The following is a 57535-nucleotide window of genomic DNA, read 5'->3' on the forward strand; positions in this document are numbered from 1 at the left end:
CAGGCACGCAAACTGCTCCTCGACTCGGGTATCCCGTTGCGGAGCAAGGCGTTGTTCTGGTTCGCCGTGGTCTACACGATCTCCCCGGTCGACCTGCTTCCCGACCCGATCTACCTGGACGACATCGGGGTCCTCCTCGTCGCGTTGAAGTCGCTGCACTCCGCGGCCCGCGCCGTCACGGCGTCGCGGGGCGGGTCCGGATCGACTCTTTCGGCCCCCGGTGACAAGCAGCTCGGTCCGGGTCGGTGGGGCGACCCCGGGCCGTCCTGACAGCTCGGCCCTGCTTGCCGGCTCACGGGATGGAACGCAGGGCGAACCACAGTTCCATGCGTACGTCCGGGTCGTCGAGATCGGCGTCCAACAGCGCCGCGCACTTGGTGACGCGCTGGCGCACGGTGTTGCGGTGCACGCCGAGCGCCGCCGCCGAACGGTCCCAACTGCCGTGCAGGGAAAGCCAGATGCGCAGCGTCTCCAGCAGGGCCGGCCTGTCGAGGAACGGCGTGAGGCTCAGGTCGGGGGACGCGGTGCGGTGGTGGACGAGCGGCGCGCGGGTCGCTCGGGCGCGGGCCAGGGCGCGGGACGCCTGGGCGTCGGCCGCCGCGAGGTCCCGCAGACCGACCGGAGCGCTGACCCCGGTCGCCCACCCCGGGTGTCCGGTGATCTCCTGGTCCGCGGGCAGCAGCGCCCGGACCCGCCCGCCGTCGACGTCGAGCAGCGGTGAGGGCACGGCAGGGGGCGCCGGCGCCCCGCCCGCCGAACCCGTTCCCGTCCACCGAAGCTGCGCGACCCGCCACTCCGCGCCGCCGAGCAGCTCTGCCACGTCCTCCGGGCGCGCGCCCAGCAGGAGCCGCACCAGCGCCGCCGACCGGGCGGCGTCCCCGGAGGCTCCCGCGATCTGATGCCGGCCGGTCAGCAGGGACAGCAGGACGACGGCGGTCCCGGCGACGGTGTGGTCCCCGCTGTCACGGGACGCCCCGGTCAGGCCGAGCGCATGGCCGCCCCCGCCGCTCAGCGCGTACGCCGACAGTCGCGTGCCGCCGACCGTGTCCGACGCGGACGCCGGGCGCGCTCCCGTCGACGGTCCGCGCACGACACAGGTCAGGGCGGTCAGCGCCCGCCCCACATCGCCCGCCGGCTCGTGCCCGGCCTGCCGGATCACTGCGCCGTCCGCGTCGACCAGCACCGCGAACCCGCCCGCGAACCGGGCGAGTTGACCCAGCACCGCCGCCACCGGATCGGGGCGCGCGGCCGCCGCGGCGAGACTCTGCTGCGCCTGCGTGATCCGGCGCAACTCCGCGTGCCTGACCTGCGCCATCAGACTCCACACGGCCCGCGCGATGCCGCTGAACGTGGTGCGCGGCGGCACTTCGAGAAGCGGCAGCCCGCGCCGCTCGCAGGCCTCCACCAGCGCGCGCGGCACCGAGTCGTGCACCGGCGCGAGCCCGAATCCGAGTGCCGCCCCGCCCGCCGCGACGACCCGCGCCACATAGTCGTCGAAGTACGGGCCCGTGCCCGCGGCCTCCGTGGCGTGCGCGCCCGCGCTCAGCAGCAACTCCCCGCCGAGCAGATACGGGTACGGGTCCGGCATCTCGGACGTGTGCACCCAGTGGATCACCACGTCCTCGGCCGGGCCGCCGCCGAGCAGCCGCAGCCCCAGATCCTCGCGGGCCAGCAGCGTGGCCAGGGGGACCGGAGGACTCGGCGGGACCCGGGGGACGGCTGCGACGTCGGGCATGGTGGACGTTTCCTCTGCTGACGGGCCTGTGAGTGGAGGAAACGTACACTTCAGCGCCGTTCCCCGGCCACCTAGGGTCGTGCTCCACACCCCCGCCCGACCCCGCCGAACCCCCCGCCGTTGTGCGTGAAGGAGGGCCGCCCCATGGCCGTCGACTACACCGTGATCGTCGTCTATCTCGCCGGCATGCTGGCGATGGGCTGGTGGGGCATGCGCCGCGCCAAATCCAAGTCCGAGTTCCTCGTCGCGGGCCGCCGGCTCGGCCCCGGCATGTACTCGGGCACCATGGCCGCGATCGTCCTCGGCGGTGCCTCCACCATCGGCGGCGTGGGCCTCGGCTACCAGTACGGACTGTCCGGCGCCTGGATGGTGTTCACCATCGGGCTCGGCCTCCTCGCCCTGTCGGTGTTCTTCTCGGCGCGGATCTCCCGCCTCAAGGTCTACACCGTCTCCGAGATGCTCGACCTGCGCTACGGCGGCCGCGCCGGCCTGATCTCCGGCGTCGTCATGTGGGCGTACACGCTGATGCTGGCGGTCACCTCCACCATCGCCTACGCCACGATCTTCGACGTCATCTTCGACATGAACCGCACCCTGGCGATCATCCTGGGCGGCTCCATCGTCGTCGCGTACTCGACGCTCGGCGGCATGTGGTCCATCACCCTCACCGACATGGTGCAGTTCGTCGTGAAGACCATCGGCGTGCTGCTCCTGCTGCTGCCCATCGCCGTCATCAAGGCCGGCGGGTTCGGCGAGATGAGGGCGAAGCTGCCCACGTCGTACTTCGACCCGCTGGGCATCGGCGGCGAGACGATCTTCACGTACGTCCTGATCTACACGTTCGGCATGCTCATCGGGCAGGACATCTGGCAGCGCGTGTTCACCGCGCGCAGCGACAAGGTCGCCCGCTACGGCGGCACCGTCGCGGGCACCTACTGTCTGGTGTACGCGATCGCCGGCGCCGTCATCGGGACGGCGGCCAAGGTGATGTACCCGAAACTGCCGTCCGCCGACTCGGCGTTCGCGACGATCGTCAAGGACGAACTGCCTGTAGGTGTACGAGGGTTGGTGCTCGCGGCCGCGCTCGCCGCGGTGATGTCGACGTCGTCCGGGGCGCTCATCGCCTGTGCCACCGTCGCCAACAACGACATCTGGTCGCGGCTGCGCGGCGCCGTCCGCGGCACCGGGAAAGAGGGCGACGAGGTCTCCGGCAACCGGGTGTTCATCCTCGTCATGGGGGTCGCCGTCATCGGCATCGCCATCGCCCTCAACGACGTCGTCGAGGCGCTGACCGTGGCCTACAACCTGCTCGTCGGCGGTCTCCTCGTACCGATCCTCGGTGGCTTGCTGTGGAAGCGCGGCACCGCGGCAGGCGCGCTGGCCGCCGTCGTCGTCGGCGGTACGGCGGTCATCGGCCTCATGGCCGGATACGGCATTCTCGCCAACGAGCCCGTCTATTACGGGCTGTTGGCCTCGCTCGTCGCCTACGTCGCCGTCTCCCTGGCGACCCGGCCCACCGATCCCGCGGTGCTCGCCCACTGGCGGGAGCGGCTCGCCGGGCGCGCGCAGACGCCGGACCCGGCGGCGGAAGCGGTCGCGGCGCAGCCATGAGCGGCGCCCGGCCCACGAAGTGAACAGGCACAGGAAAGAAGGCACTCGCGCATGACCAGCACCAGCACCAGCACGGCCATCTCACCCGCTCCGGCCGCCGGGCGGATCGGCGGCGACCTGGTGATCGAGACCCTGTCCGGCCTCGGCGCCACGACGGTGTTCGGCGTGCCGGGCCAGCACGCGCTGGGCCTCTTCGACGCGCTGCGCCGCTCCGACCTGCGTTATGTGGGGATGCGCGTGGAGAACAACGCGGGGTTCGCGGCGGACGCGTACGGCCGGATGACGAGGACGGCCGCCCCGCTGTTCCTGTCGACCGGGCCCGGCGCGCTGATGGCGCTGGCGGCGCTCCAGGAAGCGGCGGCCGCCAGCGCGCCCGTGCTGGCGATATCCAGCCAGGTGCCGCTGGCCGGTGTCGGCGGCGGGCGGCACGGCTACCTCCACGAACTCGGCGACCAGGAAGCCGTGTTCAGGGGTGTCGTGAAGTCCGTGCACCCGGTGCGGACCGCGTCCCAGATCCCGTCGGCGATCGCGGCGGCCTGGGAATCGGCCCTCACCGTGCCGTACGGCCCGGTATACGTGGAGATCCCGCAGGACGTGCTGCTCGCCCCCGCCGTGCTGCCGGTCGTGACGGCCATTGAGGCGAGGCCGCGCGAGCTGTCTGCCCGCCCCGAACTCATCACCGTCGCAGCAGAGTTGCTGACTCGGGCCGAGCGGCCGCTGATCGTCGCGGGCGGCGGTGTCGTCCGGGCGGACGCGGCGGAGGAACTGCTCGCGCTGGCGGAGAAGGTGAACGCCCCGGTGGTGTGCACGTTCGGCGGCAAGGGCGCCTTCCCGTGGGAGCACCCGCTCTCGCTCCAGTCCTGGCTGGAGGACCGGCACACGACCGCGTTCCTGGAGGACGCGGACGTCCTGCTGGTGGTGGGATCCGGGCTCGGTGAGCTGTCCTCGAATTACCACACCTTCGCGCCACGTGGCCGGGTCGTCCAAGTGGAGGCGGACGCAGGCAAGTTGGAGTCCAACCACCCCGCCCTCGGCATCCACGCCGACGCCCGGCTCACCCTGGAGGCACTGGTCGCGGCGGTCGACGAGCGGCCCGACGACGACGTGGCCGACCGTGTCGGCGCGATCCTGACCGCCGTACGGGAACGCATCGACAGTCAGGAACTCGACCTGGAGCAGCAGGTGTTGGCGTCGGTGCGCGCTGCACTCCCGCCTCGGGCCCCGTCCTTCTGGGACATGACGATCCTGGCGTACTGGGCCTGGTCGGCCTGGCCCGGCGCGCTGCACTCGGCGCAGGGCGCGGGCGGCCTCGGCTACGGTTTCCCCGCCGCGCTCGGCGCCGCCGTCGCCGACCCGACGACCCCCGTGCTCGCGGTCTCCGGCGACGGCGGCGCCCTGTACTCGATCGCCGAACTCGCCACCGCCAAGCAGCAGGCGCTCGACGTGACCTGGCTGATCGTCGACGACGGCGGCTACGGCATCCTGCGCGAGTACATGAACGGCACCTTCGGCGAGACCGAGGGCACCGAACTGACCCGGCCGGACTTCGTGGCCCTCGCCGAGTCGTTCGCAGTGCCCGCGGTGCGGTCGTCGCCCGAGAACCTGCGCGACGACCTGGCGGCGGCCCTCGCCGCCCCCGGGCCGAGCGTGGTCGTCCTCCCCGCGCTGCTGCGGATGTTCGCGCCGACGCACCTGGCCTGACGTCAGGCGCGGGCTGCGGGCACGCCCTCGATCAGCGCGGTCAGTTCGGCCAGTTCCGCCGCGGTGAGATCCGTCAGCGGCGGGCGGACCGGACCGGCACCGTGGCCGGTGGCGGTCATACCCGCCTTGACGATGCTGACCGCGTACCCGCCCTGCCGGTTGCGGATCTCGGTGTACGGCAGGACGAAGTCGCCGAGGAACTTGATGACGGTGTCGTGCCGCCGCTCCCGTACCGCCTGGTAGAAGTCGAGGGCGAACTCGGGCAGGAAGTTGAAGATGGCCGACGAGTAGGTGGTGACGCCGAGTTCGAGGTAGGGCAGGGCGAACGTCTCGGCGGTGGGCAGACCGCCGACATACGTGAGGCGTTCGCCGAGCCGCGTGTAGATACGTGTCATGGCGTCGATGTCACCGATGCCGTCCTTGTACCCGATGAGGTTCGGGCAGGAGTCGGCGAGCCGGGCGAGGGTGTCGGCGCTGTAGACGGCGTTGGCGCGGCCGTACACGATGACCCCGAGCTTCGTCGCGCGGCAGACCGCCTCGACGTGCCGGACGAGCCCCTCCTGCGAGGCCTCGGTGAGGTAGGGCGGGAAGAGCAGCAGTCCGTGGGCGCCCGCGCGTTCGGCGGCCTGTGCGTACTCGATCGCGGTACGGGTGCCGTACCCGGCCGGTGCCAGGATCGGTGTGCCCTCGGGAGCCGCCCGCACGGCGGCGCGCACCACCTGCTCGGTCTCGGCGGCGGTCAGCGAGAAGAACTCGCCGGTGCCGCCCGCGGCGAAGAGGCCGCCGACCTCGTATGTGGACAGCCGCTCGATGTTGGCGCGGTAGGCGTCCTCGGCGAAGGACAGGTCGTCGGCGTCGAAGTGCGTGACGGGAAAGGAGAGCAGGCCCGAGCCGATGCGCCGGCCGAGCTCTGACGGGGTGAAGGACGTCATGGGTGGAGTGCTCCGGAGAGGAAAGGGGATGACGGCGGGCGGGGACGCGGGGCCGGGTCAGGCGCGCTTGCCCACCTCGTGGGTGGCCTGGGTCCAGGCGCGGGCCTGGCCGGTGAGGGTGACGCCGAGACCGGGCCGCGCCGGGACGTGCATCCGGCCGTCGCTGATCGTCAGCCGCTCCTCGAACAGCGGCTCCAGCCAGTCGAAGTGCTCCACCCACGGCTCGATCGGGTAGGCGGCGGCCAGGTGGAGGTGGATCTCCATGGCGAAGTGCGGGGCCAGCTGCAGGTGGTGGTGCTCGGCCAGCGCCGCGAGCTTGAGGAACTGGGTGATGCCGCCGATGCGCGGGGCGTCGGGCTGGATGATGTCGGCGGCGTTCAGCCGGATGAGCTCGTAGTGCTCGGCGACGGACGCCAGCATCTCACCGGTGGCGATGGGCGTGTCCAGGGAGGCGGCGAGCGCCGCGTGGCCCTGGGCGTCGTACGCGTCGAGCGGCTCCTCGATCCAGACGAGGCCGAACTCCTCCATGGCGCGGCCCATCCGCTGGGCCGTCGGCCGGTCCCACTGCTGGTTCGCGTCGACCATCAGCGGCACGTCGTCGCCGATGTGTTCGCGCACGGCGGTGAGGCGGGCGAGGTCCCGCTTGCCGTCCGGGTGCCCCACCTTGATCTTGATGCCGCCGATGCCGTGGGCGAGCGACGCCGTGGCGTTGTCCAGGACCTGCTCGGTCGGGGTGTGCAGGAAGCCGCCGGAGGTGTTGTAACAGCGCACCGAGTCGCGGTGGGCGCCCAGGAGTTTGGCCAGCGGCAGACCGGCCCGCTTGGCCTTGAGGTCCCACAGGGCGATGTCGAGCGCGGCGATCGCCTGCGTCGCGACACCGCTGCGGCCCACGGACGCACCGGCCCACACCAGCTTGGTCCACAGCCGGCCGATGTCGCTGGGGTCCTCGCCGATCAGGTTGTCGGCTATCTCCCTGGCGTGGGCGAACTGAGCCGGTCCGCCGGCCCGCTTGGAGTAGCTGAAGCCGATCCCCGTCTGCCCCTGCGCGGTCTCGATCTCCACGAACAGGAAGGCGACCTCGGTCATCGGCTTCTGCCGGCCGGTCAGCACCTTGGCGTCACTGATCGGTGTGGCCAGCGGGAGGGCGACCGAGGAGAGCTTGATCCAGGCGATGGAGTCGAGGGTGGCCTCGCCTCGAAGACCGGCGACGGGGGTGGCTGGGTGCGTCATGGTCACCACTTCGTGTTCGTGGGGATGCGGTTCGTGGAGCTGTGCGGACGGCGGGGCGCGACAGCCCACCGTTGATGACCTTGACGCTAAGGTCGGCGATTGATCCACGTCAAACATAGTTTTTGGATGCGTTGATACCCGGAGGGCATCGTTGTTCACGCTCGCTCAACTCGTGAGTTTTGTGGCTGTCGCCGAAGAACTGCACTTCACACGGGCCGCCGAACGGCTGCGGATGACACAGCCGCCCCTGAGCCGCCAGATCCAGCTCCTGGAGCACGAGCTGGGGGTGCAACTCCTCGACCGCACCAACCGCACGGTCCGGCTCACCCCGGCGGGGCGGGCCTTCCTCAACGAGGCGCGCACCATCCTGCGCCAGACCGAGGCCGCCACGCTGGCCGCGAAACAGGTGTCCGCCGGTGAGGCCGGGGCCATCGCCGTCGGCTTCACCGCCGCCAGCGCCTACTCCTCGCTCGGCACCCTCCTCGACGTCGCCCGCTCCGTCATGCCCGGCACGGAGATCGTGCTGCGCGAGAAGGTGACCCGCGACCAGCTCGAGGCGATCGCCGACGGCTCCCTCGACCTCGGCATGATCCGCCCCTCCAGCACCGGGCCCGACCTCGTCACCCGACCCGCCATACGGGAGGGCCTGCTCGCGGCGGTGCCCGTCGGCCATCCCCTGGCCGGGGGCGAAGAGCCGTTGCGGATGCGGGACTTCGACGGGCAGGAGGTGCTCATGTACTCGCCGGTCGAGGCGCGGTACTTCCACGAACTGCTGGTCAGCGTCTTTCGTACGGCGCAGGTCACACCCCGGTTCACCCAGTACCTCAGCCAGGTGCACAGCCTGCTCGCCATGGTCAACGCGGGCTGGGGCATCGCCTTCGTGCCGGCGGCGGCCGCGCAGATGCGCTTCTCCGGCATCACGTTCCGGGCGCTGGAACTGCCCGACCCCACCCCGGTCGAGCTGCATCTGGTGTGGCGGAAGACCAACGACAATCCCGCACTGCACGCCCTGCTCCACCATTTGTGACGGCGGAGTGGAGGATTCCACCTCATCCGCCGGTCATGCCGGAAAGGTATCGCAGCCTACAAAAATCGATCTAGACGGGAATGGGCGCTGAACCTACGGTCAACTCCAGCCACAGGTCATGTGGCTCGGACCACACGCGGCAGAGCCGCCGCCCCTCCAGGTCTAGGAGAACGACCCCCTCATGACAGCGACAGCGCGCAACCGGCAGGACGCCCCGGTGACTTCAGCCGCCCCCACCAGAGCCGGCCGCCTCAGGTACGTCATCCTGGCCATGCTCTTCGTGGTCACGACGGTCAACTACGCCGACCGGTCCACCCTGTCCATCGCCGGCGACACCATGCAGCAGGATCTGGGCATCAGCTCCGGCGAACTGGGCCTGCTCTTCTCCGCGTTCTCGTGGTCGTACCTCATCGCGCAGATCCCCGGCGGCTGGCTGCTGGACCGGTTCGGCTCGAAGAAGGTCTACGGCGCGGCCATCTTCCTGTGGTCCGTGTTCACCATGGCCCAGGGCGCCATCGGCTTCTTCTCCGGCGCCGCGGTCGTGCTGCTCTTCATCCTGCGGTTCGTCGTCGGGTTCGCCGAGGCGCCCTCGTTCCCGGGCAACTCCCGGATCGTCGCCGCCTGGTTCCCCACGAAGGAGCGCGGCTTCGCGTCCGCGCTGTTCAACTCCGCCCAGTACTTCGCGACCGTCGCCTTCGCCCCGCTGATGGGCTGGCTCGTGACGGCCCTGGGCTGGGAGCACGTCTTCACCGTGATCGGCGGCGTCGGTGTCGTCCTGGCGGTGATCTGGACCCGGGTCATCCACCCGCCCCGCAGCCACCCGAGGATGACCGACGCCGAACTCGACCACATAGGCGCCGGCGGCGCGCTGATCGACATGGACAGCTCCGCGCCCACCGAGTCCCACGCCGGGCGGGACGGCGGTCTGCGGCACCTCAGGACACTGCTGACCAACCGCAACATGCTCGGCATCTTCATCGGCCAGTACTTCATCAACACCATCACGTGGTTCTTCCTGACCTGGTTCCCCGTGTACCTGGTGCAGGAGCGCGGCATGAGCATCCTCGAAGCCGGATTCGTGGCCTCGCTGCCCGCCCTGTGCGGCTTCACCGGCGGCGTGCTCGGCGGCTACCTCTCCGACCTGCTCGCCCGGCGCGGCGTCAGCCTCACCGTGGCCCGGAAGATCCCCGTCATCACGGGTCTGCTGCTGTCCACCACCATCATGATCTGCAACTACGTGACGGCGTCCTGGCTCGTCGTCCTCATCATGTCGGTCGCCTTCTTCGGCAAGGGACTCGGCGCCCTCGGCTGGGCTGTGATCGGCGATGTCGCGCCGAAGCAGATCGCGGGCCTCGCGGGCGGCGTCTTCAACGCGTTCGGAGCCGTCGCCGGCATCGTCACGCCCCTGGTCGTCGGCTACCTCATCGACGCCACCGGCTCCTTCGACCTCGCCCTCGCGTTCGTCAGCGTGTGCGCGGCCCTCGCCGTCCTCAGCTACGCCGTCATAGTCAAGGACATCAGGCGCCTCGACCTCGACGAACTCGTGCCCACCGACGCCCCGCGCAGCAGCCAGACCGTCTGAGAAGTACGTGGCCACCGCGGGGGCGGGCCGTGTCGCACGGTCCGCCCCCGCGGTGGCCGCTCCTCAGACCCCTACCGGCCGCGCGGCCTCGGCCCCGGCGGCGCCCTGCCCCCGCTCGCCGAGCAGTTCGGTCGGCACCTTGTGGGTTTCGCGCGCCGTGACACCGGCGATCACGGGAGGCACGCACAGCGCCGCCGTGAACAGCGCCACCGCGAACCAGTCGGCACCGTCCGGCCCCGCGATCTGCGCCGCGAACGTCACCGCGAACCCGGCCACGGCGAAACCGATCTGCGTGCCGATCGCCATGCCGGACAGACGTACCCGCGTCGGGAACATCTCGCCGTAGAACGAGGGCCACACCGCGTTCGCCGCGCTGTAGACGACGCCGAAGGCGAGAATGCCGAACACGAACGTCAGCGGGTACGAGCCCGTCGAGACGGCCCAGAGATAGCCGAACATCAGCAGCGCGCTGCCCGCGGCGCCGGTCAGGTAGACGGGACGGCGCCCGATGCGGTCGGCGAGGCGGGCCCAGAGCGGGATCGCGCCGAGCGCCACGAGGTTGGCGAGCGCCCCGACCCACAGCATGGCCGAACGGTCCATGCCGACCGCGTCGCTCGTCGCGTACGACAGTGCCCACACGGTGAAGATGGTGCTGACCGAGGCGACGAGCGCGCCCCCGATCACCCGCAGCACGTCCGCCCAGTGGTCGCGCAGCAGCACCACGAGCGGCAGCCGTGCGACCCCGTCCGAAGCCGCGGACTGGCGGGAGAACTCCGGGGTCTCGTGCAGCGTGCGGCGGATGACGTACCCGACGACGGCGACCACGACGCTCAGCCAGAACGGCACCCGCCAGCCCCACGACAGGAGTTGGTCCTCCGGCAGCGCCGCGATGGGCAGGAAGACCAGGGTGGCCAGGAGCTGTCCGGCCTGCGTGCCGCTGAGCGTGAAACTCGTGAAGTAGGCGCGGCGGTGCGCCGGGGCGTGCTCCAGCGTCATCGATCCGGCGCTGGCCTGTTCGCCTGCGGCCGAGATGCCCTGCAGCACCCGGCACAGCACGAGCAGCACGGGGGCGAGCGAGCCGACCTGGCCGCGTGTGGGCAGACAGCCGATGAGGAACGTCGAGAGGCCCATCAGGATCAGCGTGAACACCATGATCTTGCGGCGGCCGAGCCGGTCGCCGACATGGCCGAGGAAGAACGCGCCGACCGGCCGGGCGGCGTAGGCGACACCGAACGTGGCGAGCGAGAGCAGCGTCGCGTTCGCCGGGTCCGACTCGTCGAAGAACACCTTGGGGAAGACCAGAGCGGCGGCACTTCCGTAGATGAAGAAGTCGTAGTACTCCAGGGCGCTGCCGATCCATGCGGCGAGCGCGGCCTTGCGCGGCTGGCCCTGCGGGGCGCGGGGCGGTGCGGCGGGGACGGACACACGGGCTCCTTCGGGGGACGGGAAGGGGAGAGGTGCCGGGGCCCGGTGGGGTGAGCGGGTCGGCGGAGCCGGAAGGAAGCGCGTCCGGCTAATTAACCCACTGGATAGTTAGTAGCGGGTGGCTACGGATGTTGCGCCGGTGTTTCCCGCCTGTCAAGAGGTCGCGTCGAGGTGATGTGCCCCTGCTAGTCCGCCGGGCGCTCCGCCGTCAGATACGCGATGACCATGTCGCCGAGCATGGTGCGGTAGTGCTCGCGCCGGTCCTGCGCCGTCAGGTCGCGGCCGAACAGGGCGCCGAACGTGTGCCGGTTGGAGACCCGGAAGAAGCTGAACGAGCTGATCATCGCGTGCAGGTCCACGGCGTCCACGTCCGCCGTGAACAGGCCCTCGGCCCGGCCCGCCTCCAGGATCCGCCGGATCACGTCGATGGCGGGCGAGTTGAGGGAGCTGAGCGTCTCGGAGGCGGTGATGTGCTCGGCGTCGTGGATGTTCTCGATGCTCACGAGCCGTATGAAGTCCGGGTGGGCCTCGTGGTGGTCGAAGGTCAGCTCGGCGAGCCGCCGGATCGCCGCGACCGGGTCGAGGTGCTCGACGTCGAGGTCCCCCTCCGCCTGCCGGATCACCGCGTACGACCGCTCCAGGACGGCCGTGAACAGCTGCTCCTTGCCGCCGAAGTAGTAATAGATCATCCGCTTCGTGGTGCGGGTGCGGGCGGCGATCTCGTCGACGCGCGCCCCGGTGTACCCGGCGCGGGCGAACTCCTCGGTGGCGACCTTGAGGATCTCGGCCTTCGTCCGCGCGGCGTCGCGGGTACGGCCCTCGCGTCGCGCCGGTTCTTCGACAGTGGTCATCAGGATCCTTCGGGCGGACGGTCGGCGGGCCTGTGCAGGTGATTGTAGAAGCAGGGGCCGCCGTGGCTCCTGGCGTGGCCCTTCCCCTCGGGGTGCTTCACTTGATATGAGTAACGAACCAGTTCGTACATTAGCGCCGGGCCCCGCCCCGGCCAGGAGGTCACACGTGCCCCAGGACTCGTATCTCGTCGGTCTGATCGGAGCCGGGATCGGCCCCTCGCTCACGCCTGCCCTGCACGAGCGCGAGGCCGACCGGCAGGGGCTGCGCTACCTCTACCGCCTCCTCGACATCGACACCCTCGGTCTGCGGCCCGAAAGCGTGGGGGAGCTGCTGCGCGCCGCCCGCGACCTCGGCTTCGACGGCCTGAACATCACCCACCCGTGCAAGCAGCTCGTCATCGAGCACCTCGACGCCCTGTCACCGGCGGCCGAGGCCCTCGGCGCCGTCAACACCGTGGTGATCGCGGACGGCCGCGCCACCGGCCACAACACCGACGTCACCGGCTTCGCCGCCTCCTTCGCGCGCGGTCTGCCCGACGCCCGCATGGACCACGTGGTGCAGCTGGGCGCCGGGGGAGCGGGCGCCGCCGTCGCACACGCCGTGCTCACCCTCGGCGCGGGCCGGATCACCCTCGTCGACGCGGCGCCCGAGCGGGCCGCCGCGCTGGCCGCCTCCCTCGAAGCGCACTTCGGCGCCGGGCGCGCGCAAGCCGCGGCGCCGGACGCGCTCGGCACGCTGCTCGCCGGCGCCGACGGGATCGTGCACGCCACCCCGACCGGTATGGCCGCGCACCCCGGGCTGCCGTTCCCCGCCGAGATGTTGCACTCCGGGCTTTGGGTCGCCGAGGTCGTGTACCGGCCGCTGGAGACGGAGCTCGTGCGTACCGCCCGCGCGCTCGGCTGCGCGGTGCTCGACGGCGGCGGAATGGCCGTCTTCCAGGCCGTCGACGCGTTCCGGCTCTTCACGGGACGCGAGCCGGACGCCGGGCACATGCTCGAACACTTCGCCCAACTCACCGTGCCAGGAACCGAGTTGAGGTCTTCGGGAGCGGCCGCGAGCTCCGGCTGACCGCACCCGTCCCCTGAAGGCCAGTCGAGCCCCCTCACCCCGCAGGAGTCCGCCGTGCGTACCTCCATCGCCACCGTCTCGCTCAGCGGGTCGCTCACCGAGAAGCTCACCGCCGCCGCCCGGGCCGGGTTCGACGGCGTCGAGATCTTCGAGAACGACCTGCTCGCCAGCCCCCTCGCCCCCGAGGAGATCCGCGGCCTCTGCGCCGACCTCGGCCTCGGCATCGACCTGTACCAGCCGGTGCGTGACATCGAGGCCGTGCCCGCCGACGTGTTCGCCCGCAACCTGCGCCGCGCCGAGCACAAGTTCCGGGTGGCACAGCGCCTGGGCGCCGACACCGTCCTCGTCTGCTCCAGCGTCTCCCCGCAAGCAGTCGACGACGATGTCCTCGCCGCGCGCCAATTGCGTCAACTGGCTGAGCGCGCGGCCGACTTCGGGGTCCGCATCGCCTACGAGGCACTCGCCTGGGGGCGCCACGTCAACACGTACGACCACGCCTGGCGCATCGTCGAGGCCGCCGACCACCCCGCACTCGGCACCTGCCTGGACAGCTTCCACATCCTCTCCCGCGGCCACGAACCCAAGGACTTCGAGGGCATCGCGGACATCCCCGGCGAGAAGATCTTCTTCCTCCAGCTCGCCGACGCGCCGCTCCTCGCGATGGACGTCCTGCAGTGGAGCCGCCATTACCGCTGCTTCCCCGGCCAGGGCGACCTCGATGTCGCGGGACTGCTGCGGCAGGTGCTGCGTGCGGGCTACGCGGGGCCGCTGTCCCTGGAGGTGTTCAACGACGTGTTCCGCCAGGCCGAGGCCGGCCCCACCGCCGTCGACGCCCTGCGCTCCCTGCTCGTCGTCCAAGAGGCGGTAGGTGAAGAGGCGGTCGGCGAGGGCGGTTTGCCGCCCGCCGTCGTGCCCACCGGGTTCGCGTTCGCCGAGCTCGTCACACCTGACGTCGAACCAGCCACGGCTCTGCTGGCCGCCCTCGGCTTCACCCGCACCGGCCGCCACCGTGGCAAACCCGTCGACCTGTGGGAGCAGGGTACGGCCCGCGTGCTGCTCAACACCGGGCCCGGGGCCCGCCGCGACGGCACCGTCCTCGCCGCCGTCGGCCTGGAGACCCCCGACCCGGTGGCCGCCGCCCGCCGCGCCGAGGCCCTGCTCGCCCCCGTCCTGCCGCGCCGCCGCTCCACCGGCGACGTCCTGCTCGACGCCGTCGCCGCCCCCGACGGCACCGAACTCTTCTTCTGCGCCACCGAGCGGCCTCAACTGCCCAGCTGGACAACCGACTTCGCGCCCACCGGTGAGCAGCCGGGCGACGGCGCCGGTATCCGCGGCATCGACCACCTCGCGCTGGCCCAGCCCTGGCACCAGTTCGACGAAGCGGCTCTGTTCCACCGGGGCGTCCTCGGCCTCGACGCCCAGCCGAGCGTCGACCTCGCCGACCCCTACGGACTGCTCCGCAGCCGCGCGTTCACCAGCGCCGACGGCGCCGTCCGCATCGCCCTCGGCGTCGGCCCCGCCCCCGGCGACGAGCACGCCCGCGCCCAGCACATCGCCCTCGCCGCCGACGACGTCGTCGCGGCCGCCCGCGCCTTCCGCGCGGCCGGCGGACACCTGCTGCCCATGCCGGCCAATTACTACGACGACCTCGCCGCCCGCTTCGACTTCGCCCCGGGCGAGCTGGAGACGTACCGGGAACTCGACATCCTCTACGACCGCGACAGCCACGGCGCCTTCCGGCACTGCTACACGCACACCCTGGGCCGGGTCTTCTTCGAACTGACCCAGCGCGACACGGGCTATCGCGGGTACGGCGCGCAGAACGCACCCGTGCGGCTCGCGGCGCAGCACGTCTCCAATTCTTGAAACGGCGTGAGGCGGGACGCGGGCCGGGTCCGGCAGTGTCGGCGCAGGTCGGCCCACCTGTGCGGTGAAGCCAACGGGGCCGCTGGGTTCGGGAGTCGAAAATAGGGTGCTACCGAGGGGTTGCCGAACGATTGCCCTCTGCCTTAAATCAAACCCTGAACTAAGGCGTTGGCAAAGCAAGTTCGTTCGGTGACGGCTGCCGCGGGCAGCCGTCCTTCCTCAACCGCACGGAGTGAGACGCATGAGACTCAGACTCAGATCCTTGGGGATAGCGCTCGTCACGGCGGCGGCGCTCGTGACCATCCCCGCCCAGCTCCCCGCAGCGGCCGCCGACGCGCCGCTCTCGCAAGGCAAGACCGCCACCTCCTCCTCCACCGAGAACGGCGGGACCCCCGCCTCCGCCGCCGTCGACGGCGACCTCGGCACCCGCTGGTCGTCCGCCGCCACCGACAGCCAGTGGCTCCAGGTCGACCTGGGACAGTCCGCGACCCTCACCCAGGTCGTCCTCAACTGGGAAGCCGCGTACGCCAAGGACTACAAGCTCCAGGCCTCCGCCGACGGGTCCACCTGGACCGACCTCAAGACGGTCACCGGCGGCGACGGCGGCACCGACACCCTGGACGTGTCGGGCCAGGGACGCTACGTCCGCATGTACGGCGTCTCCCGCGCCACGCCGTACGGCTACTCGCTCTGGGAGTTCCAGGTCTTCGGCAACGCCGGGACCCCGCCGGTCGGCACCTGCTCCACCGGCAACGCGGCCAAGGGCCGTACCGCCACCGCCTCCTCCACGGAGAACGGCGGGACCCCCGCGTCCGCCGCGTTCGACGGCGACACCGCCACCCGCTGGTCCAGCCAGGCCTCGGACCCGCAGTGGGTCCGGGTGGACCTCGGCTCGACACAGAACATCTGCAAGGTCGACCTCAGCTGGGAAGCCGCGTACGCCAAGGAGTTCAAGCTCCAGGCCTCCGCCGACGGAACCACCTGGACCGACCTCAGGACGGTCACCGGTGCCACCGGCGGCACCGCCTCCTACGACGTGAGCGGCGCAGGGCGCTACCTGCGCGTCTACGGGACCGCCCGCGCCACCGGCTACGGCTACTCCCTGTGGGAGGTCGCCGTGCACACGACCGACGGCGGGACCACGCCACCCGTCGAGGGCGGCGGCGACCTGGGGCCGAACGTCATCGTCGTGGACCCGAACACACCGGGGCTGCAAAGCAAGTTCGACCAGGTCTTCGCCCAGCAGGAGTCGAACCAGTTCGGCTCGCAGCGCTACCAGTTCCTGCTCAAGCCGGGCACGTACAACGGCATCAACGCGCAACTCGGCTTCTACACCTCGATCTCCGGTCTCGGCCTCAACCCCGACGACACCAAGATCAACGGTGATGTCACCGTCGACGCCGGCTGGTTCAACGGCAACGCCACCCAGAACTTCTGGCGCTCCGCGGAGAACCTCGCCCTCAACCCGGTCAACGGCACCGACCGCTGGGCCGTCGCCCAGGCCGCCCCGTTCCGGCGCATGCACGTCACCGGCGGCCTCAACCTCGCCCCGAACGGGTACGGCTGGGCCTCGGGCGGCTACATCGCCGACTCGAAGATCGACGGCACGGTCGGCCCCTACTCGCAGCAGCAGTGGTACACCCGCGACAGTTCGGTCGGCGGCTGGACCAACGGCGTGTGGAACATGACGTTCTCCGGTGTCCAGGGAGCCCCTGCGACGAACTTCGACACGGGCCCGTACACCACCCTCGACACCACACCCGTCTCCCGTGAGAAGCCGTTCCTCTACCTCGACGGCAACGACTACAAGGTGTTCGTCCCGGCCAAGCGGACCAACGCGCGCGGCGTGTCCTGGCCCGCCAACGCGGGCACCTCGCTCCCGCTGAACCAGTTCTACGTCGTCAAGCCCGGCGCGACCGCCGCCACCATCAACCAGGCGCTCTCCCAGGGCCTGAACCTCCTGTTCACGCCCGGCGTCTACCACCTCGACCAGACCATCAACGTCAACCGTGCCAACACCGTGGTGCTCGGCCTCGGCCTCGCCACGATCGTCCCCGACAACGGCATCGACGCCATGCACGTCGCCGACGTCGACGGGGTGCGGCTCGCCGGCTTCCTCATCGACGCCGGCGCCAAGAAGTCCGACACCCTCCTGCAGATCGGCCCTGCCGGGTCGAGCGCCGACCACGCCGCGAACCCGACCACCATGCAGGACGTGTTCGTCCGGATCGGGGGAGCGGGCCCCGGCCTCGCCACCAACTCGGTCGTGGTCAACAGCGACGACGCCATCGTCGACCACACCTGGATCTGGCGGGCCGACCACGGATCGGGCGTCGGCTGGGAGACCAACCGCGCCGACTACGGACTCGTCGTGAACGGCGACGACGTCCTCACCACGGGACTGTTCGTCGAACACTTCAACAAGTACGACGTGCTCTGGAACGGCGAACGCGGCCGCACCCTGTTCTTCCAGAACGAGAAGGCCTACGACGTCCCGAACGCCGCGGCGATCACCCACGACGGGATCGTCGGGTACGCCGCCTACAAGGTCGCCGACAGCGTCACCACGCATGAGGCCTGGGGACTCGGCAGCTACTGCAACTTCACCAGCGACCCCTCCATCGTCCAGCAGCACGGATTCCAGGTTCCGGTGAAACCGGGCATCAAGCTGCACAGCATCCAGGTCATCTCCCTGGGCGGAAAGGGGCAGTACGCCCACGTCGTGAACAACACCGGTGCCCCGACCTCGGGGACCGACACGGTGCCGTCCAAGATCACTTCATTCCCGTAACCCAGCCGTTCGCCGGGCGCTCACAGCGGCGCCCGGCGTCACGGCTCGCCGCGCGAACGGGCCCGGACCGTAGGGCGGTCCGCGACGAGATCGCGGCAATCTCATCAAGCATCAAGAAAACACGCATACGCTCAACAACCGACGGAACCGACTGACGAACCGTTCGGCGGGGGAGCGATGAGAGTGACCGAAGGCCGTGACGGGCGCGTGCTGCCCGCCCTGCCGTACTGCGTGATGGCGCTCGTGGTCGTCGCCGAAGAGGCGACGCCCACGGGATTCGGCCTGCTGCCCCTGATGTCGCTCGGCCCGGCGTTCGCCGGCCTCGTCGGCAGCAAACGACGCACCGCCCGCATCGGAGCCCTGGCCGTGGTGCTCTGCGTCGTGCTCGCGGCGTCCGACGGCACACTGGGCAGGCGGCGCGTCTACATCGCGGTGGTGAGCGTCGCCGGTGTCACCGCGGCGGGCCTGCTCGCGGTGGCGCTGCGGGAGCGCCGCGACGCGGAACTGGCCAGCGTCCGCAACATCGCGGAGGTCGCGCAGCGGGTGCTGCTGCGCCCGGTGCCGCGCGTCGCGGGCGAGCTGCGCGTGGCGGTCTCCTACACCTCGGCCGTCGCACAGGCGCGGATCGGCGGCGACCTGTACGAGGTCGTGGTGGCCGCCGGCGGCACCCGCGCCGTCATCGGGGATGTCCAGGGCAACGGTCTGGAGGCCGTGGAGACCGCCGCGCTCGTCCTCGGCGCCTTCCGCGAGGCCGCCCACGACGAGCCCGAACTGGCGGGGCTCGGCCGTCGGCTGGCGCGCGCCGTCGACCGGGAGCTGGAGGGCGAGCGGTTCGTCAGCGCCCTGCTCGTCGAGGTGCCGGCGGGCGGCCGCGAAGTGACGTTCCTCAACTTCGGGCACCCGGCGCCGCTGATCGTGCGCGCCGACGGCACGACCCTCTTCCCCGAGCCGCCCCAGTACGCGCTGCCGCTCGGCCTGAGCATGCACGGCGGGGACCCGGCCGTCCCCTACACCGTCGCCTTCGCACCCGGCGACCAGATCCTGCTGTACACGGACGGGGTGAGCGAGGCCCGCGACGGGGCCGGGGACTTCTACCCGCTGGCGGACCGCGTGGCCCTCCTCAAGGACCCCGACGACGAGGCGGCCATCGAGCGCCTGCGCACGGACCTGGTGGACCACGCGAAGGGGCCGCTCCACGACGACGCGGCGATGCTGCTGATCCGCCACCGCGAAGCCTGACCCGGCCCCGCCTCGGCTACTTCGCGGCCTGCTCGGCCATGCGCTGGAGCCGGTCGCGGTACTCCTGCCACCACGCGGGATCGTGCGAGGGCAGGCTGTCGTTGTCCTCGCGCCACCCCGCCGCGCCGTCGAGGCCTTCCCGGAGGATGTCGGCGTGCCCCGCGTGCCGCTGGGTGTCGCCGAGCACCCGGACCAGGACGTGGTGGAGTGTCACTTCATTGCGCTCCTTCGGCCACCACGGCACCGCGCCGACGGTGTCGAGGGGGAGGACATGGACCGAGGCGTCGGTATGGCTCCAGGACCGCCGGTAGCGTTCCACGATCAGTTCGCGCGACTCGTCGGGGGTGGCGTACGCGTCCTCGTGCGGATCGCCCAACGGCACGTCGTGCGGCCTGCCGAACGTGTCGCAGAGGTAGCCCACTTCCACGAACGTCACATGCTTGACCAGGCCCAGCAGGTTCGTGCCGGTCGGCGTCAGCGGGCGGCGGACGTCGTACTCCGAGAGACCCTCCAGCTTCCACAGCAGCGCGTCCCGGGCTTGCTGCAGATACAGGAGCAGGTCCTTCTTCTGTTCGATCTCACTCATGCCGCGAGTCTGCCCGGTGCACCCGGCATGGCGAAGCGAATTCCGTCAGCGGGTGCAGCACGACCCCGGATGGGTTTCGATGGCGGGGTGCGACACAAGCAGCAGGGCGCCCCGGCCGATCCGCTCACCGCCCTCCTCGACCGGATTCGCGTGCGGCTGCGCGACCTCGACGACGGAGAGCCCGCCTCGTACATCCCCGAGCTGAGCCGCGTCGACCCCGGCCTGTTCGGACTGAGCCTGTGTGCCTTGGACGGGCAGGTCTACGGCAGCGGCGACACCACGGTGCCGTTCACGGCGCAGTCCGTCTCCAAACCGTTCGTGTTCGCGCTGGCCCTCGCCGACCGGGGCCTGGAAGAAGTCCTGGCGCGGGTCGGCGCCGAACCCAGCGGCGAGGCCTTCAACTCCATCCGCCTGGAGCCCGGCACCGGACGCCCGCCCAACCCGATGGTCAACGCCGGTGCCATCGTGACCAGTTCCCTCGTCGCCGGGGACACCCCCGAGGCCCGCTTCACCCGCATCCTCGACGGACTCTCCGCCTTCGCCGGCCGGCCCCTCGACGTCGACGAGGCGGTGTACGCCTCCGAGTGCGCGACCGGCGACCGCAACCGCGCCCTCGCCTACCTGATGCACAACGCGGGCTCGCTCACCGGAGACGTGGAGGAGCAGCTCGGCGTCTACTTCCGGCAGTGCTCCACCCTGGTCACCTGCGACGACCTCGCCGTCATGCACGCGACCCTGGCGGGCGGCGGCGTCAACCCGGTCACCGGCCGGCGCGTCGTCGCCCCGCGCCACGCCCAGCACGTCCTCGCCGTCATGGCGACCTGCGGCATGTATGACGCGTCGGGACAGTGGATGCTCAAGGTCGGCATGCCCGCCAAGAGCGGCGTGTCCGGCGCGATCGGCGTCGCCCTGCCCGGACAGTTCGGCATCGGTGTCTTCAGCCCGCCGCTGGAGGAAAAGGGCAACAGTGTGCGCGGCCTCGCCGCCTGCCGCCTCCTGTCCGACCAGTTCGGGCTGCACCTGATGCGCGCCGTCGACCCGCAGCGCCGCCCGCTGCCCCCACGCTCCCTGCACGGCACCCCGCTGCGTTCCCTGCGGCACCGCCCGCGCTCCCAGCGCGCGGCCCTGGAGGCACACCCGAACCGGATCCGCGTGCACGTGCTCCAGGGCGACCTCGACTTCGCGACCGCCGAGCAGACCCTGCGGGTGGCCCACGAACTCGCCCCGGACGTCGGCTGGTTCGTGCTCGACCTGACACGCGTCGGCCGCGTCGAACCCGTCGCCGCCGATCTGCTGCGGGCTCTCGGCGCCGACCTGCGCGGGCGCGGCGCGCGGATGGTGCTCGCCGACCCCGACGAACGACAGGCGATGAGCCGCACCACGGACGAGTTCCCCGACCTCGGACGGGCTCTGGAGACCTGCGAGGACGACCTGCTCACCGCGCTCGGGCTCGACCCCGACGCTCCGGTCCCGCTGACCGTCTGCGACCTGTTCGGCCGCGCCGACGAGCGGCTGCGCCCGGCCCTCGCCGAGGCCTTCGACACGCTGCACCTGAGCGCCGGGCAGAGCGTCGAACCCCCGGCCGCCCCCCTGGGCGAACGCATCGTCCTCTGGTACGTCGAGTCGGGCCGCCTCGCCGTCTGCGCCGACGCCGCCGGTGCGGTCTCCCCGCTGCGGACCTGGTCGGCGGGGCCCGGCGCCGCCCTCACCCCCGCCGACTTCCCCGCCCGGCTCGCCCGGCAGGTCCTCGCCGAACGCGACACGGCGTGCCGCACACTCACCGCCGCGGGACTGGCACGGATGCGCGCCAGGGTGCCCGAGGCGGTGGCGTTCCTGGAGCGGGCACCACTGGAGGGCCCGGAGACCGTCGACCGGCCGTGAGGGCCGGGAGTACTCAGCGCCCGTTCGCGGAGAAGTGCTGGTAGTCGGGGTGCGCCCAGCGCGCTCCCCACGCCCAGCCGACGTGACGCATCGCCGTGGTGACCGCATCCCCGGAGTGCAGCATGCCCGGCGCGCGTCGACGCCGGTCGAGGAACTTGGCCCCGGCCGCCGGATGCACCCGGCCGCTCACGTCCACGTACGGGTTCTCCAGGGTGTTGATGTCGACGGCGTCACCGTAGGAGTGCTGGGAGACCACGCCCGCGTTCCCGGTCACTCCGCGGCAGTTGAACGCGGAGGTGTTGTCGTCGGCCATCGCGGCCGTGTCACTGCCGCCGTACTCCGCCAGGGTCCGCATCCTGCGGATCGGGAACCGTGCGGCGAACGCCTTTCCGAAGACGTACACCACGTTGCGGACCACCCGCTCGTGCACGACGATCTCGCCGCGGTGCACCCGGCCGTCGAACCCCCAGTGGACGAGCTTGATCGAGCGCAGCCGGCCCGGCCCCACCGGGCAGCCGCGATGCCACGTACGGCCCAGCTGGGCGGCCGTGACACCGCGGACCTGGTACGTGAACCGGGGCGGGCCGGCCGCGGCACCGGCCGGGGCCGCGGGCAGGACGGACACCGCCGCGAGCACAGTGGTGAGAAGAGCCGTGGACAGGAGGAAACGGAATCGGTGGCGCACCGGGTCAACGTAGAGCGCGCTCCCCGCGTGGCCGCCGTGAAACGCCGGGGACTGGTGCGTACGAGACCGCGCGGCCCCGCACCACCGCTCGCGCGGCCGATTGTCAGTGGCGGGTGCGAGGGTGGACGGCATGGACGAGGAGGAGTTCATGCGGGGAAGGGTGTACGGCGCGGACCACGAGGACGCGGGGCCGCGGCCCCGGCGTGCCTACGCGCAGTTGGTGGGCGGTCCGCTGGACGGGCTGTTGCTGGATGTCACCGACCGGCCGGCCGAGGAGGCACAGGGTGTCATCGCGCTCCTGACCGAACTGGGCGCGTTCGGCCCCGGCGGCCGCGCGCTGTACGGGCCCGTGGGCGCCGACGGGCGCCGGTTCGCCTGGCAGGGCGATGCGCCGTGAGGACCGCGACGCCCGAAAAAGGGGTCGCGCAGCGGTGCCTGTCCGCGTCATGATCGACACTCATGACGATGTCGAAGCCGGACCTGCTCCGCGCCGCCGCGCTCAACAACGCCCGCTGGTGTGCCGCGATGAGCCGCTCGCACGGAGTGGAAGGCGACTTCGGACCCGGGGCGTGGACGGCGCCGCAACGCACGCCGTCCTCCTATCCGGACGCCGTGACCCTGACACCGCACGAGGACGCCGGGGCGCTGACGGCCCGGATCGACACGAGCGCGCCCGGCGCCTCGGTGAAGGACAGCTTCGCCGACCTCGACCTTGCCCGGCACGGCTTCACGGCGCTGTTCGAAGCCCAGTGGATCCACCGCCCCGCGGGACCGCCCGCCCGGGAACCCGAGGCGGCCTGGGACGTCATGCGGCACCCGGCCGCGCTGCGGGCCTGGGCGCGCGCGTGGGCCGCGGGAGAGGATGACGACGCGTTCCTCTTCCAGCCCGGACTCCTCGCGGAACCAGAGGTGTTGCTGCTGGCCGGGCGGGATCCCGACGGCCGTGTGGTGGCCGGCGCCGTGGCGAGCCCGAGCGATGGCGTGCTCGGGATCTCGAACGTGTTCGCGGAGACCGGCGGTCCCGCTGCGGCCTGGCCCGTCGTCCTGGACGCGGCGCACACGCTGTTCCCGGACGTGCCCCTCGTCGGCTACGAGCGCGGCGACGCGCTGACCGCCGCGCGGGGCCAGGGTTTCGCGCCGCTCGGCCCGCTCCGCGTCTGGCTGCACGGATGAGGGGCGAAGGGGCCCCATGGGTCGGACGGCTGAGGGGTGACGCGGTCGCCTTCCGGCGTGCGACCACCGAGCAGACGGACGACGTACTCGGCGTGCTGGACGAAGCGGCGGAGTGGCTGCGGGCGCGGGGCATCGACCAGTGGCCGGACCGCTTCGAGCCGGCGTGGGTCGCCGACGGCCTGGCGCGGGGCGAGACCTGGCTGGTCACTGTCGCGGGAGAGATCGCCGGAACCGTCACGCTGGACCGGGCCGACCTCCTGTGGACGGACGCGGCCGGCCCCGCCGTGTACGTGCACCGGATGGCGGTGCGCCGCCGCGCCCCCGGCCTGGGCGCGGTGATCCTCGACTGGGCCGCGCGGACCGGGCGGCAGCACGGGGCGAAGGCGCTGCGGCTGGACTGCGTGCGGTCCAACGGGCGACTGCGTGCCTACTACGAGGACCGGGGTTTCGTGCACCGCGGCGACGTGGCGGTGGGCGGCGCCCCCGGGCAGCGGGAGGACGAAGGCCCCGTCACGTGGGTGAGCCGCTACGAGCGGACCCCGAAGCCCTTCTGACAGCTCTCCGCGCCCCGCTGTCGGCTCGGTGAAGGGCGTCGACATAATGGCCGCGTGACCTCCCCCCAACACCCCCAACTCCCTTCCCCGCGAAGCGTTCCGGTCGTGATCGTCGGCGCCGGTCCTGCCGGACTGACCGTGGGCAACATCCTGCGGGCCGCGGGAATCGACTGCGTGGTCCTGGAATGCGAGACCCGCGAGTTCATCGAACGGAGGCCGCGGGCCGGTGTCATCGAGGGGCGGGTGGTGCAAGGCCTCGAACAGCGGGGCCTCGCCGGCAACCTGCTCGCACGGGCCGAACGGCACACCGCGTGCGAGTTCCGTTTCGACGGCGAACAACACCGCTTCCCCTACCACGAACTGACGGGAAGTCACCACTTCGTCTATCCGCAGCCGCTGCTGGTGACCGATCTCGTACACGAGTACGCCGATGTACGCGGCGGTGACATCCGGTTCGCCGTCCGCGACGTGGAACTGCACGACGTGGACACGGACCGGCCCTCGGTCTCGTACACCTGCCCCGAATCCGGCCAACGGCAGGTGCTGCACTGCGCGTTCATAGCGGGATGTGACGGAGCGCGCGGTGCGAGCCGTGGTGCGCTGCCCACCGACCGGGTCCGCATGGCCCGGCACGACTACGGCATCGGCTGGCTGGCGCTGCTCGCCGAGGCGCCGCCGTCCGCGGACTGCGTGCTGTTCGGCATACACCCCGAAGGATTCGCCGGACAGATGCCCCGCGGCCCCGGTGTCACCCGCTACTACCTCCAGTGCCCGCCCGGCGACGACCCGGACAACTGGCCGGACGACCGCGTCTGGGAGCAGCTGCGCCGGCGGCTCGCGGCGGTCGGCGCCGCGCCGCTCACGGAGGGCCCGCTCATCGAGAAGCGGGTCCTGGACATGCACGACTACGTCGTCGAACCGATGCGCCACGGGCGGCTGTTCCTGGCCGGAGACGCCGCCCACCTCGTCGCCCCGATCGCCGCCAAGGGCATGAACCTCGCCCTGCACGACGCCTTCCTCCTCGGCGACGCACTCGCCGCGCACATCAGGCGACTCCCCGGCGCCGAGGGCGGGTTGGAACGGTACGCGCAGACGTGCCTGCGCCGCGTATGGGACTACCAGGAATTCTCGCAGTGGCTCTCGGAGATCTACCACGGGGCGGCCACGGGAGACCCGTTCCGTTCGGGCACGACCCTCGCCCGGCTGCGCCGCCTGTTCACCTCGCCGCGCGCAGCGGCCGCGTTCGCCGAGCAGTACCTGGGCGCTGCCGAACGCTACTGAGACGGACTCCGGCGCGCTGTCCGGAGGGCCGCTAGCGTGGTGGCATGTATGAGACACGGATGTCCCATCACGTGAACGCGTCGCCCGGCGCCGGTCTACCGCGCGCTGCTGGACGCCGAAGCGGTCGCCGAGTGGCGGGTGCCGGCCGGGATGCGCGGCCGGGCCCACGAGTTCGAGGCGCGCGAGGGAGGCAGGTTCCGCGTCTCGCTCACATACGACTCGCCCACGTACGACGTACCCATGTCCCCCGGCAAGTCCGCCGCGCGCACCGACACGTATCACGGCAGGTTCGTCCACCTCGTACCGGACGAGCGGGTCGTCGAGGAGCTCGCGTTCGAGACCGACGAGCCGGCTCTGCGCGGCACCATGGCGATCACCACCACGCTCTCCGCGGCCGACGGCGGCACCGACGTCCTCCTCGTCCATGAGGGCGTCCCCGACGCAGTGCCTGCCGCCGACAATGAGACGGGCACCCGCATGGCGCTGACAAACCTGGCCCGGTACGTGGAGGAGCGCGAAGGCCCCTTGTAGTAAACGGAGTTGGTCGTGTGCCGCAGGGTACTCTCGGCCTGGACGAGGTCAGCCGGTGACGGTACGGAAGCGGCGCCGGTACTCCGTCGGCGTCGTGTCGAGCTTGCGGCGGAACGCCCGGACGAGCGTGTCGGTCGTACCGAAACCGCAGGCGGACGCGATGCGTTCGAGGGTGGAGTCGGTGGACTCGAGCTGATTGCGGGCCCGTTCGACGCGGGCGGACTCGATGTACCCGGCGGGGGTCGTGCCCAGCTCGGCCTTGAAGATCCGGGTGAGCTGCCGCTCACTGACATGGGCCTGCGCGGCGAGGTCCGTGACCGTGAGCGGGGCACCGAGTCGCGCCGTGACGTAGAGGCGCAGGTCCTCGACGCGGCGCGTCGTGGAAGCCGGTTCGAGAGGGACGCTGAACTGGCTCTGCCCGCTCGGCCGCTTCAGATACATCACCAACTGCCGGGCGACGCGCAGCGCCGTCGCCTCGCCGTGGTCCTCGGCCACCAGGGCGAGGGAGAGGTCGAGACAGGCGCTGATGCCCGCACCGGTCCACACGTCGCCCTCGCGGATGAAGATCGGGTCGGCGTCGACGTCGATCTCCGGGTGGTCGGCGGCGAGTTGCTGCGCGGTCGACCAGTGCGTGGTGGCGCGCTTGCCGTCCAGCAGCCCGGCGGCGGCGAGGACGTGCGCGCCCACACACACGGACGTGACGCGCCGGGACCGCGCGGCGAGCGCCCGCACCCGGTCGACCACGGCGGGGTCGGCGACGGCCCGCACCCGACGCTCGTCGTCCACCTCGACGGAGCCCGGCACCAGGAGCGTGTCGACGGCGCGACCGGCGAGCTCGGCGAAGGTGGTGTCGGGCAGCAGGCGCACCCCGGCGGACGTGGTGACCGGGTCCATCGTCTCGGCGGCCAGCACGACGTCGTAACCCGCCGCTTCGCCGGTCTCGCGCCGCACCAGCGCGAAGACCTCCGGCGGCCCCGTGACGTCGAGCAGATCGACGCCCTCGAAGAGAACGATCACGACAAGCCGTTTCACCATGCTGCTGCTCACAGGATTGCCCCCCAGGCGATGTCCGGATCTGCAGGTTAGACGACATTGCCGACACTGGTGGGCCGGACATAGCGTTTCGGACGAGGTCACCCGGCGGTGACCCGCGAAACCGGCCGGCGCAAAGCGGCCCGACTCCCGAGGCGGTACTCCCATGGACACGACGAACGCTACGACGACCACTCTGCGCGCACTCAACGGCTTCGACGAGACGCCCGCGTCGCTCGCCGACTCGACCCTGATTTTGGTCGACTACCAGAACACGTACACCCGTGGCGTCCTGGAGCTGACGGGCTGGCAGGCCGCGCTCGACGCCGCCGCCGAACTCCTCGCCCGGGCCCGGGAGGCGGGTGCCAAGGTCGTCCACGTCATCCACGACGGCGGCGAGGGCAGCCCGTACGACATTCGCGAGGAGATCGGGCGGATCCACCCGCGCGTGGCCCCCGTCGACGGCGAGCCCGTCGTCGTCAAGCAGGCCCCGGACGCGTTCGTCGGCACCGACCTGGGCGACCACGTCGACGCCGCCGGGCACGAGACCGTGATCGTCGCCGGGTTCATGACGCACATGTGCGTGCTGTTCACCACGCAGGGCGCGTTCCTGCGCGGTAACCGGCCCACGGTCGTCGCCGACGCCGCCGCCACGCGGCCCCTGCGCTCCGTGGGTGCCGAGCTGTCCGCGGACCAGATCCACCACGGCGCGCTCGCCACCATCGCCGACCTCTACGGAGTCGTCGTCCCGACCGGCAAGTCCCTGGTCTGAGACCGGTTTTGCGTCGTCGCGAGGTCTTCTGTGATCGGCCGGCCGTGCGGTGAGCCTGTGGTGACGTACGGGCGGCACGTCATGTGCTGACCACAGGTGTGGGAGGCGCCCCTGTATGGGGCCGGGGGCGTTGGTGTCCAGAGGGCGTGTTCAGCCACTGCTTGTGGGGCGTGAGTGGTGTGACGGTGCACGTGTCGACTCGTCTGTCCCGTGGCATCGCCCGAGCCTCGTCCCTCCCGTCCGATGTGGGTCGTGTGTTGGCTGCGTGCAGCTCGCACGCTTCTGCTATGGGGGATTTCAACGAGAAGGTCCGCAGGCTGGGCAGTGCCCAATTGCCGTGCCCGGCTTGCGGGTTGCCACAGGAGCAGGTGCAGACGTTGGAGCATGAACCGGTGCTGTTGGAACCGGACATGCTGCTCCTCGCCCACACGGTTCCGGCGGATCACCGGTGGATCGAACTGTCCGACGGCAGGGTGGCGCTGTACGGCGTGTGCCCGCCGGATCCGTTCCAGAGGTGCCGCATCTTGCACGAACTGGCCTGTCCTGGACAGGCGCTGCCGGACTTGTGGCCGTGGTTGACGACGCTGCGGCAGGAGAACGCGCGGAAGGCGGAACGGCAGCACGAGGAACCGCCACCGCTGCCGCCCGGGACCGGGCACTTGCCCGACGTGGGATGACGCCTTGTCTTCAGCCGTCTCTTCCGGGGGGATTCCTGGTGCGGGCGGTCCTGTCGATCCCGGCGTCCTTGAACTCGGCTCCGTCCAGGGGCACTTGGTCCACGCTGAATCGGGCGCCTCTCAGGTAGGCGCCCTGGAACTTCGTCGAAGTTGTGTAGCTGCCGGTGAAATCGGCTTGTGATGCCCAGGTTCTGGGCCCATATCGGTTTCTTGGTGGCTGTTGTCCCGTGCGTCGTGGCGTTGTTCATCGGCTGGCCCACCGGCCGGTTGCTCGTGGCGCTCGTCATCATGGCCGTCAGCGTCGTGGTGATGGCGATCGAGAAGCCGAAGCGCCGCCGCTGGAACGCGTTCAATCCGCTGTCGGGGCAACGGCGAGGCTCATCGCGGGGCAGCCGAGGATCCCTGTCAGGACGTGCCGCTGGCGCTTCGTCAGGGAGGCCAGGAAGACCGCCGAGTCGGCCTGGGTCTGCTCACAGAGCGCGGCTGTTTCACGAAGTTTTCCGTAGCTCAGGGGGGTCCGCGAGGAATAGGGCAGCGCCATCTTCTGGGCCCCGCCGGCCGAGACACCACGCCGTTGCACGACGCGACCAACGACCGTTGCACCACGCGCTGTCATCTCCTGAGCCGCCGTATCCATCAACGCGGCGAAGTCCTTCTGCTTACCGGAGAAGTAGCCGACAAGCACGACATCGGCACCCTCGACCGCCACCGCCACCGCCACCGCCGGAGCCTGCTGCCGGACTCGCGCCCGCCCCGCACGGCGAACTGGTTGCCGGTCGCGCCTGCGGTGCTGATGCATGTCCGACAGGCTAGATCTGCTGCCACCCGCGGCGATACATGTTATTGCTGCACCGTCCCGGCCCGGCGGTTCTCGTCGCCCGGCCGGCCGGGGCGCTGGAAGAGGCGGCACAGGAGACGGTGCGGTTCTCCCGTGCCGCCGGAATGTGGCGCGTGCGGAGCTCAGCTCACCGTGAGGCTGGAGCTGCCGCTGCTCTGGTAGCCCTCGGTCGCCAGGATCATGTAGTAGCTGAAGCTGCCCATGGGCATGCCGGCCCGGCCCCACGCGTCGAAGTGGTTGCCGGTGGTGATGGTGCCGCCCGTTCTCCTGGACTGGCGCACGCTCCAGTACTGGTTGAAGGTCTTGGTGCCTTCCACCGACGGGGCGTTGTACCGCGTCGTCTGGTAGATGTCGTACGTGCCGCCGTCGCTGGTCACCGTCCCCTTGTACGTGCCGGTGGGCCGGTAGGTGCCCCAGTTGTCGACGATGTAGTACTCGACGAGCGGGTTCGAGGTCCATCCGTACAGGGCCAGGTAGCCGTTGCCGGACGGGTTGAAGCTGCCGGAGTAGTTGACCGTGCGGCGGCTGCCGTTGCTCCAGCCCTTGCCGCAGACGAAGTTGCCGCAGTTGGTCCAGTTGGCGCCGTATTTGCCGCCGGAGCCCAGCGTCATGGAGACGGAGCCGCCGCCGTCGGTCCAGAACGAGTAGTAGTAGCCGTTGTTGGTCCCGGTCTGGTTCGTGGTGATCGTCGTGTCCGCGTGTGCCGAGCCGGGCAGGAGCAGTCCGGACGCCGTGGCCAGCGCGAAGGCGCCGGCGCCGGTGAGGGCGCTCCTGCGGCTGATCCGGGTGGGGGTGTCGTCCTGGTGCACGCATCCTCCTGGCGTTCGTGGGGTGGGTGGTGCGGATGAGATTGGCGTGAGCGCGTCAAAGTGTCAACGGTTTCGACATTGAGAGCGAAAGCTTTTCAGTGTCGGTGGCGCGCATCGATTTTCGATCTCAAGCGCCCTCAACGCCTGTCAAGAGGCATTTTGAGGCTCGCGCGGCCATCGGTCACGACTCATCCGGCAGGCCACGCCACGCTGCTTCGAGGTGCCGTTCCGCCACGGGGAGACGTTCGGTCGAAAGTGTTTCGAGCCGAGAGGCCGTGTGCCCGGCCCCTCTTCGGGCAGCCGGGCACACGGGCGTGTAGGTACACGAAACCGCTCAAGCGCTCGGCGCAACCGCCTCCGTCGTCAGCCGGGCGTGCAGGTGACGACTGTGGTCGACTTCCCGGACGGCCCCGGTGAGCGTGAGATGCGCGGTCAGCCGCGTGCGGCTGCTCGACGAGGCCAGGCGCAGTTCCAGCTCCCCGGGTTCCACCACGCGTCGGCCCGCCCGCCCGGTGAACGCGGCCAGGTCGGCCGGCACCCGGGCCCGTATCCGTACCGCCTCGCCCGGCGCCAGTTCGGCCGGGCGCGCGTAGCCGATGAGGCGCTGGACGGGCTGCACGACCGAGGCGACCGGGTCGTGCAGATAGAGCTGTACGACTTCGGTGCCGGGCCGCGCCCCGGTGTTGCGGACCGTGCAGGCGACCTCGAACTCGCCGTCGGTGGAGGCTATTTGGCCGCCGGACACCTCCAGATCGCTCCACTCGAATGTGGTGTACGCCAGTCCGTGGCCGAAGGCGAAGGCCGGACCCGGATCGAGGTTCGACACCTCGGAGGCCTGTCCGAGGCGGGCCGCGAGGTAGGTCGCGGGCTGCGCCCCGGTCTGCCGGGGTACCCCGATCGGCAGCCGGCCGGAGGGGTGTACGCGGCCGCTGAGGATCCCGGCCAGCGCGCGGGTGCCCTCTTCGCCGGGGAAGAAGGTCTGCACGACGGCGGCGGCCTCGTCCGTCGCCCGCCCCAGGACGTAGGGGCGGCCGGCGAGCAGCGTCACGACGACGGGCGTGCCGGTGTCGAGAAGCGCGTCGAGCAGTTCCTGCTGGGCTCCGGGCAGGGCGAGCGAGGCGACGTCGCAGCCCTCTCCGCTGGTGCCGCGTCCGAACAGGCCGGCCCGGTCGCCGAGCGCGGCGACGACCACATCGGCGCCCCGGGCCAGCTCGACGGCGGCCGCGAAACCGTCGCCGCGCGGCGCGTCCACCGCGTCGAGTCCGCGCGCCGTGACGATCTCGCTGTCGGAGAATTCCGCCGCCAACGCCTCGCGCAGCGTGGGCAGTTCGATGCCGAGCGGCGTCTCGGGCGTACGACTGCCGACGTGTACCGGGAACGAGTAGCAGCCCAGAACGGCCGTCGGCGTCTCGGCGAGAGGGCCGATCACGGCGACGCGGGCCGCCGGTTCCGGGGCGAGGGGAAGCGTGCCGTCGTTGGTCAGGAGGACCACGGACTCTTCTGCGACGCGGCGGGCGAGGTCGCGGTTGCCCGTGGTGTCCAGGTCGACCGTGCCCCGGGCGTGCTCGGCGTCGATGCCCGTCAGGACGGCGGGGGCCGGGTCCCAGTCCGGGTCCAGCAGGCCGGACTCGGCTTTCTGGGTGAGGACCCGGCGGGCCGCGCGGTCCACCAGGTGCTCCGGCACGAGCCCGTCGGCGATCGCCTTGCGCAGGGGTTCGCCGAAGGCCTTCACCGTCGGCAGTTCCACGTCGACGCCGGCCGCGAGCGCGGCGCCCGCGGCCTCCCCCAGTGAACCGGCCACCCCGTGCAGGGTCTGGAGGAACGCGATGCCGAAGTAGTCGGCGACGACCGTTCCTTCGAAGCCCCAGGTGTCGCGGAGCAGCCCGGTCAGGAGCTGTTCGTCGGCGGCGGACGGGATCCCGTCGGTGTCCGTGTAGGCGTGCATCACGGACCGTACGCCGCTCTCGCGCACGGCCATCTCGAACGGCTGCAGGATGACGTCGGCGAACTCCCTCGCCCCCATGGAGACGGGGGCGAGGTTGCGGCCGGCCCGGGACGCGGAGTACCCGGCGAAGTGCTTGAGCGTGGCGACGATCCCGGCGGATTCCAGGCCCTGTACGTAGGCGGTGGCGACGGTGCCGACGAGGTACGGGTCCTCGCCGATCGTCTCCTCGACCCGGCCCCAGCGTGCGTCACGCACGACGTCGAGGACCGGGGCGAGACCCTGGTGGATGCCGACCGAGCGCATGTCGTGCCCGATGGCCGCGGCCATCTCACGGATTAGATCGGGGTCGAAGGTGGCGCCCCAGGACAGCGGCACCGGGTAGGCGGTGGCGCCCCAGGCGGCGAACCCGGCCAGGCACTCCTCATGGGCGAGGGCGGGGATGCCGAACCGGTTCGCCGCGGCGATCCGCCGCTGCGTCCGCGCCAGTGAGAGGGCGCCGAGGGCCGGGTCGACGGGAGCGGTCCCGAAGGGCCGGGTCAACTGGCCGAGCCCCTGCGGGAGAAGCTCGTCGAGATCGACGGTCTCCTCCATGTCGTGCTGGTACGGGGCGACGTCGCCGCCCTCCGCCGAGGCCCCCACCCAGACTCCGAAGAGCTGGGCGATCTTCTCCTCCAGGGTCATCTCGGCGAGCAGGGCGTCGGCCCGGTCCGCGGGGGCGGCGCCCGGATCGCGCCACAGCGGGGCGGGGGAGCTGTCGGGTTCTCGGTCCGCTCGGGTCATGTGGTCGGTCACTTTCCTCCGACTCCCATCAGCCCCTGCACCAGGGCACGACGGGCGAACAGGTAGACGATCAGGATGGGGAGCATGGACAGCACGACCGCGGAGAGCAGGCCGGGGATGTCGACGCCGTGTTCGGTCTGGAAGTCGTAGAGACCCATGGTGATGACCTTGGATTCCGCGGACTGCGTGAGGACCAGCGGGAAGAGGAAGCCGTTCCACGCTTGAAGCGCGGAGTACACGGTGATGGTCGAAAGGCCACTGCGGGACAGCGGCAGCACCAGACGGAAGAAGATCCGCCACGGTGACGCGCCGTCCATCGTCATCGCCTCGTACAGCTCGGGCGTGATGTCCCGCATGGCCCCGGTCAGGATGAGGGTGCACACGGGCATCGCGAAGGCGGCCGTCGGCAGGATGACGCCGATGAGGTTGTCGTAGAGGCCGGCCTCGCTGATCACGTAGAACATCGGCACGATGACGGCCTGCGCGGGGATCGCGAGGCCCAGCAGGAACAGCCGGAACACCCCTCCGGTCAGCCGGCCGCGGCCCCGCACGATGGCGTACCCGAGCGGCGGCACGAGCAGCAGGACGATCCCGACCACGCAGACCGTGACGATCAGGGTGTTGAGGAAGTACTGCCCGAAGCCGCTGTTGAAGTTGCTGATGTAGTTGTCGAGCGTGAAGTGGTGCGGGAGGGACAGCGGTCCGCTGTCGCCGTAGTCGGAACGCGACTGGAACGTGGCCACCAGCATCACGTACAGGGGCAGACCGACCAGGAACAGCCAGATCAACGAGCCGAATCCGGCGAGGTAGTTGGGGCGCTCCCGGCGGGCTGCCCCGGTCTTGGTGCCGGTCACAGTCTTGGTAGCCGTCACAGGCCCTCCAGCTGGCTGCGCATCTTGTCGTAGCCGGACAGCCGCACCATGACGAGCGAGACGACCGTGGCGACGAGAACCAGGAGGAGGCCGACCGCGGAGGCCGAACCGTAGTCGAAGCTCTTGAACGCCTTTTGGTACATGTAGTACGCGCTGATCGTGGTGTCCGTGCCGGGTCCGCCCTGGGTGAGGATCAGCACCGTGTCGAACGTGGTCAGGCCGCCGACCACCATCAGGATTCCCGAGGTGATGATGCTGTTGCGCAGCTGCGGCAGGGTGATGTGGAAGAACTGGCGCACCGTGCCCGCGCCGTCGATCTGCGCCGCCTGGTAGAGGACCGGGGGCACGGCGCGGGCGGCGCCCTGGTAGATCAGTGTGTGCAGCGGCGTGAACTGCCAGGTGCTCACGAACACGAGGACGCCGATGGCGGTGGTCTGGTGCCCGAAGAGGTTGCCGTCGCCGAACAGCCACGTGGCCTGCGCCGGCACCCCGAAGTTCGGGTCGAGGACGGCGCGCCACAGGACGGACACGGCGGCCGCGGACAGCAGCAGCGGCACGAAGTAGATCGCGGAAAGGACGGCCCGGTTGCGCTGGTGCCCTGCGGCCCAGACCCCGAGGAGCAGACTGAGCGGCGTCTGTACGGCCACACCGAGCACGGTCAACAGGAGGCTCAGCCACAGGCTTTGGAGCATCACGGGATCGGCGAAGAGCTTGCGCCAGTTGTCGAGCCCGACGAACTCCGGGTCGGTCAGACCGTTCCAGCTGGCGAACGACAGGACGGCGACGAGGACCAGCGGGACGAGGGCGAAGAGGCCGAAGAACACCGCGGCGGGGACCGCCCAGCCGACGCCGGGCCGGCCCACCCCGGCCGCGGAGGCGCGTATGTGCGTGTCGGTCATGACGTGGGCAGGGCCTGCATCGCCTTGACGAAGCCGTCCTCGTCGAGCTGGCCGTTGAAGAACTGCTGGATGGCCTGGTACATCGAGGTCGACGCCGACTGCGGGTAGGCCTGGTCCCACGACAGCTGGAAGGAGGGGGCCTTCTTCACCAGGTCGTACTGGAACTTCGCGTAGTCGGGGCTCGCGGCCTCGTCCAGGTGATCGGCCGTGTTCGTCGTGGTGGGCAGGTTGCCGATGCCGAGATGCGCCTTCACGAACTCGTCCGAGTACTGCATCTTCAGGAACTGCGCCACGGCGTCGGGGTACTTCGTCTTCTTCAGGACGGAGTAGAAGTTGTTGGTGTTGCCGACGAGGTCGCCGGGTTCACCCTTGCCGCCGGCGACCGTCGGGAAGGAGGTGTATCCGAAGTCCTTCTTCGCGAAGGCGGGGTGGGCCTCCTGCTGCGTCGAGTACTCCCAGGAACCCATCAGCTCGAATCCGGCCTTGCCGGTGGCGAGCAGGGTCGGCGAGCCCTGGTCGGTGAACTTCACGGAGTCGTAGTTGGAGCCGAACGCCCCGGCGTCGACCAGTTCCTTGATCATGCCGAGCGCCTTCTTGCTGTCGGCGCTCTCCCAGGCCGTCTTGTCGCCCTTGACCGCCTTCTGGAACAGGTCGGGGCCGGCGACACGGTCGTAGAGGTACTCGAACCACATGAGGGTCGGCCACCGGTCGCCGCCGCCGAGCGCGATCGGCGTGACGCCCTCGCCCTTGAGCGCCTTGACGGCGGTCAGCAGTTCGTTCCACGTCGTGGGCGGTGTGACGCCCGCCTTGTCGAGGACGTTCTTGTTGTGGAAGAGCAGCACCGGCTGGGTGCCGCGCATCGGGATGCCGTACGGCTTGCCGTCGACCATGGCGCTGTTGAACACGGAGGGCAGGAACTTCGACTTCAGCCCCGGGTCCTTGGCGATGAAGTCGTCCAGGGGGAGCAGCAGGCCCGCGTCGACGAACGGCTTGATGCTGCCGCCGCCCCAGTTGTAGAAGATGTCCGGGGCCTGCTTGCTGCTGATGATCGTCTGCAACTTGGCCTGGTAGTCGGCGCCCGGAATCGTGTCCAGGACCGCCTTCACCTTCGACTTCTTGTTGAAGTCGGCGATCAGCTGCTTCTCGACCTTGTTCGCCGAGTCGCCGTATACCAGGACGTGAATCTTCCCGTCGCTTCCGCCGACCGAGTCGGAGCCACCGCACCCGGCCAGGGTGAGCAACAGGGCGAGCGCCGCACCGCCGGCGGCGACAGATCTCGGCATCCGTGCGCGTAGTGTCATGGTTTCGCCTCTCGAAACTCTTTCGGCCCAAGTACCGAAAGTTCACACGTCGGGACGCTAGGTGGCTGCCATGGAGGGGTCAACCCCGCGTCACCGAGTTACCAAAGCGTTACGAGGCGGGGGCGGTTGGCGGTGCCTTATGCTCCTCGACATGCGAGATGACGAGGAGTTGGGCCGCATCACCCTGGCTCAGGTGGCCCAGGAGGCGGGGGTCTCCATTTCGACAGTTTCGAAAGTGCTCAACGGGCGACAGGATGTCGCGGGGCAGACGCGGGTCAGGGTGGAGCGCCTCCTGGAGGAGCACGCCTACCGGCGCACCACCCGGGCCGCCCGCGAGGCGCCCCTCATCGAGCTGGTCTTCCACGAGCTGGAGAGCGTCTGGGCGCTGGAGCTGATCCGCGGCGTGGAGAAGGTCGCCAAGGCCCACCAGGCCAGCGTGGTGCTGACCGAGAGCGGTACGCGCCAGGCGCCGGGCCCCGAGTGGATCGAGGGCGTGCTCCAGCGCAGGCCGCGCGGAGTGGTCCTGGTCTTCTCGGCGCTGCCGACCGAGGTCAAGCAGCGGCTGCGGTCGCGCTCCATCCCGTTCGTCATCATCGACCCGGCCGGGGACCCCGACCCCGACGTGCCCTCGGTCGGCTCGGCCAACTGGAACGGCGGCCTGGTCGCCACCCGGCACCTCGTCGAACTCGGGCACCGGCGGATCGGCATCATCACGGGCCCCGGCGACATGCTCTGCTCGCTGGCCCGCCTCGACGGCTACCGCTCGGCGCTGAGCATGGCCGGAGTCCCGGCCGACCCCGAACTCGTGCGCTACGGCGACTTCCACGTCGAGGGCGGCCGCGAGCGCGCGGTGGAACTGCTCGATCTGCCCGACCCGCCGACCGCGATCTTCGCGGGCAGCGACCTGCAGGCGCTCGGCGCCTTGGAGGCGGCCCGCCTGCGCGGCCTGCGCGTGCCGGAGGACCTGTCCGTGGTCGGCTACGACGACGTGCCCCTGGCCCAGTGGTCGAGCCCCGCCCTCACGACGGTGCACCAGCCGTTGCGGCAGATGGCCGAGGAGGCGGTGCAGATGCTCATGCGGCTGCGGATGCGCGAACCGGTGACGACACGGCTCGAACTGGCGACGAGCCTGGTCGTACGCAAGAGCACGGCGGCGCCGGGCGCCTAGGCGGGGGACGGCCGGCGAACGGACGTGCGGCGGCCGGATGAATTACGTGTACATGCCTTGACTGGTGGTCTCGACCACACGCACCGTTGCGGGGCTGTCTTCCGGCAAGTGGTGTCCCGTGGGGGGTTCGTGAACAGCAGACTGTTCGGCGTGGGCGTGACGCTGTCCGTCCTCGCCGTACTGGGAGCCGGCACGGCACCGGCGTCCTCGGACCAGAGGCAGGACGCGCACCGGGGCCTGCCCCTGGGCGCCGCCGACCTGACCGAGTCCCGCACCACGCGGACGCTCCAGCCCGGGGTCACCCTCACCCGGATCGTGCGCGGCGCCGAGGCGCCCGCCCTGGTGTGGACGGTCGAGGTGTCCATCCCCGGCGGCGCCACGTCGCCGGACCCCGACGCGCCCCCGGCGGCGCTCAAGGACCGGGCCAGCGCCGACGCGCTCGTCACCGACCTGCGCGCGGACGGCTTCGACGCACGGGCCGAGGACGTCGTGACCCCCGCGGTGGCGGACTTCGCCGGGGGCTCGCTCGGCTGGCGGGTCCGCGTCGGCCGGTTCGGCTCGGACACCGCGGCGACCGCCGAACGCGCCCGGCTGAGCGCGGCCGGGTACACCGGCGCGGCCGCCTACACCGGCTGGGACGGGAACCGCACCGACCGCGGGCCGTGGCGGATCGACGTGCTCACCATCGACCCGCACCGGTTCCGCGGCGCGCTCAAGGCGTCGTACGGGCCCGACCTGGAGAACCGGGAGACGACCAGCGCCCTCGCGGCCGCCGCGGGCGCGGCGGCCGGGGTCAACGCCGGCTTCTTCGTCCTCGACCCGAAGGCCGGCGCCCCCGGGGACCCGGCCGGAGTGGGTGTCTACGACGGACGGCTGCTGAGCGAGACGGTCGACGGACGCCCCGGCCTGGTGGTCCAGGACTCCGCCCGGCGGACCCGGATCGACCGGTTCACCTGGCAGGGCCGCGTGGCCGGCGCCGGCAGGACACTGCCGCTGGACGGCGTCGACCGCGTCCCGGGCCTGATCAGGAACTGCGGCGGCACCGCCGACGACAGCCCCACCGCACTGCCGCTGCACGACACGACCTGCACCGACTCCGACGAACTCGTGGCCTTCACAACGGAGTTCGGGACGCGGACCCCGCAGGGCGACGGACTGGAAGCGGTGCTCGACCGGCACGGGCGCGTGGTCGACCTGCGCTCCCCGCGCGGAGGCACGTTGCCGGAGGGCGGCAGCTCCGTACAGGCCACCGGAACGCAGGTGAACCGACTCGCGGCCGTCGCCGAGGTGGGCCGACAGCTGCGTGTGCAGGCCGGGTTGAAGGACGCGAAGGGGCGTTCCGTCGCGGCATCGCGCGACACCAGCATCCTCAACGGCGGCCCCGAACTGGTCCGTGACGGGCGGGCGCACATCACCCCGGCCGCCGACGGGATGGTCCAACCCGGCAACCCGAGCTTCTATTACGGCTGGGTGCACAAACGCAATCCGCGCACGCTGGCCGGCGTGGACGCCGCCGGGCGGACCGTGCTCGTCACCGCCGACGGACGCGGCACCGGCGCGCTCGGGCTGAGCATCCCGGAGAGCGCCGCGGTCGCGAAGGCACTCGGTCTGCGCGATGCGATCAACCTCGACGGCGGCGGCTCCACCACCATGGTCGCCGACGGTCACGTCATCAACGACCCGTCCGACACCACCGGCGAACGCCCGGTGGGGGACGCCCTGTTGATCACCCCCGACCGCACCTGATTCCGCCTGCCCCCACCTGATCCCACTGACGGGAGCCGCGATGACCGCCGCCTCGAACCGCCGCGTCAGATGCCTGCTGCTCGTCCTGGCCGCGCTGCTGCTCACCCTCGCGCCGCACGCGCCGGCCGTGGCCGCCGGCTCCCGGGGCGCCGAGGTCGTCGCAGTCACTCAGGTCGCCGACCGGCAGGTGGACCTGTCCGTACGCTCATCAGCGCTCGGCGGCCGCACGGTGAACGTCCGCCTGCTCACCCCCGACGGCTGGAACCCTCGGGACCACCACCGGCGCCGGCCGACCCTGTGGCTGCTGCACGGCTGCTGCGGCGACTACACGTCATGGACGGACATGACCGATGTCGCCGGCGTCACGAGCCTGCGCGACGTCCTCGTGGTCATGCCGGAGGCCAGCTGGAACGGCTGGTACAGCGACTGGTGGAACCACGGCCGCGGCGGCGCCCCCGCCTGGGAGACGTTCCACACCCAGGAGTTGCGCCGGCTCCTCGAACGCGACTGGGGAGCGGGCAGCCGTCGCGTGGTGGCGGGCCTGTCCATGGGCGGCCAGGGAGCACTGATGTACGCGGCCCGGCATCCCGGCAAGGCGGCCGCGGCGTTCTCCGGTTCCGTGCACCCGCTCCTGAACGACGAGTCGCGGAAGCGCCTCATGGGCTTCTTCGCCGGCCGGGGCGACGACCCCCTCAAGGTCTGGGGCGACCCCGTCGCGCAGCGGTCCGTCTGGGCGGCCCACGACCCGTACCACCTGGCCAGGCGCCTCACGTCGATCCCCGTCCACCTCTCGTGCGGTGACGGCACCACAGGACCCCTGGACCCGCCGGGTACCACCAGCGACCTGGAAGCGGACTTCAACCGGCAGAACCAAGCCCTGGCCGACAGGCTGCACCGCCTCGGAGCCCGCCACCTGACCACCCACTTCTACGGCCCGGGAACCCACGGCTGGGCGTACTGGCAACGCGAGTTGCACGCCTCGCTGCCGATGCTGCTGCGGGGGCTGGGGATGCGGCCCTGACCCGGGCCCTCGTCAGTTGACCGCAGGTGAGGCCGTCCGTGGTCGTGTGTTTGACATCGACAGGGACCACGTTACTCTCGATATTGCTAAGGATATTGGTAATCAATGAGTAGAGGTAACATGGATGCCGACCGAACCGCCGAGCCGTATCGGTGGCGCTGGCTGATCCTGGTGGTGATGATCGTCGCGGAGATCATGGACCTCCTCGACGCGTCGATCGTCAACGTCGCCGGGCCGGCACTGGAGACATCCCTGGGCGCCGGGCCCGTCGGATTGCAGTGGGTGATCGGCGGCTATGCCCTCACGCTGGGGGCCGGGCTGGTGCTGGGCGGCAGACTCGGTGACCGCTACGGGCGGCGCCGGATGTTCCTGATCGGCCTGACGGCCTTCACCACGAGCTCGCTGCTGTGCGCGCTGGCGCCGAACATCGAGTCGCTGATCGCCTTCCGGCTGCTGCAGGGCACCGCCGGGGCGATGCTGCTGCCGCAGGGCCTCGGCCTGCTGCGGGAGAACTTCTCCGGGCCCGAACTCACCAAGGTGTTCGCGATCTTCGGACCCGTTCTCGGGCTGGGCGGCATCGTCGGCCCGGTCCTCGGCGGCTTCCTCATCGAGGGTGACTTCTTCGGCCTCGGCTGGCGCTCGGTGTTCCTGGTCAACCTGCCCATCGGTATCGCGGCCCTGGTGATCGCCGCGATGTTCGTACCGAGGAAGGCGGGCGACCGCACGGTGAGCGTCGACGTGCCGGGCGCCGCCCTGGTCGCGGCGGCCTGCGCGCTGCTGGTGCTGCCGCTGAACCAGGGGCAGGAGGACGGCTGGCCGCTGTGGACATGGCTGTGCATGGCCGCGTCGGTTGCCGGGTTCGCCCTGTTCGCGCTGCGTCAGCGCCGTACGGCCGCCGCCGGCCGGGAGCCGCTGGTGACCCCGGCGCTGCTGCGCAAGCCCGCGTTCACGGTCGGGCTCGGCGGCATCGCCCTGTTCTTCGGCGGGCTGATCGGAACGCAGCTGGTGCTCACGCTCTACCTGCAGATCGGCCGGCACTTCACCGCGGGAGACGCGGGCCTGGGCAATCTGCCGCTCGCGGTGGGTACGGCGATCGGCGGCGCCGTCAGCGGCGCGGTCCTCGCCGACCGGATCGGCCGCAAGGTGCTGCAGATCGGGCCGCTCGTCCAGCTCGCCGGCGCGGCCCTGCTCTGGTTCGAGCTCGACGGCCTCGACGCCGCGTCCTTCTCGATCTGGGACATCACCCCGGGCGTGACGGTGGCGGGTGTCGGCGCGGGCATGGTGATCGCCGCGCTGTTCAGCTTCATCCTCGCGGCCGTCGACGACGACGAGATCGGCTCCGCCTCCGGCGTGCTGTCCGCGGTGCAGTCCATCGGCGGCTCCATCGGGGTGGCCGTCTTCGGCTCGGTGTTCTTCGCGCAGGCCCGGACCGGCGACTTCACCGCCGGCTTCCACCACGCGCTGATCGTGCAGGCGTGCCTGCTGGCGGCGTTCCTCGCGATCACCTTCCTGCTGCCGAAGAAGGGCCGTCCCGAGGACGAGCAGAACGGCCTCGCCCCGGGCGGCTCGGCCGGGAGCCCCGACGGTGCGAAGCAGGACGTCACCGTGTGACACCCGGCCCTGCCCGCCTGCGGCCCGCGGGTCTCGCGCATGATTGGTTGCCAACGCCTTCAGCGATGTCGGGAGTAGTTTCAGCCTCATGACTGCCAACCAGTCCTCCGAGCCCGCGGCCCCCGCCGAGGAAGTCATTCGTGACCGGCTGCGCCATCTGACGCGCCGCCAGCAGCGGTTCGAGCGGTACTTGGGCAGGCAGCTGCACGTCGACCCCGCCGGGCTCGCGGTGATGGATCACCTCGTCAACGTAGGACCGTCGACGCCGAGCGAACTCGCTCGCGAACTCAGCACGTCGACCGCGGCGATGACGCTGGTGATCGACCGCCTCGCGGACGGCGGCCACGTGAGCAGGGAGCGGCACCCCACCGACCGGCGCAAGGTGGTCGTCACGCCCGCGGAGCACTGGGAGACAGCCGCCTTCGAGCACGTCGAGCCGCTGATCTCGGGCATCGCCGAGATCACCGAGTCCATGACGCGGGAGGAGCGGGACACGGTGGCCGCGTTTCTCGAACGGACGGTGCACGCCTACGACCGCGCGACCAGGACGTGACCGGCGTTGCCGCGCGCGTCGGACGCTGAACCCCTGGTCAGGCGTTTGCGCAGGTCGGGATGGGTGGCGTAACCCCGGCGAAACACAAGAGCGCGTACGGTCTGCCGTCTTGGGGAGAGGCGGACGATGGCGGACGGCGGCAACGGATCGATGGCGTACGACGAGAGAGCCGGGCGGGCGTCCCGGGCCCGCCGCGCGGCCGACGTGCTGCGGCAGCGCATCGTCGACGGCGAGTACTCCCGGAACCTCGGCCGTGGTGAGCGCGGGACGCTGCCGGACGAACGCGTCCTCGGCCGGTCACTGGGGGCCTCCCGGAACGTCGTCCGCGAGGCACTGAACCTGTTGCGCGACGAAGGTCTGCTGACCCGGCGGCGCGGCATCGGCACCCAGGTGACGGCTCGTAAGTGCGGCCACGGCCTCGACCGTCTCGTCGGCCTCGCCGAGGAGTTGACCCCGTACGGCACCGTCACCAACGAGGTGCGCGAGGCCCGTGTCGTCCCCCACGCCCCGCCGGCGATCACCGAACGGCTCGGCCTCGCCGAGGGCTGCGAGGCCGTCTACATCGAGCGGCTGAGATTCCTCGACGGCAGCCCGCTCTCGCTCGACTCGACCTGGCTCGCGCCCGACATCGGACGGCCCCTGCTCGATCACTGCCTGACGGGCCGCGACCTGTTCGCGCTCATCGAGGAGACCAGCGGCAGCCGGCTCGGCAGCGCCGAGGTCACCGTGCACGCCGTCACCGCCGAACCGGACACCGCACGGCTGCTGGACGTGGCGGACGGCGCCGCGCTGTTCACCATCGACCGGCTGACGCGCCTGCCGGGCGGCCGCCCGGTCGACGTCGAGTCGCTGCGGGTGCGCGCGGACCGTTTCGCCCTGTGCACCGTGCTGCCGAGGGCCCGGCCGCAGAGGGCGGGCGAGTGAGATGCGCCTGGACACGACGCACCTCGTCCTGCTGGCAGTGGCGGGACTGCTCGGCGGGATCGGCATCACCGCCCTGGGGCCCGGGGGAGTGCTGCCGACCATCGGCCTCTTCCTGTTCACCGGCCTGACCCCGTCCGGGGTCGCGGGCACCGCGATCGTCACCCACGTCGCCACAGGCCTGCTGGGCACGGCCGCGTACGCGCGCTCGGGGCAGCTGCGGGCGGCGGGCACCCGGCGCTGCGCGGCGGTACTGGCCGGCGTCGCCGTGGTCGGGACGCCGCTGGGAGTCCTGTGCAACACCCTTGTCGCGGGGCGGGGGTTCGGGGCTCTGCTGGCGTGCGCGGTCGCGGTCACCGGGATCCTGGTGTGGGTGCGAGAGCGCCGCACCCCGGCGGCATCGGGGGCCGAGGTGACGCGGCCGGACCTTCCCGGCGCCGGTCTCCCCCTGAACCGTACGGTCGTGATCGGTGTCGTCGTCGCGTTCGTGGCGGGCCTGTTCGGCCTCGGGGGCCCCATGCTGAGCGTGCCGCTGCTCGTCGTGGCCGGACTCCCGGTGCTCGCGTCGCTGGCCGCCGCGCAGGCCCAGTCCATCGTGATCGCGAGTGTGGGCACGGTGGCGTACGTCGCCCACGGCGATGTGGAGTGGGGGCCGGCCGCGCTGGTCGGGGTCCCCGAACTGGCCGGGGTGCTGATCGGCTGGCGGATCGCCCGGGCGCTGCCCGCCCGGCGCCTCACGTTCGCGTTGGTCGCGTTCCTGCTGGCCCTGGCGCCGTTCTTGGCACTGCACTCGTGACGTACGTTGTGGCGAAGCCGCCGATGTACGCATGAGGCAGGCGTGGCGCAGGTCACAGGAACTCCGCCGGAGCGGCGGAGAGGTAATGACGTGAGGGACTCAGAAAACGATCTGCGCGAGCGCGTACGCGCGGGTGAACGCGGTGCGTTCGCCGAGCTGTACGAGACGTGCGCCGGCTCCGTCTACCAGCACGCGCTCTGGCTCACCGGCGACTGGGCGACGGCCGAAGACATCATGTCGGAGACGTTCCTGACCGCCTGGCGGGCACGGGAACGGTTGCACACCGAGGGAGGTTCCCTGCGCCCCTGGCTCCTGGGAATCGCCACGCACAAGGCGGAGAACGCCCGCCGCGGACTCCGCCGCCGCGTGGCGTTCCTGGCCCGCCAACGGCACCCGCCCGTGGTCGCGGACTTCGCCCCCGAGGTCGTCGGACGCATCGACGACGCGCGCCGGCTGGACGCTGTCCACGGCGCGCTCGACCGGCTGCGGCGCCACGAGCGCGAAGTACTGACGCTGTGCGTGTGGTCGGGCCTCGACTACCAGCAGACCGCCGACGCCCTCGGCATCCCCGTCGGAACCGTGCGCTCCCGCCTGTCGCGGGCCCGCGCGAAGCTCGCGAGGTTCGCCGACGAGGCGCAGAAGAAATCGGAACCGCGCGCCGCTCGCGGAGAGATGACTGGTGAAGCCGCAATCGCGGCCCTGCCCGTGAGGGAGGAAACGGCATGAACGACGAGACCGACAAGCAGGTGGCCGCGGACGCCGAGGCGGACCGTGACCTCGACATCGCGGAGATCGCTCGGCTGTTGCCGGCCCCGGCCCATGGCGGCCTCTCCCGCGAGCAGCACCTCCGTCACAAGGAACAACTGATGCAGCGCATCGACCACGACCAGGCCGCTTCCAGCCCCCGCCCCGCCCGGCGCCTGCTGCGCCCGGCCTTCCTGGTGCCGGTGACGGCGCTCGCCCTCGGCGGCATCCTCACCGCGGGCATCGTCGTCGCCACGGGCGACGACGCTCCGGCCACCACGGCGACCCAGCGGCACGGCGCAGGCTCCACGCGGCCCGAGACGGTGCTCCTGGACCAGATCTCCGAGGCCGCGAGCAAGAGTGACGCTTTGCAGGTGCGGGACGATCAGTTCGCCTACACCCGGGAGAAGGGCACGGGGGCGGAGCTGAACAGCGGCAAGGCGGTCGTCGGCCCCCTCCAGGAGACCGAGTCGTGGCTCGCGCAGCAGCCGGGCCCGCTCCACAAGCTCGGGGTCAGCAGGACCGACGGCGAGATGTCCGCCGCCAACGCGCAGCTGGGCGACACCGACGGCACACCCGCCGGACTCAGCCGCCCCACCTACCACTGGCTGGCGTCCCTGCCCACCGACCCCGACGAGCTGCTGGCGTACCTGTACGCCAAGACGCCCGAATCCGAAGGGCAGGAGCGCGACCAGGCGGTCTTCGAGACCATCGGCGCACTCGTCGGCGGAGTGATGCCGCCCAAGACGGGTGCCGCGCTCTACCGGGCTGCGGCGAAGATTCCGGGCGTAGCCAAGGCTCCGGACGCCGAGGACGCCATCGGCCGGCGCGGCGTCGGGATCTCCCGCGACGACACGTCCTTCGGCACCCGCACCGAGTGGGTCTTCGACAAGGACGACCTCACCTTCCTGGGCTCCCGCAGCTACCTGGTCAGGAAGACCGAGTACGGCAAGGCCGGGACCCTCATGTCCAGCACGGCCGTGCTCGCTCACGCGGTGGTCGACAAGGCCGGACAGGAGCCCGCGGCCGGCCAGGAAACCCAGGTCGGAGCGGGATCCGGCACCACGCGGCAGAGCTGAGCCACCGGGAGTCGTCCGTACGCGTCGAGAGGGGTCACGGACGGCTCCCTCAGCGTTTCTCCGTGGGGGCCCGCGACGGCTGCGGCGCGGTCATGTCCAGCAGGAGCAGCGCGTCGTGGTCGGGGGTCGCGGGCTCGGCGACATAGACGACGAGGCGCTGGCCCGGGGTGCCCTCCACGTCCATGGACTGGGCGGTGAGGCCGATCGTGCCGACGTGGGGGTGGCGGAAGGTCTTGAGCGCGGTCTTGCGGCCGGTGACGTCGTAGCGCTCCCAGAGCCTGGCGAAGTCCGGGCTCTTGAGCAGCAGTTCACCGACGACGGTGGCCAGGTCGGGGGCGTCGGGCGCGGTCCCCGCGGTGGCGCGCAGCCGGGAGACGCAGGCGCGGACCAGGTTCTCCCAGTCGGGGAACAGTTCGCGGGCGGCCGGGTGGAGGAAGAGGTACCGGGCCAGGTTGCGCTGTTTGACGGGCCAGTCGTCCATCCCCGCGTACAGCGCGAGGCCGCTCGGGTTCCACGCGAGGACGTCCATGCTGCGGCTGACGATGTAGGCGGGCTCCGGCCGCATCGACTCCAGGAGGAGCTTCAGGTGCGGGCGCACCGTGCGGCCCGGCGCGGGCGGCGGTTCGGGCGCGTACCGGGCGGCGCGGGCGGCCAGCTCCCGCAGATGCTGATGTTCCTGGTCGTCCAGGTGCAGGGCGCGGGCGAGGGCGTCGAGGACCGAGGGGCTGGGGCGGGTCTCCTTGCCGCGCTCCAGCCGCACGTAGTAGTCGATGCTGATGCCGGCCAGGGTGGCCAGTTCCTCGCGGCGCAGCCCGGGGGTGCGGCGCAGTCCGGTGCCGACAGTGAGGCCGACCTGTTCCGGGGCGGTCTGGGTGCGCCGGGCCCGCAGGAACCGGCCCAGCTCCATGCCGCCGCCTCCGCCCGTGCTGGTGCTGCGCTCGGATGCCATGGATTCAGTGTCACACCGCACTGACCTGCGCGGCGGCGGAGTGGGGGGCCCTGTCGTTACCCCCGAAGAGCCCGCCCTGCCGCAGGGGGCCGGAAAGCGCGACGGTGGATGTCGCACACCCCCCCCACCTCGGCAACAAGGAAGACTCATGCGGAACGTCACCCTGAACAACGGCGTCGAGATGCCGATCCTCGGCTTCGGCGTCTACCAGATCCCGGCCGAGCAGACCGAGCGGGCCGTCACCGAGGCCCTTGCGGCCGGGTACCGCCTGCTCGACACGGCGGCCTCCTACCAGAACGAGGAAGCCGTCGGCCGCGCCATCAGGAACAGCGGCGTCCCGCGCGAGGAACTGTTCGTCACCACCAAGCTGTGGATCCAGGACGCGCCCGCCGAGCGCAACACCGAGCGCGCCTTCGAGACCTCCCTGAACAAGCTCGGTCTCGACCACCTCGACCTGTACCTGATGCACCAGCCCCTCGGCGACGTGTACGGCCAGTGGCGCGCGATGCAGGACCTGTACCGCGCGGGCCGCGTGAAGGCGATCGGCGTCGCCAACTTCCATCCCGACCGGCTCGTCGACCTGGTCCTCAACAACGAGGTCACGCCCGCGGTCAACCAGATCGAGACGCACCCGTTCTTCCAGCGGACCGGCGACCAGGAGCTCATGCGCGAGCACGGCGTACGGATCCAGTCCTGGGGCGGCTTCGCGGAGGGCAGGAACGACCTGTTCACCAACCCCCTGTTGCGGGAGATCGGCGCCGCGCACGGGAAATCCGTCGCGCAGGTCACTCTGCGCTGGCTGACGCAGCGCGACGTCGTGGCGATCCCCAAGTCGGTCCGCCCCGAGCGCATGGCCGAGAACCTCGATGTCTTCGACTTCGAACTCACCGACGACGAGATGGCGTCCATCGCCACCCTGGACGCCGGCTCGTCACTCTTCTTCGACCACCGCGACCCCGAGATGGTCGCCTGGCTGAGCGGGCGCCGCCTGGACAGCTGAGCCGGATTCTTCAGGCTCTCAGGACGCGTCACCCAGCGACAGCACCTCTGCCGTCGTCTGCCCGGCCGGCGTCCGGTAGCGCACCGTGTCGCCGGCGGACCGGCCCAGCAGCGCGCTGCCGAGCGGACTGTCGTGGGTGATGAGTGTCGCGTCGTCCGCGTTCGCCGACTCGCCGATGTGCAGGGCCTGTTCGGTGCCGTCGGCGAAGCGCAGCGTGACCGTGCTGCCCACCTCGGCCCGGACGTTGGGTTCGCTGGCCATGCCTGCTCCTCGCATACCGGAGAATTAGGGCAAAAGCATCTATCTGCAGCATAAGCGGTAACCGTCCTGGGCGCGGTTCCGCCGACCGGACCCCGTCCTCAGCGCCCGCGCCGCACCTGTGCCGCCTTGCGCGCCTCGGCGAGCTTGCGGGCCTCGCCGGACTTGCGGGACTTGCCGCGCGACGTGTCCTTGGTGGTGCCCAGGCCGCGGAACGGCGTGTTGGTGTTCTTGGCCGGAGGTGTGGCGGGCCCGTCGAGCGGGCCGCCCGAGGGCGCCTTGGCGCCGGTGAGACGGCTCAGCTCCGCCTCGCCCGAGCGCACCTTCGTGACCGTCGGCTCGATGCCGGCGTCGGCCATGACCGTGGTCAGTTCACGGCGTTGCCCCGACAGCACCAGCGTGACGACCCTGCCGGACTCCCCGGCCCGGGCGGTGCGGCCCGCGCGGTGCAGATAGTCCTTCGGATCGGTGGGCGGGTCGACGTTGACCACGAGATCGAGGTCGTCGATGTGCAGGCCACGAGCCGCGACGTTGGTGGCCACCAGGACGGTGAGCTGGCCGCCCTTGAACTGCGTGAGGGTCCGGGAGCGCTGTGGCTGCGACTTGCCGCTGTGCAGGGCCGCCGCGTGCACGCCGTTGGCCCGCAGGTGCCGGGTGAGCAGGTCGACGGAGTGCTTGGTGTCCAGGAACAGCAGGACGCGGCCGTCCCGGGCGGCGATCTCGGTGGCGACGGCGTAGCGGTCGGGGCCGTGGACGACCAGCACATGGTGGTCCATCGTCGTGACCGAGCTCGTCGACGGGTCGGCTTCGTGGACGACGGGGGAGTGCAGGTAGCGGCCCACCAGCTGGTCGACGTCGCGGTCCAGGGTGGCCGAGAACAGCATGCGCTGACCGTCGGGCCGTACCTGGTCGAGCGCCTCGGTGACCTGCGGCAGGAAGCCCATGTCGCACATCTGGTCGGCCTCGTCGAGAACGGTGATCCGTACCCGGCCCAGGCGGCACGCCTTGCGTTCGATGAGGTCGTGCAGCCGGCCGGGAGTGGCGACGACGACATCGGCACCGTCGCGCAGCGCGGCGATCTGCCGGCCGATCGAGATCCCGCCGACGACCGTGGCCATCCGCAGCCCGAGCGCCTGCGCGTACGGCGCGAGCGCCTCGCTCACCTGCTGCGCCAGCTCCCGGGTCGGTACGAGGATCAGCGCGAGGGGCTGCTTCGGCTCCGCGCGCCGGCCGGCCGTCCGTACGAGCAGCGGCAGGCCGAAGGCGAGGGTCTTGCCCGATCCGGTGCGGCCGCGCCCGAGCACGTCGCGTCCGGCGAGGGCGTCGGGCAGCGTGGCCGCCTGGATCGGGAAGGGCTCGCGCATACCGTGCTCGGTGAGGGTGCGCAGCACCTCGGCCGGCAGGCCCAGGTCGGAGAAAGAGCCGTTCATGAAGAGCCTTCCGTAAGGGGAACGTACCGAGGAAGGCCCGGCAAGGTGACTGACCGACGAACTGGGACCGCCCAAACGGTTGAGATTAACACGGACCGGGCGCCCGGCTCATCGGCTCCTGAAGGCGTCGAGAATGCGCTCGGCGGCCAGCGTGGCGGTGAGTTCGCCGGCGCGGACCTGCCGTTCCAGACCGGGCGCCAGGGAGCGGACCGACGGGTCGGCGTGCAGGCTGCCGAGCAGCTCGTCCCGGACCATGGTCCAGGTCCAGTCGACCTGCTGGTCCCGGCGGCGCCCGGCGAGCCGGCCCGAGGAGTCGAGCAGCGTGCGGTGCTGTTCGAGCCGCTCCCAGACGGCGTCCAGGCCAATCGACTCGCGGGCGCTGCAGCTGAGGACGGGCGGCGTCCAGAAGGCGTCCCTGCCGTGCATGAGGCGCAGCGCACCCGCGAGTTCACGCGCGGCGGCCTTGGCGTCGCGTTCGTGCGGGCCGTCCGCCTTGTTGACGCTGACCACGTCGGCCAGTTCCAGGACGCCCTTCTTGATGCCCTGCAACTGGTCGCCCGTCCGCGCCAGGGTCAGGAGCAGGAAGGAGTCGACCATGTTCGCGACGGCCGTCTCGGACTGGCCGACGCCGACGGTCTCCACGAGCACCACGTCGTAACCGGCGGCCTCCATGACGACGATCGACTCGCGCGTCGCCTTGGCGACCCCGCCGAGCGTGCCCGCGGTGGGGGAGGGGCGGACGAAGGCCGCGGGGTCGACGGCGAGGCGCTCCATCCGGGTCTTGTCGCCGAGGATCGACCCGCCGGTCCTGCTGGACGACGGGTCGACGGCCAGCACGGCCACCCGGTGCCCGAGGCCGGTGAGCATCGTGCCGAACGCGTCGATGAACGTCGACTTGCCCACTCCGGGCACCCCGCTGACGCCGATCCGCCGCGCCCGCCCGCTGTGCGGCAGCAGTTCGGTCAGCAACTCCTGGGCCAGCGCCCGGTGTTGGGGGCGGGTGGACTCGACGAGCGTGATCGCGCGGGCGATGACCGCCCGCTTCCCGTCGAGGACACCCTTGACATACGTGTCGAGGTCGATGGCCATGGAGTCACCGGCTCACAGGTCGGTGACCGGACGGTGGCCGAGGTCGGCCGCGAGGCGCTCCACCAGGTCGTGGGCCGCGTCCGGGATGACCGTGCCGGGCGGGAACACCGCGGCGGCGCCCATCTCCAGGAGCGTGGTCACGTCCTGCGGCGGGATGACGCCACCCACCACGATCATGATGTCCGCGCGCCCCTCCTCGGCGAGCGCCTCGCGCAGTGCCGGTACGAGGGTGAGGTGCCCGGCGGCCAGCGACGACACCCCGACGATGTGCACGTCCGCCTCGACGGCCTGGCGTGCCACCTCGCCCGGGGTCTGGAACAGCGGGCCGACGTCCACGTCGAAGCCCAGGTCGGCGAAGGCGGTCGCGATCACCTTCTGCCCGCGGTCGTGCCCGTCCTGGCCCATCTTGGCGACCAGGATGCGCGGACGGCGGCCCTCGGCCCCGGCGAACTCCTCGACGCGGACGCGGGTGCGGTCCACGCTCGGGGACTCGCCTGCTTCGTTGCGGTACACGCCGGAGATCGTACGGATCTGCCCCGCGTGACGCCCGTACACCTTCTCCAACGCGTCGGAGATCTCCCCGACGGTCGCCTTCGCGCGCGCCGCGTCCACGGCGAGTTCGAGGAGGTTGCCCTCGCCGCCCGCGGCCCGGGTGAGGGCGGCGAGGGCGTCCTGACAGGCACTCTCGTCGCGCTCCGCGCGGAGCCTGCGCAGCTTGGCGATCTGCTGGGACCGCACGGAGGAGTTGTCGACCTTGAGGACGTCGATCTGCTCGTCGGTCTCCACCCGGTACTTGTTGACGCCGATGACCGGCTGCCGCCCCGAGTCGATACGGGCCTGGGTGCGGGCCGCGGCCTCCTCCACCCGGAGCTTGGGGATGCCCGCTTCGATGGCCTGCGACATCCCCCCGGCCTGCTCGACCTCCTGGATGTGCTGCCAGGCCCGGCGGGCGAGGTCGTGCGTCAGCTTCTCGACGTACGCGCTGCCGCCCCACGGGTCGATCACACGGGTCGTCCCCGACTCCTGCTGGAGCAGCAGCTGGGTGTTGCGGGCGATGCGCGCGGAGAAGTCGGTGGGCAGCGCGAGCGCCTCGTCGAGGGCGTTGGTGTGCAGCGACTGGGTGTGGCCCTGGGTCGCGGCCATCGCCTCCACGCACGTACGCGTGACGTTGTTGAACACGTCCTGCGCGGTCAGCGACCAGCCCGACGTCTGCGAATGGGTGCGCAGGGAAAGGGACTTGGCGTTCTGCGGGTCGAACTGCTTGACGAGCTTGGCCCACAGCAGCCGGGCCGCGCGCAGCTTGGCGATCTCCATGAAGAAGTTCATGCCGATGGCCCAGAAGAACGACAGCCGCGGCGCGAACGCGTCCACGTCCAGGCCCGCCTCCCGCCCCGCCCGGATGTACTCCACCCCGTCGGCCAGCGTGTAGGCCAGCTCCAAGTCGGCTGTCGCGCCCGCCTCTTGGATGTGATAGCCGGAGATCGAGATCGAGTTGTAGCGGGGCATCCGCTGCGAGGTGTACGCGAAGATGTCGGAGATGATCCGCATCGACGGCTTCGGCGGATAGATGTAGGTGTTGCGGACCATGAACTCCTTGAGGATGTCGTTCTGGATGGTCCCGGCCAGCTTCTCGGGCGGTACGCCCTGCTCCTCCGCCGCCACGATGTAGAGCGCGAGCACCGGCAGCACGGCGCCGTTCATCGTCATCGACACGGACATCTTGTCCAGCGGGATGCCGTCGAACAGCTGCCGCATGTCGTAGATCGAGTCGATGGCCACGCCCGCCATGCCGACATCACCGGTGACGCGCGGGTGGTCGCTGTCGTACCCGCGGTGCGTGGGCAGGTCGAAGGCGACGGAGAGGCCCTTCTGGCCGGCCGCCAGGTTGCGCCGGTAGAAGGCGTTCGACTCCTCGGCCGTCGAGAAGCCCGCGTACTGGCGGATCGTCCAGGGCTGGTTCACGTACATCGTCGGGTAGGGGCCGCGCAGATACGGCGCCACGCCGGGGAAGGTGCCCAGGAAGTCGACGCCCTCCAGGTCCTGACCCGTGTACAGGGGCTTCACCGGGATGCCCTCGGGCGTCTCCCACAGCAGGTCGTCGCCGTCGGCGGCGCCCTTCACCGCACTGCGCCACTCGTCGGCAGCGGTGTCCGGCGCCGGGGTCCCCAGCTCGATCGCGGAGAAGTCGGGAATGCGGGGGGCGGTCATCGGGACACTCCCATGCGGTCGAGCGTGGCGCAGAGCACGGCCACGGCGTCACAGCCGGCGAAGACATAGGTGTCGACCCCGGCATACGATCCCGGGCGGCCGGCGAGGAACACGTGTCCGGCGCCCGCCGCGCGCAGGTCCCGCGCGGTGGCCTCGGCCCGCTCCTCGTACACCGTGTCACTGGAGCACAGGCACACGTCCCGGGCTCCGCTCTCCTCGAACGGGCCCTCGGTGACGGGCTCGATGCCGCCCGCCTGGAACAGGTTGGCCGCGAAGGAGAGGCGGGCGGTGTGCGCGGCGGCGGGGCCCAGAGCGGCCAGATACACGCGGGGCCGGGCGCCGGTCGCGGCGAGATGCGCGTCGGAGCGCGCCCGCAGCGCCTCGAAGGCCTCATCCCGGCGCACCCGGGGCAGACCTCCGGACGGCGGCGCGGGCACCGGCTCACGGATCACGGGCTTCTCGGCCAGCTGCGGGAACTCGCTGACACCGGTGACCGGTTCGCGCCGCGTGGCGAGCTTCTTGCTCCGCGTGGACCAGGTGTCGGCGAGCCGGTCGCGGATCAGGCCGGAGCGCAGGGCGGCGGCCTGACCGCCCGCCCGCTCGATCTGCTGGAAGAACTCCCAGCCCGCGTGGGCGAGTTCGTCGGTCAGCCGCTCCACGTACCAGGAACCGCCCGCCGGATCGATCACCCGGGCGAGGTGCGACTCCTCGATCAGGATGCCGGAGGTGTTGCGCGCGATGCGCCGGGCGAACGCGTCCGGCAGACCCAGCGCGTCGTCGAAGGGCAGCACCGTCACGGAGTCCGCGCCACCGACGCCCGCGGCCAGCGTCGCGATCGTGGTGCGCAGCATGTTCACCCAGGGATCGCGCCGCGTCATCATCACCGACGAGGTCACCGCGTGCTGGAGCTGCGCGCCCGACCGCGGCGCCCCGCACGCCTCGGCCACCCGGGCCCAGAGGCGGCGCGCGGCACGGAACGTGGCGATCGTGAGGAACTGGTCGGCACCGGCGGTGTAGCGGAACTCCAGCTGCGCCAGCGCCTGTTCGACGTCCAGCCCCGCCCCGGTCAGCTCGCGGAGGTAGGCGACGCCGGTGGCGAGGGAGCAGCCCAGTTCCTGCGCGGCCGAACCGCCGGCCTCGTGGTACGGCAGCGCGTCGACGGTCAGTGCCCGCAGCCCCGGGTACCGCTGGGTGCACAGCCGGGCCAGTTCGGTCACCGGCGGGGTCTCGTACGAGTCCCCGGTGCGCGCCTCATGGCCCAGCGGGTCGGCGCCCAGATTGCCCCGGACCGCGTCGGGGGCGATGCCCCTGTCCTCGTAAAGGCGCAGCAGGTGACGCGCGGCGGCATCGGTCTCGGCGCCCGCGTCGAGCACGACGGGGGCCAGATCGAGGAGGACACCGTCGAGGGCGGTGGTGAGGGCCGGGACATCGAAGCCGGTGGAGCCGCCCACCGTCAGCCACAGTGACGTGACGCCGTTCTCCAGATCGGCCAGGACCGGACCGGAGTCCGCGACCGTGTGCCGCTGGCGTACGTCCCAGCCGCCGACCGTGTTCCCCTCGGCGCGGCCACCGCGTACGAAGGGGGCGAAACCGGGCAGGCCGGCGGGGGGAGCGTCGTCGTGGGCCGTGTAGAGAGGGCGGGCGCGCAGCCCGTCCTCCAGCGCGGTGGACAGAGTGTCTTCCGCCTCGGGAGCCGAGACTTCCTTGCCCGACTTGCGCAGCACACCGGCGACCAGGTGCTGCCATTGCTCATGTGTCGCGTCAGGGAACTCGGCTGCCAGGGAAAGCCCGTCGTCAGGCAGGACCGTCATGCTCGGATGCTAGGTCAGATCCGCAGACGAGCAGCAGGTGGCGCGGGTGTGACCTTGTTCTCCTTGCCTGCCGGGCGTCGAGCCTCTATCGGCGGGGCAGGGCGACGACTCCCCTAGGTCAATCGATCGATTCGATCAATTCGGAACAAATGATTGAGCGTTGCGAACGAAACGACTACAACAGTGCGCAACTCATCCACTGAGCCGAGCCGTTCGACCGGAGATCCTGAGAGGTGACCACATGCACCGCACCCCACTGCGTGCCTGGGCCTGTACCGCCGCCGCGGCCGCGTGCGCGACCGTCCTGACGACATCCCCCGCCCAGGCGTCCGTGATCTGGGACGCGGACGCCTCCCAGGGCGTCGGCGTCTTCGTGACCACGCTGTGCGACAGCCCGGGAAGCGTCACCACGGGCGACTGGAACGACGGCCACGGAGCGTTCTTCAAGTTCAACAAGCCCATCGGCACGCCGCGTTGCGAAGGTCACAGCGTCCGGACCGCCGGCGGCGAGTACACCTTCAAGGACCACAGCACTTACTGGTTCGGCTGGGACTCCATGACGAAGACCGGCGACGCGCAGACGGTCTTCCAGTGGAAGTCCAACGGCACGAACGACCAGAACAGCCAGAACTACCCCGTCCTCATGAAGGTCGAGGACGACCAGCTCAAGGCCTGGTACGTGGGCCCGGGCGAGACCTGGATCTCGATCGGGACGACGCCCTGGACCGCGGGGGAGTGGCACTCCGTACAGCTGGGGATCACCACGGACTCGAGCGGCGCCGGCACGCTCTCCGTCTACAAGGACGGCACCGAATTCGCCTCCCGGACCGGCGCCCGCACCTGGGACGACCTGGGCAACAAGCCCCGCTGGGGAACGTATTTCGGCACGGACGACAGCACCGCCTCCATCAACTGGGTCGCGGGCCTCGCCATGGGGACCACCCGCGCCGACGTGGACTGATCTGACAACGCCTTCCACGTGAGGTGCCGCGCAATATGTGAATTGCGCAGAGCAAAATATCGACCAGCATGCAGGGCTGGTGGGCAAGGGGACCATGCCCACCAGCCCTGCTGCGTGCGGTGGAATCGTGTCACGCCCGTTGACAACCCGACCTCCTGAGGCGAATCTGTCCTCGAAACTGCGCAAAAAATCAACAGATCAACTCAATACTTGGATGACGGGCCGGTGGTGCGCGCCGTGCCGGGCCTCCGAGGACCCCCTCTAGGAGCGTCATGACGGGAATGACCATGACGGGAATGACCATGACTGGAATGACAGGGGCACGTCATAGATGGCGTTGGCTCGCCGGCCTGGTGACGGCAGGGCTGCTGACCGTCGGCCTGGTACCGACGGCAGCACAGGCCGCCGCGGCGGAACAGAACGTGGCGCTCGGCAGGCCCGTCACGGCGGCGGGAGCCCACGACGGCTACCCCGCCGGCAATCTCACCGACGGCAGCCAGGCCACGTACTGGGAAGGGCCGACCGGTTCGTTCCCGCAGTGGGCGCAGATCGACCTGGGACGTACGGTCGACATCGACCAAGTGGTGCTGAAACTCCCCGCCTCCTGGGAAGCGCGTACCGAGACCGTCGCCGTCCAGGGCAGCTCCGACGGGCGGGACTTCACCACCCTCGCGGCCGGGGCGAAGCGGGCCTTCGCCCCCGGTTCCGGCAACAGCGTGGCGGTCGGCGTCTCGGCCGAGACCCGGTACGTACGGGTGCAGATCAGCGACAACTCCGGGTGGAACGCCGCCCAGTTGTCGGAGGTGGAGGTCCTGGGAACCGACGGCGGTTCGGACCCGGGGGACCCGCCGCCCGCCGGGACCAATCTCGCCCTGCGCAAGCCGATCGAAGCGACCTCGACGACGCAGAACTACCTCGCGACCAACGCCGATGACGGCAGCACCGACACCTACTGGGAGGCGAGCGGCCAGTCGTCCTCGCTGACCGTGAAGCTCGGCTCCGACGCCGACCTGTCCGGTGTCGTCGTCAAGCTCAATCCGAACGCCGCGTGGAGCACCCGCACACAGACCATCCAGGTCCTGGCCCGCAAGTCGGGCGCCACCGACTTCACCTCCCTGAAGGACCGCGCCGAGTACACCTTCAACCCCTCGGGGAACCAGAACACGGTCACCATCCCGGTCACCGGCCGCTACGCGGACGTACGGCTGCAGTTCTCCGGCAACAGCGGAGCCGGCGGCGGACAGGTCGCCGAGTTCGAGGTCGTCGGCACGGCCGCACCCGCTCCCGACCTGACGGTGACCGGTCTGACGTGGTCGCCCGCGTCACCGTCCGAGGCGGACGCCGTCACCGTCGAGGCGACGGTCCGCAACGCCGGCACCGCGGCGGCCCCCGCCAGCACGGTGGACGTCAGCCTCGAAGGCACGGTCGCCGGCAGCGCCGCCGTCGGGGCCCTGGCCGCGGGCGCGTCGGTGAAGGTGCCCGTCAAGGTCGGCGCCCGCCCCACGGGCAGCTACAGTGTCTCCGCGGTCGTCGACCCGACGGACGCCGTCGCCGAACTCGACAACTCGAACAACAGCCGCAACGCCGACGCGAAGCTGGTCGTCAAGCAGGCACCCGGCCCCGACCTGGAGGTCACCGGGATCGCCACCACCCCGGCCAACCCGGCCGTCGGCGCGAAGGTCACCTTCGCCGTCACCGTGCACAACCGCGGCACGAGCCCGGCGCCCGCGGGCACCGTCACCCAACTCACGGTCGGCGGAGCCACCTTGACCGGCACCACGGACAGCATCGCCGCCGACGCCTCGGCCACCGTGGCGATCAGCGGCAGCTGGACCGCCACCAACGGCGGAGCCGCACTCACCGCGACCGCCGACTCGACGAACAAGGTCGCCGAGACGAACGAGACCAACAACACCTTCGCCCGGACCCTGGTCGTCGGGCGCGGCGCGGCCGTCCCCTACACCGAGTACGAGGCGGAGGACGGCCAGACCAACGGCACCCTGCTCACGACGGACGCCAAGCGCACCTTCGGGCACACGAACTTCGCCACCGAGTCCTCCGGCCGCAAGTCGGTACGTCTCAACTCCACCGGCCAGTACGTCGAGTTCACCTCGACCACGCCCTCGAACTCGATCGTCGTACGCAACTCCATCCCCGACGCGGCCGCGGGAGGCGGACAAGAGGCGACGCTCAGCCTCTACGCGAACGGGACCTTCGTCCGCAAGCTGAACCTGTCGTCCAAGCACAGCTGGCTCTACGGCACCACCGACGATCCGGAAGGCCTGACCAACCGGCCCGGCGGAGACGCCCGCCGCCTCTTCGACGAGTCCAACGCCCTGCTCACCCAGACCTACCCCGAGGGCACGAAGTTCCGGCTCCAGCGGGACAGCGGGGACACGGCCGCCTTCTACATCGTCGACCTGGTCGACCTGGAGCAGGTCGCCGCGCCGGCGGCCAAGCCCGCCGAGTGCGTCTCCATCACCGAGTACGGAGCCGTGCCCAACGACGGCATCGA

48 protein-coding genes and 2 pseudogenes (2 of these 50 running past the window's edge) are annotated in these 57535 nt (G+C 71.0%); 29 read left to right on the forward strand and 21 right to left on the reverse strand.

Annotated elements, in window-relative coordinates; genetic code table 11:
• Positions 1–270: the 3' portion of a YkvA family protein gene (locus tag AB0J02_RS13320; protein WP_363193742.1), read on the forward strand. It extends 87 nt beyond the left edge of the window; 270 of the gene's 357 nt are visible here — the last part of the coding sequence; its start codon lies beyond the left edge, outside the window; its stop codon occupies positions 268–270.
• A 22-nt stretch (positions 271–292) separates the two neighbouring features.
• On the opposite strand, the gene AB0J02_RS13325 is transcribed toward AB0J02_RS13320, so the two are convergent.
• On the reverse strand, positions 293–1735 hold the full coding sequence (locus AB0J02_RS13325) for a PucR family transcriptional regulator ligand-binding domain-containing protein (RefSeq protein ID WP_363193743.1): 1443 nt from the start codon (positions 1733–1735) through the stop codon (positions 293–295).
• Between the two features lie 144 nt (positions 1736–1879).
• On the opposite strand from AB0J02_RS13325, the gene AB0J02_RS13330 reads away from it, so the two are divergent.
• Positions 1880–3346, forward strand: coding sequence for a sodium:solute symporter (locus tag AB0J02_RS13330; RefSeq protein WP_363193744.1), 1467 nt, complete (start codon positions 1880–1882; stop codon positions 3344–3346).
• Positions 3347–3397: 51 nt separating this feature from the next.
• Entirely contained in the window at positions 3398–5047 is a 1650-nt protein-coding gene (locus AB0J02_RS13335; protein WP_363193745.1) for a thiamine pyrophosphate-binding protein, read from the forward strand.
• A gap of 2 nt (positions 5048–5049) precedes the next feature.
• On the opposite strand, the gene kdgD is transcribed toward AB0J02_RS13335, so the two are convergent.
• Both kdgD and AB0J02_RS13345 read right to left on the reverse strand, forming a co-directional pair.
• A complete protein-coding gene (gene kdgD, locus AB0J02_RS13340; RefSeq protein ID WP_363193746.1) occupies positions 5050–5979 on the reverse strand; it encodes a 5-dehydro-4-deoxyglucarate dehydratase in 930 nt (309 codons plus the stop codon).
• A gap of 57 nt (positions 5980–6036) precedes the next feature.
• A complete protein-coding gene (locus AB0J02_RS13345) occupies positions 6037–7209 on the reverse strand; it encodes a mandelate racemase/muconate lactonizing enzyme family protein (protein ID WP_363193747.1) in 1173 nt (390 codons plus the stop codon).
• Positions 7210–7360: 151 nt separating this feature from the next.
• On the opposite strand from AB0J02_RS13345, the gene AB0J02_RS13350 reads away from it, so the two are divergent.
• Positions 7361–8236 carry a LysR substrate-binding domain-containing protein gene (locus tag AB0J02_RS13350; protein WP_363193748.1) on the forward strand — a complete coding sequence of 292 codons (876 nt, stop codon included), beginning with the start codon at positions 7361–7363 and terminating at the stop codon, positions 8234–8236.
• A 181-nt stretch (positions 8237–8417) separates the two neighbouring features.
• Positions 8418–9818, forward strand: a complete 1401-nt coding sequence (locus tag AB0J02_RS13355) for an MFS transporter (RefSeq protein WP_363193749.1) — start codon at positions 8418–8420, stop codon at positions 9816–9818.
• Positions 9819–9881: 63 nt separating this feature from the next.
• Here AB0J02_RS13355 and AB0J02_RS13360 read toward each other — a convergent pair whose 3' ends face one another.
• Together AB0J02_RS13360 and AB0J02_RS13365 are read right to left on the reverse strand one after the other, a co-directional pair.
• Complete coding sequence (locus tag AB0J02_RS13360; protein ID WP_363193750.1) at positions 9882–11243, reverse strand: MFS transporter; 1362 nt, start codon at positions 11241–11243, stop codon at positions 9882–9884.
• A 185-nt stretch (positions 11244–11428) separates the two neighbouring features.
• Positions 11429–12094, reverse strand: coding sequence for a TetR/AcrR family transcriptional regulator (locus AB0J02_RS13365; protein ID WP_363193751.1), 666 nt, complete (start codon positions 12092–12094; stop codon positions 11429–11431).
• A 166-nt stretch (positions 12095–12260) separates the two neighbouring features.
• Here AB0J02_RS13365 and AB0J02_RS13370 point away from each other — a divergent pair, with 166 nt between their 5' ends.
• From AB0J02_RS13370 to AB0J02_RS13385, 4 genes are all read left to right on the forward strand, one after another.
• On the forward strand, positions 12261–13163 hold the full coding sequence (locus tag AB0J02_RS13370; RefSeq protein ID WP_363193752.1) for a shikimate dehydrogenase: 903 nt from the start codon (positions 12261–12263) through the stop codon (positions 13161–13163).
• A 54-nt stretch (positions 13164–13217) separates the two neighbouring features.
• Positions 13218–15029, forward strand: coding sequence for a TIM barrel protein (locus AB0J02_RS13375; RefSeq protein WP_363193753.1), 1812 nt, complete (start codon positions 13218–13220; stop codon positions 15027–15029).
• A 241-nt stretch (positions 15030–15270) separates the two neighbouring features.
• Positions 15271–17820 (forward strand): discoidin domain-containing protein, encoded by a 2550-nt coding sequence (locus AB0J02_RS13380; protein WP_363193754.1) that lies wholly within the window; start codon positions 15271–15273, stop codon positions 17818–17820.
• A gap of 177 nt (positions 17821–17997) precedes the next feature.
• Complete coding sequence (locus AB0J02_RS13385) at positions 17998–19059, forward strand: PP2C family protein-serine/threonine phosphatase (protein WP_363193755.1); 1062 nt, start codon at positions 17998–18000, stop codon at positions 19057–19059.
• A 16-nt stretch (positions 19060–19075) separates the two neighbouring features.
• Here AB0J02_RS13385 and AB0J02_RS13390 read toward each other — a convergent pair whose 3' ends face one another.
• Positions 19076–19645, reverse strand: a complete 570-nt coding sequence (locus AB0J02_RS13390; RefSeq protein ID WP_363193756.1) for a DinB family protein — start codon at positions 19643–19645, stop codon at positions 19076–19078.
• A gap of 87 nt (positions 19646–19732) precedes the next feature.
• Here AB0J02_RS13390 and glsA point away from each other — a divergent pair, with 87 nt between their 5' ends.
• The gene (gene glsA / locus AB0J02_RS13395) at positions 19733–21526 is read left to right on the forward strand and encodes a glutaminase A (protein WP_363193757.1); all 1794 of its coding nucleotides are present in this window, start codon (positions 19733–19735) and stop codon (positions 21524–21526) included.
• Positions 21527–21539: 13 nt separating this feature from the next.
• Here glsA and AB0J02_RS13400 read toward each other — a convergent pair whose 3' ends face one another.
• The gene (locus AB0J02_RS13400) at positions 21540–22211 is read right to left on the reverse strand and encodes a M15 family metallopeptidase (protein WP_363193758.1); all 672 of its coding nucleotides are present in this window, start codon (positions 22209–22211) and stop codon (positions 21540–21542) included.
• Positions 22212–22341: 130 nt separating this feature from the next.
• On the opposite strand from AB0J02_RS13400, the gene AB0J02_RS13405 reads away from it, so the two are divergent.
• The 5 genes and pseudogenes from AB0J02_RS13405 to AB0J02_RS13425 all read left to right on the forward strand — a co-directional run bounded on the left by AB0J02_RS13405 (position 22342) and on the right by AB0J02_RS13425 (position 25750).
• The gene (locus tag AB0J02_RS13405) at positions 22342–22608 is read left to right on the forward strand and encodes a hypothetical protein (protein ID WP_363193759.1); all 267 of its coding nucleotides are present in this window, start codon (positions 22342–22344) and stop codon (positions 22606–22608) included.
• Positions 22609–22670: 62 nt separating this feature from the next.
• Complete coding sequence (locus AB0J02_RS13410; protein ID WP_363193760.1) at positions 22671–23384, forward strand: hypothetical protein; 714 nt, start codon at positions 22671–22673, stop codon at positions 23382–23384.
• Positions 23381–23938, forward strand: coding sequence for a GNAT family N-acetyltransferase (locus AB0J02_RS13415; protein WP_363193761.1), 558 nt, complete (start codon positions 23381–23383; stop codon positions 23936–23938). The genes AB0J02_RS13410 and AB0J02_RS13415 overlap by 4 nt, the downstream gene beginning before the upstream one ends.
• A gap of 54 nt (positions 23939–23992) precedes the next feature.
• Positions 23993–25219: a 4-hydroxybenzoate 3-monooxygenase gene (locus AB0J02_RS13420; protein WP_363193762.1), complete on the forward strand. Its 1227-nt coding sequence runs from the start codon at positions 23993–23995 to the stop codon at positions 25217–25219.
• 44 nt (positions 25220–25263) lie between these two features.
• Positions 25264–25750 (forward strand): annotated as a pseudogene (locus tag AB0J02_RS13425) (SRPBCC family protein).
• Between the two features lie 48 nt (positions 25751–25798).
• Here the strand turns inward: AB0J02_RS13425 and AB0J02_RS13430 are convergent.
• Positions 25799–26785, reverse strand: a complete 987-nt coding sequence (locus tag AB0J02_RS13430) for a helix-turn-helix domain-containing protein (RefSeq protein WP_363193864.1) — start codon at positions 26783–26785, stop codon at positions 25799–25801.
• 163 nt (positions 26786–26948) lie between these two features.
• On the opposite strand from AB0J02_RS13430, the gene AB0J02_RS13435 reads away from it, so the two are divergent.
• Complete coding sequence (locus AB0J02_RS13435; RefSeq protein WP_363193763.1) at positions 26949–27554, forward strand: isochorismatase family protein; 606 nt, start codon at positions 26949–26951, stop codon at positions 27552–27554.
• Positions 27555–27841: 287 nt separating this feature from the next.
• A complete protein-coding gene (locus AB0J02_RS13440) occupies positions 27842–28231 on the forward strand; it encodes a DUF6083 domain-containing protein (RefSeq protein ID WP_363193764.1) in 390 nt (129 codons plus the stop codon).
• 10 nt (positions 28232–28241) lie between these two features.
• Here AB0J02_RS13440 and AB0J02_RS13445 read toward each other — a convergent pair.
• The 7 genes and pseudogenes from AB0J02_RS13445 to AB0J02_RS13475 all read right to left on the reverse strand — a co-directional run.
• Positions 28242–28403: pseudogene (locus AB0J02_RS13445) on the reverse strand (hypothetical protein); the annotation flags it as partial.
• Between the two features lie 177 nt (positions 28404–28580).
• Positions 28581–29030: a hypothetical protein gene (locus AB0J02_RS13450; protein ID WP_363193765.1), complete on the reverse strand. Its 450-nt coding sequence runs from the start codon at positions 29028–29030 to the stop codon at positions 28581–28583.
• A 161-nt stretch (positions 29031–29191) separates the two neighbouring features.
• On the reverse strand, positions 29192–29851 hold the full coding sequence (locus tag AB0J02_RS13455; protein ID WP_363193865.1) for a glycoside hydrolase family 11 protein: 660 nt from the start codon (positions 29849–29851) through the stop codon (positions 29192–29194).
• Positions 29852–30212: 361 nt separating this feature from the next.
• Entirely contained in the window at positions 30213–32504 is a 2292-nt protein-coding gene (locus AB0J02_RS13460) for a glycoside hydrolase family 3 N-terminal domain-containing protein (protein ID WP_363193866.1), read from the reverse strand.
• Positions 32505–32611: 107 nt separating this feature from the next.
• The gene (locus AB0J02_RS13465) at positions 32612–33475 is read right to left on the reverse strand and encodes a carbohydrate ABC transporter permease (RefSeq protein WP_363193766.1); all 864 of its coding nucleotides are present in this window, start codon (positions 33473–33475) and stop codon (positions 32612–32614) included.
• A complete protein-coding gene (locus tag AB0J02_RS13470) occupies positions 33472–34374 on the reverse strand; it encodes a sugar ABC transporter permease (protein ID WP_363193767.1) in 903 nt (300 codons plus the stop codon). The genes AB0J02_RS13465 and AB0J02_RS13470 overlap by 4 nt, the downstream gene beginning before the upstream one ends.
• Positions 34371–35675 (reverse strand): extracellular solute-binding protein, encoded by a 1305-nt coding sequence (locus AB0J02_RS13475; RefSeq protein WP_363193768.1) that lies wholly within the window; start codon positions 35673–35675, stop codon positions 34371–34373. Before AB0J02_RS13475 ends, AB0J02_RS13470 begins: the two co-directional genes overlap by 4 nt.
• A 139-nt stretch (positions 35676–35814) precedes the next feature.
• On the opposite strand from AB0J02_RS13475, the gene AB0J02_RS13480 reads away from it, so the two are divergent.
• The 9 genes from AB0J02_RS13480 to AB0J02_RS13520 all read left to right on the forward strand — a co-directional run bounded on the left by AB0J02_RS13480 (position 35815) and on the right by AB0J02_RS13520 (position 45314).
• Positions 35815–36843 (forward strand): LacI family DNA-binding transcriptional regulator, encoded by a 1029-nt coding sequence (locus tag AB0J02_RS13480; protein ID WP_363193769.1) that lies wholly within the window; start codon positions 35815–35817, stop codon positions 36841–36843.
• A 129-nt stretch (positions 36844–36972) separates the two neighbouring features.
• Positions 36973–38589, forward strand: coding sequence for a phosphodiester glycosidase family protein (locus tag AB0J02_RS13485; protein WP_363193770.1), 1617 nt, complete (start codon positions 36973–36975; stop codon positions 38587–38589).
• Between the two features lie 40 nt (positions 38590–38629).
• Entirely contained in the window at positions 38630–39610 is a 981-nt protein-coding gene (locus tag AB0J02_RS13490; protein ID WP_363193771.1) for an alpha/beta hydrolase family protein, read from the forward strand.
• Positions 39611–39730: 120 nt separating this feature from the next.
• Positions 39731–41221 carry an MFS transporter gene (locus AB0J02_RS13495; RefSeq protein ID WP_363193772.1) on the forward strand — a complete coding sequence of 497 codons (1491 nt, stop codon included), beginning with the start codon at positions 39731–39733 and terminating at the stop codon, positions 41219–41221.
• 88 nt (positions 41222–41309) lie between these two features.
• Complete coding sequence (locus tag AB0J02_RS13500) at positions 41310–41774, forward strand: MarR family transcriptional regulator (protein ID WP_363193773.1); 465 nt, start codon at positions 41310–41312, stop codon at positions 41772–41774.
• 126 nt (positions 41775–41900) lie between these two features.
• Complete coding sequence (locus AB0J02_RS13505; protein WP_363193774.1) at positions 41901–42698, forward strand: GntR family transcriptional regulator; 798 nt, start codon at positions 41901–41903, stop codon at positions 42696–42698.
• Position 42699: 1 nt separating this feature from the next.
• The gene (locus AB0J02_RS13510) at positions 42700–43491 is read left to right on the forward strand and encodes a sulfite exporter TauE/SafE family protein (protein WP_363193775.1); all 792 of its coding nucleotides are present in this window, start codon (positions 42700–42702) and stop codon (positions 43489–43491) included.
• A gap of 90 nt (positions 43492–43581) precedes the next feature.
• Positions 43582–44217 carry an RNA polymerase sigma factor gene (locus AB0J02_RS13515; protein WP_363193776.1) on the forward strand — a complete coding sequence of 212 codons (636 nt, stop codon included), beginning with the start codon at positions 43582–43584 and terminating at the stop codon, positions 44215–44217.
• Positions 44214–45314: a CU044_5270 family protein gene (locus AB0J02_RS13520; RefSeq protein ID WP_363193777.1), complete on the forward strand. Its 1101-nt coding sequence runs from the start codon at positions 44214–44216 to the stop codon at positions 45312–45314. Before AB0J02_RS13515 ends, AB0J02_RS13520 begins: the two co-directional genes overlap by 4 nt.
• 49 nt (positions 45315–45363) lie before the next feature.
• Here the strand turns inward: AB0J02_RS13520 and AB0J02_RS13525 are convergent, their stop codons facing one another.
• Positions 45364–46263: a helix-turn-helix transcriptional regulator gene (locus AB0J02_RS13525; RefSeq protein WP_363193778.1), complete on the reverse strand. Its 900-nt coding sequence runs from the start codon at positions 46261–46263 to the stop codon at positions 45364–45366.
• A gap of 148 nt (positions 46264–46411) precedes the next feature.
• On the opposite strand from AB0J02_RS13525, the gene AB0J02_RS13530 reads away from it, so the two are divergent.
• Positions 46412–47263, forward strand: coding sequence for an aldo/keto reductase (locus AB0J02_RS13530; RefSeq protein ID WP_363193779.1), 852 nt, complete (start codon positions 46412–46414; stop codon positions 47261–47263).
• 18 nt (positions 47264–47281) lie between these two features.
• Here the strand turns inward: AB0J02_RS13530 and AB0J02_RS13535 are convergent, their stop codons facing one another.
• The 5 genes from AB0J02_RS13535 to AB0J02_RS13555 form a co-directional block, all read right to left on the reverse strand.
• A complete protein-coding gene (locus AB0J02_RS13535) occupies positions 47282–47524 on the reverse strand; it encodes a GreA/GreB family elongation factor (protein WP_363193780.1) in 243 nt (80 codons plus the stop codon).
• Positions 47525–47622: 98 nt separating this feature from the next.
• Positions 47623–48951 carry a DEAD/DEAH box helicase gene (locus tag AB0J02_RS13540; RefSeq protein ID WP_363193781.1) on the reverse strand — a complete coding sequence of 443 codons (1329 nt, stop codon included), beginning with the start codon at positions 48949–48951 and terminating at the stop codon, positions 47623–47625.
• Between the two features lie 108 nt (positions 48952–49059).
• Positions 49060–50040 carry a methylmalonyl Co-A mutase-associated GTPase MeaB gene (gene meaB, locus AB0J02_RS13545; RefSeq protein ID WP_363193782.1) on the reverse strand — a complete coding sequence of 327 codons (981 nt, stop codon included), beginning with the start codon at positions 50038–50040 and terminating at the stop codon, positions 49060–49062.
• Positions 50041–50052: 12 nt separating this feature from the next.
• Positions 50053–52248, reverse strand: coding sequence for a methylmalonyl-CoA mutase (scpA, locus tag AB0J02_RS13550; protein WP_363193783.1), 2196 nt, complete (start codon positions 52246–52248; stop codon positions 50053–50055).
• Positions 52245–54059 (reverse strand): methylmalonyl-CoA mutase family protein, encoded by a 1815-nt coding sequence (locus AB0J02_RS13555; RefSeq protein WP_363193784.1) that lies wholly within the window; start codon positions 54057–54059, stop codon positions 52245–52247. The genes scpA and AB0J02_RS13555 overlap by 4 nt, the downstream gene beginning before the upstream one ends.
• A gap of 241 nt (positions 54060–54300) precedes the next feature.
• Here AB0J02_RS13555 and AB0J02_RS13560 point away from each other — a divergent pair, with 241 nt between their 5' ends.
• Both AB0J02_RS13560 and AB0J02_RS13565 read left to right on the forward strand, forming a co-directional pair.
• Positions 54301–55020, forward strand: a complete 720-nt coding sequence (locus AB0J02_RS13560) for a heparin lyase I family protein (protein ID WP_363193785.1) — start codon at positions 54301–54303, stop codon at positions 55018–55020.
• Between the two features lie 311 nt (positions 55021–55331).
• Positions 55332–57535, forward strand: the 5' portion of a protein-coding gene (locus AB0J02_RS13565) for a CARDB domain-containing protein (protein ID WP_363193786.1). 1171 nt of this gene lie beyond the right edge of the window; only the first 2204 of its 3375 coding nucleotides appear in the window; the start codon lies at positions 55332–55334; the stop codon falls past the right edge of the window.

The organism is Streptomyces sp. NPDC050264, from assembly GCF_040655895.1.
In the GTDB taxonomy this organism is placed as follows: domain Bacteria; phylum Actinomycetota; class Actinomycetes; order Streptomycetales; family Streptomycetaceae; genus Streptomyces.

Excerpts from the sequence above, each read along its gene's own strand:
- AB0J02_RS13325 (WP_363193743.1), bottom strand. The coding sequence starts at position 1,735 with ATGCCCGACGTCGCAGCCGTCCCCCGGGTCCCGCCGAGTCCTCCGGTC.
- AB0J02_RS13540 (WP_363193781.1), bottom strand. The coding sequence starts at position 48,951 with ATGAACGGCTCTTTCTCCGACCTGGGCCTGCCGGCCGAGGTGCTGCGC.
- AB0J02_RS13460 (WP_363193866.1), bottom strand. The coding sequence starts at position 32,504 with ATGACCCTGGAGGAGAAGATCGCCCAGCTCTTCGGAGTCTGGGTGGGG.
- AB0J02_RS13490 (WP_363193771.1), top strand. The coding sequence starts at position 38,630 with ATGACCGCCGCCTCGAACCGCCGCGTCAGATGCCTGCTGCTCGTCCTG.
- AB0J02_RS13405 (WP_363193759.1), top strand. The coding sequence starts at position 22,342 with ATGGACGAGGAGGAGTTCATGCGGGGAAGGGTGTACGGCGCGGACCAC.
- AB0J02_RS13555 (WP_363193784.1), bottom strand. The coding sequence starts at position 54,059 with ATGACGGTCCTGCCTGACGACGGGCTTTCCCTGGCAGCCGAGTTCCCT.
- AB0J02_RS13525 (WP_363193778.1), bottom strand. The coding sequence starts at position 46,263 with ATGGCATCCGAGCGCAGCACCAGCACGGGCGGAGGCGGCGGCATGGAG.
- AB0J02_RS13475 (WP_363193768.1), bottom strand. The coding sequence starts at position 35,675 with ATGACACTACGCGCACGGATGCCGAGATCTGTCGCCGCCGGCGGTGCG.
- AB0J02_RS13365 (WP_363193751.1), bottom strand. The coding sequence starts at position 12,094 with ATGACCACTGTCGAAGAACCGGCGCGACGCGAGGGCCGTACCCGCGAC.
- AB0J02_RS13450 (WP_363193765.1), bottom strand. The coding sequence starts at position 29,030 with ATGCATCAGCACCGCAGGCGCGACCGGCAACCAGTTCGCCGTGCGGGG.
- AB0J02_RS13495 (WP_363193772.1), top strand. The coding sequence starts at position 39,731 with ATGGATGCCGACCGAACCGCCGAGCCGTATCGGTGGCGCTGGCTGATC.
- AB0J02_RS13430 (WP_363193864.1), bottom strand. The coding sequence starts at position 26,785 with ATGGTGAAACGGCTTGTCGTGATCGTTCTCTTCGAGGGCGTCGATCTG.
- AB0J02_RS13335 (WP_363193745.1), top strand. The coding sequence starts at position 3,398 with ATGACCAGCACCAGCACCAGCACGGCCATCTCACCCGCTCCGGCCGCC.
- AB0J02_RS13520 (WP_363193777.1), top strand. The coding sequence starts at position 44,214 with ATGAACGACGAGACCGACAAGCAGGTGGCCGCGGACGCCGAGGCGGAC.
- AB0J02_RS13560 (WP_363193785.1), top strand. The coding sequence starts at position 54,301 with ATGCACCGCACCCCACTGCGTGCCTGGGCCTGTACCGCCGCCGCGGCC.
- AB0J02_RS13530 (WP_363193779.1), top strand. The coding sequence starts at position 46,412 with ATGCGGAACGTCACCCTGAACAACGGCGTCGAGATGCCGATCCTCGGC.
- AB0J02_RS13435 (WP_363193763.1), top strand. The coding sequence starts at position 26,949 with ATGGACACGACGAACGCTACGACGACCACTCTGCGCGCACTCAACGGC.
- AB0J02_RS13415 (WP_363193761.1), top strand. The coding sequence starts at position 23,381 with ATGAGGGGCGAAGGGGCCCCATGGGTCGGACGGCTGAGGGGTGACGCG.
- AB0J02_RS13510 (WP_363193775.1), top strand. The coding sequence starts at position 42,700 with ATGCGCCTGGACACGACGCACCTCGTCCTGCTGGCAGTGGCGGGACTG.
- scpA (WP_363193783.1), bottom strand. The coding sequence starts at position 52,248 with ATGACCGCCCCCCGCATTCCCGACTTCTCCGCGATCGAGCTGGGGACC.
- AB0J02_RS13500 (WP_363193773.1), top strand. The coding sequence starts at position 41,310 with ATGACTGCCAACCAGTCCTCCGAGCCCGCGGCCCCCGCCGAGGAAGTC.
- AB0J02_RS13440 (WP_363193764.1), top strand. The coding sequence starts at position 27,842 with ATGGGGGATTTCAACGAGAAGGTCCGCAGGCTGGGCAGTGCCCAATTG.
- AB0J02_RS13470 (WP_363193767.1), bottom strand. The coding sequence starts at position 34,374 with ATGACCGACACGCACATACGCGCCTCCGCGGCCGGGGTGGGCCGGCCC.
- meaB (WP_363193782.1), bottom strand. The coding sequence starts at position 50,040 with ATGGCCATCGACCTCGACACGTATGTCAAGGGTGTCCTCGACGGGAAG.
- AB0J02_RS13345 (WP_363193747.1), bottom strand. The coding sequence starts at position 7,209 with ATGACGCACCCAGCCACCCCCGTCGCCGGTCTTCGAGGCGAGGCCACC.
- AB0J02_RS13410 (WP_363193760.1), top strand. The coding sequence starts at position 22,671 with ATGACGATGTCGAAGCCGGACCTGCTCCGCGCCGCCGCGCTCAACAAC.
- AB0J02_RS13480 (WP_363193769.1), top strand. The coding sequence starts at position 35,815 with ATGCTCCTCGACATGCGAGATGACGAGGAGTTGGGCCGCATCACCCTG.
- AB0J02_RS13380 (WP_363193754.1), top strand. The coding sequence starts at position 15,271 with ATGAGACTCAGACTCAGATCCTTGGGGATAGCGCTCGTCACGGCGGCG.
- AB0J02_RS13390 (WP_363193756.1), bottom strand. The coding sequence starts at position 19,645 with ATGAGTGAGATCGAACAGAAGAAGGACCTGCTCCTGTATCTGCAGCAA.
- AB0J02_RS13355 (WP_363193749.1), top strand. The coding sequence starts at position 8,418 with ATGACAGCGACAGCGCGCAACCGGCAGGACGCCCCGGTGACTTCAGCC.
- AB0J02_RS13535 (WP_363193780.1), bottom strand. The coding sequence starts at position 47,524 with ATGGCCAGCGAACCCAACGTCCGGGCCGAGGTGGGCAGCACGGTCACG.
- AB0J02_RS13330 (WP_363193744.1), top strand. The coding sequence starts at position 1,880 with ATGGCCGTCGACTACACCGTGATCGTCGTCTATCTCGCCGGCATGCTG.
- AB0J02_RS13505 (WP_363193774.1), top strand. The coding sequence starts at position 41,901 with ATGGCGGACGGCGGCAACGGATCGATGGCGTACGACGAGAGAGCCGGG.
- kdgD (WP_363193746.1), bottom strand. The coding sequence starts at position 5,979 with ATGACGTCCTTCACCCCGTCAGAGCTCGGCCGGCGCATCGGCTCGGGC.
- AB0J02_RS13385 (WP_363193755.1), top strand. The coding sequence starts at position 17,998 with ATGAGAGTGACCGAAGGCCGTGACGGGCGCGTGCTGCCCGCCCTGCCG.